The sequence below is a fragment of the Actinomadura sp. B10D3 genome, assembly GCF_039871695.1.
Classification (GTDB): Bacteria; Actinomycetota; Actinomycetes; order Streptosporangiales; family Streptosporangiaceae; genus Spirillospora; species Spirillospora madurae.
Map to the genome: position 1 here is coordinate 54,919 of NZ_JBDPLY010000002.1, position 53,242 is coordinate 108,160.

61 protein-coding genes and 1 tRNA gene (2 of these 62 running past the window's edge) are annotated in these 53,242 nt (G+C 71.4%); 32 read left to right on the top strand and 30 right to left on the bottom strand.

Going from position 1 to position 53,242, the window contains the following annotated elements; translation table 11 throughout:
* The 3 genes in view from ABGB11_RS03395 to ABGB11_RS03405 are tightly spaced (at most 19 nt apart) and all read left to right on the top strand, a layout consistent with a single transcriptional unit that may run on beyond the window.
* Positions 1 to 195 carry the 3' end of an NADP-dependent oxidoreductase gene (locus ABGB11_RS03395; protein ID WP_347628672.1) on the top strand. It extends 810 nt beyond the left edge of the window, so the window shows 195 of its 1,005 coding nt (coding positions 811–1,005); its start codon lies beyond the left edge, outside the window; it ends in the stop codon at positions 193 to 195.
* A gap of 19 nt (positions 196 to 214) precedes the next feature.
* Complete coding sequence (locus ABGB11_RS03400; RefSeq protein WP_250372736.1) at positions 215 to 586, top strand: MerR family transcriptional regulator; 372 nt, start codon at positions 215 to 217, stop codon at positions 584 to 586.
* On the top strand, positions 583 to 1,050 hold the full coding sequence (locus ABGB11_RS03405; protein ID WP_347628674.1) for a GNAT family N-acetyltransferase: 468 nt from the start codon (positions 583 to 585) through the stop codon (positions 1,048 to 1,050). Before ABGB11_RS03400 ends, ABGB11_RS03405 begins: the two co-directional genes overlap by 4 nt.
* Before the next feature lie 11 nt (positions 1,051 to 1,061).
* Here ABGB11_RS03405 and ABGB11_RS03410 read toward each other — a convergent pair whose 3' ends face one another.
* From ABGB11_RS03410 to ABGB11_RS03435, 6 genes are all read right to left on the bottom strand, one after another.
* Entirely contained in the window at positions 1,062 to 1,865 is an 804-nt protein-coding gene (locus tag ABGB11_RS03410) for an ABC transporter permease (protein WP_347628676.1), read from the bottom strand.
* Positions 1,862 to 2,839: an ATP-binding cassette domain-containing protein gene (locus tag ABGB11_RS03415; RefSeq protein ID WP_347628678.1), complete on the bottom strand. Its 978-nt coding sequence runs from the start codon at positions 2,837 to 2,839 to the stop codon at positions 1,862 to 1,864. The genes ABGB11_RS03410 and ABGB11_RS03415 overlap by 4 nt, the downstream gene beginning before the upstream one ends.
* Before the next feature lie 30 nt (positions 2,840 to 2,869).
* Entirely contained in the window at positions 2,870 to 3,715 is an 846-nt protein-coding gene (locus tag ABGB11_RS03420; RefSeq protein ID WP_347628680.1) for a DUF4097 family beta strand repeat-containing protein, read from the bottom strand.
* 75 nt (positions 3,716 to 3,790) lie between these two features.
* Complete coding sequence (locus ABGB11_RS03425) at positions 3,791 to 4,315, bottom strand: CopG family transcriptional regulator (RefSeq protein WP_347628682.1); 525 nt, start codon at positions 4,313 to 4,315, stop codon at positions 3,791 to 3,793.
* A 93-nt stretch (positions 4,316 to 4,408) separates the two neighbouring features.
* Entirely contained in the window at positions 4,409 to 4,963 is a 555-nt protein-coding gene (locus tag ABGB11_RS03430; RefSeq protein ID WP_347628684.1) for a GNAT family N-acetyltransferase, read from the bottom strand.
* 106 nt (positions 4,964 to 5,069) lie between these two features.
* Positions 5,070 to 5,357 carry a hypothetical protein gene (locus ABGB11_RS03435; protein ID WP_347628686.1) on the bottom strand — a complete coding sequence of 96 codons (288 nt, stop codon included), beginning with the start codon at positions 5,355 to 5,357 and terminating at the stop codon, positions 5,070 to 5,072.
* Positions 5,358 to 5,567: 210 nt separating this feature from the next.
* Here ABGB11_RS03435 and ABGB11_RS03440 point away from each other — a divergent pair, with 210 nt between their 5' ends.
* From ABGB11_RS03440 to ABGB11_RS03450, 3 genes are all read left to right on the top strand, one after another.
* Complete coding sequence (locus ABGB11_RS03440; protein WP_347628688.1) at positions 5,568 to 6,005, top strand: nuclear transport factor 2 family protein; 438 nt, start codon at positions 5,568 to 5,570, stop codon at positions 6,003 to 6,005.
* A 104-nt stretch (positions 6,006 to 6,109) separates the two neighbouring features.
* Positions 6,110 to 6,652, top strand: coding sequence for a hypothetical protein (locus ABGB11_RS03445; RefSeq protein WP_347628690.1), 543 nt, complete (start codon positions 6,110 to 6,112; stop codon positions 6,650 to 6,652).
* A 52-nt stretch (positions 6,653 to 6,704) separates the two neighbouring features.
* Positions 6,705 to 7,484 (top strand): hypothetical protein, encoded by a 780-nt coding sequence (locus ABGB11_RS03450; protein ID WP_347628692.1) that lies wholly within the window; start codon positions 6,705 to 6,707, stop codon positions 7,482 to 7,484.
* Positions 7,485 to 7,610: 126 nt separating this feature from the next.
* On the opposite strand, the gene ABGB11_RS03455 is transcribed toward ABGB11_RS03450, so the two are convergent.
* Both ABGB11_RS03455 and ABGB11_RS03460 read right to left on the bottom strand, forming a co-directional pair.
* Positions 7,611 to 7,814 carry a DUF397 domain-containing protein gene (locus ABGB11_RS03455; RefSeq protein WP_347628694.1) on the bottom strand — a complete coding sequence of 68 codons (204 nt, stop codon included), beginning with the start codon at positions 7,812 to 7,814 and terminating at the stop codon, positions 7,611 to 7,613.
* On the bottom strand, positions 7,811 to 8,695 hold the full coding sequence (locus tag ABGB11_RS03460; protein ID WP_347628696.1) for a helix-turn-helix transcriptional regulator: 885 nt from the start codon (positions 8,693 to 8,695) through the stop codon (positions 7,811 to 7,813). Before ABGB11_RS03460 ends, ABGB11_RS03455 begins: the two co-directional genes overlap by 4 nt.
* Positions 8,696 to 8,867: 172 nt before the next feature.
* Between ABGB11_RS03460 and ABGB11_RS03465 the strand changes: the two genes are divergently transcribed.
* The 4 genes from ABGB11_RS03465 to ABGB11_RS03480 all read left to right on the top strand — a co-directional run bounded on the left by ABGB11_RS03465 (position 8,868) and on the right by ABGB11_RS03480 (position 12,236).
* Complete coding sequence (locus ABGB11_RS03465; protein WP_347628698.1) at positions 8,868 to 9,302, top strand: ATP-binding protein; 435 nt, start codon at positions 8,868 to 8,870, stop codon at positions 9,300 to 9,302.
* Positions 9,303 to 9,311: 9 nt separating this feature from the next.
* Positions 9,312 to 10,118 (top strand): ATP-grasp domain-containing protein, encoded by an 807-nt coding sequence (locus ABGB11_RS03470; RefSeq protein ID WP_347628700.1) that lies wholly within the window; start codon positions 9,312 to 9,314, stop codon positions 10,116 to 10,118.
* 86 nt (positions 10,119 to 10,204) lie between these two features.
* Positions 10,205 to 10,777 carry an NAD(P)H-dependent oxidoreductase gene (locus tag ABGB11_RS03475; protein WP_347628702.1) on the top strand — a complete coding sequence of 191 codons (573 nt, stop codon included), beginning with the start codon at positions 10,205 to 10,207 and terminating at the stop codon, positions 10,775 to 10,777.
* Between the two features lies 1 nt (position 10,778).
* Entirely contained in the window at positions 10,779 to 12,236 is a 1,458-nt protein-coding gene (locus tag ABGB11_RS03480; protein WP_347628704.1) for a DHA2 family efflux MFS transporter permease subunit, read from the top strand.
* A 45-nt stretch (positions 12,237 to 12,281) separates the two neighbouring features.
* On the opposite strand, the gene ABGB11_RS03485 is transcribed toward ABGB11_RS03480, so the two are convergent.
* Positions 12,282 to 13,088: an SDR family NAD(P)-dependent oxidoreductase gene (locus ABGB11_RS03485; RefSeq protein ID WP_347628706.1), complete on the bottom strand. Its 807-nt coding sequence runs from the start codon at positions 13,086 to 13,088 to the stop codon at positions 12,282 to 12,284.
* Positions 13,089 to 13,218: 130 nt separating this feature from the next.
* Between ABGB11_RS03485 and ABGB11_RS03490 the strand changes: the two genes are divergently transcribed.
* Positions 13,219 to 13,359 carry a hypothetical protein gene (locus ABGB11_RS03490; RefSeq protein ID WP_347628707.1) on the top strand — a complete coding sequence of 47 codons (141 nt, stop codon included), beginning with the start codon at positions 13,219 to 13,221 and terminating at the stop codon, positions 13,357 to 13,359.
* Here the strand turns inward: ABGB11_RS03490 and ABGB11_RS03495 are convergent.
* The 6 genes from ABGB11_RS03495 to ABGB11_RS03520 all read right to left on the bottom strand — a co-directional run bounded on the left by ABGB11_RS03495 (position 13,356) and on the right by ABGB11_RS03520 (position 18,023).
* Complete coding sequence (locus ABGB11_RS03495) at positions 13,356 to 14,585, bottom strand: styrene monooxygenase/indole monooxygenase family protein (protein WP_347628708.1); 1,230 nt, start codon at positions 14,583 to 14,585, stop codon at positions 13,356 to 13,358. The two genes, ABGB11_RS03490 and ABGB11_RS03495, sit on opposite strands and share 4 nt — an antisense overlap.
* 30 nt (positions 14,586 to 14,615) lie before the next feature.
* Entirely contained in the window at positions 14,616 to 15,230 is a 615-nt protein-coding gene (locus tag ABGB11_RS03500) for an ATP/GTP-binding protein (protein WP_347628709.1), read from the bottom strand.
* Positions 15,208 to 15,546 (bottom strand): DUF742 domain-containing protein, encoded by a 339-nt coding sequence (locus ABGB11_RS03505; RefSeq protein WP_347628710.1) that lies wholly within the window; start codon positions 15,544 to 15,546, stop codon positions 15,208 to 15,210. The genes ABGB11_RS03500 and ABGB11_RS03505 overlap by 23 nt, the downstream gene beginning before the upstream one ends.
* A gap of 31 nt (positions 15,547 to 15,577) precedes the next feature.
* Positions 15,578 to 16,027 carry a roadblock/LC7 domain-containing protein gene (locus tag ABGB11_RS03510; RefSeq protein WP_347628712.1) on the bottom strand — a complete coding sequence of 150 codons (450 nt, stop codon included), beginning with the start codon at positions 16,025 to 16,027 and terminating at the stop codon, positions 15,578 to 15,580.
* Positions 16,024 to 17,229: an ATP-binding protein gene (locus tag ABGB11_RS03515; protein WP_347628714.1), complete on the bottom strand. Its 1,206-nt coding sequence runs from the start codon at positions 17,227 to 17,229 to the stop codon at positions 16,024 to 16,026. Before ABGB11_RS03515 ends, ABGB11_RS03510 begins: the two co-directional genes overlap by 4 nt.
* A 344-nt stretch (positions 17,230 to 17,573) precedes the next feature.
* Complete coding sequence (locus ABGB11_RS03520) at positions 17,574 to 18,023, bottom strand: hypothetical protein (RefSeq protein ID WP_347628716.1); 450 nt, start codon at positions 18,021 to 18,023, stop codon at positions 17,574 to 17,576.
* Between the two features lie 125 nt (positions 18,024 to 18,148).
* Here ABGB11_RS03520 and ABGB11_RS03525 point away from each other — a divergent pair, with 125 nt between their 5' ends.
* Positions 18,149 to 18,604: a hypothetical protein gene (locus ABGB11_RS03525; RefSeq protein WP_347628718.1), complete on the top strand. Its 456-nt coding sequence runs from the start codon at positions 18,149 to 18,151 to the stop codon at positions 18,602 to 18,604.
* Positions 18,605 to 18,650: 46 nt separating this feature from the next.
* On the opposite strand, the gene ABGB11_RS03530 is transcribed toward ABGB11_RS03525, so the two are convergent.
* Genes ABGB11_RS03530 through ABGB11_RS03550 form a run of 5 tightly spaced genes read right to left on the bottom strand, consistent with a single transcriptional unit; the run spans position 18,651 to position 23,518 of the window.
* The gene (locus ABGB11_RS03530; RefSeq protein ID WP_347628720.1) at positions 18,651 to 19,946 is read right to left on the bottom strand and encodes an aspartyl protease family protein; all 1,296 of its coding nucleotides are present in this window, start codon (positions 19,944 to 19,946) and stop codon (positions 18,651 to 18,653) included.
* A gap of 57 nt (positions 19,947 to 20,003) precedes the next feature.
* The gene (locus tag ABGB11_RS03535) at positions 20,004 to 21,206 is read right to left on the bottom strand and encodes an ABC transporter permease (protein ID WP_347628722.1); all 1,203 of its coding nucleotides are present in this window, start codon (positions 21,204 to 21,206) and stop codon (positions 20,004 to 20,006) included.
* Positions 21,203 to 21,907 carry an ABC transporter ATP-binding protein gene (locus ABGB11_RS03540; RefSeq protein WP_347628725.1) on the bottom strand — a complete coding sequence of 235 codons (705 nt, stop codon included), beginning with the start codon at positions 21,905 to 21,907 and terminating at the stop codon, positions 21,203 to 21,205. Before ABGB11_RS03540 ends, ABGB11_RS03535 begins: the two co-directional genes overlap by 4 nt.
* Entirely contained in the window at positions 21,904 to 23,004 is a 1,101-nt protein-coding gene (locus ABGB11_RS03545) for an efflux RND transporter periplasmic adaptor subunit (protein ID WP_347628727.1), read from the bottom strand. Before ABGB11_RS03545 ends, ABGB11_RS03540 begins: the two co-directional genes overlap by 4 nt.
* Before the next feature lie 13 nt (positions 23,005 to 23,017).
* Positions 23,018 to 23,518 carry a hypothetical protein gene (locus ABGB11_RS03550; protein WP_347628730.1) on the bottom strand — a complete coding sequence of 167 codons (501 nt, stop codon included), beginning with the start codon at positions 23,516 to 23,518 and terminating at the stop codon, positions 23,018 to 23,020.
* 116 nt (positions 23,519 to 23,634) lie between these two features.
* On the opposite strand from ABGB11_RS03550, the gene ABGB11_RS03555 reads away from it, so the two are divergent.
* The gene (locus ABGB11_RS03555) at positions 23,635 to 24,291 is read left to right on the top strand and encodes a response regulator transcription factor (protein WP_347628732.1); all 657 of its coding nucleotides are present in this window, start codon (positions 23,635 to 23,637) and stop codon (positions 24,289 to 24,291) included.
* Positions 24,288 to 25,442 carry an ATP-binding protein gene (locus ABGB11_RS03560; RefSeq protein ID WP_347628734.1) on the top strand — a complete coding sequence of 385 codons (1,155 nt, stop codon included), beginning with the start codon at positions 24,288 to 24,290 and terminating at the stop codon, positions 25,440 to 25,442. Before ABGB11_RS03555 ends, ABGB11_RS03560 begins: the two co-directional genes overlap by 4 nt.
* Positions 25,443 to 25,446: 4 nt before the next feature.
* On the opposite strand, the gene ABGB11_RS03565 is transcribed toward ABGB11_RS03560, so the two are convergent.
* The gene (locus tag ABGB11_RS03565) at positions 25,447 to 26,952 is read right to left on the bottom strand and encodes an alpha/beta hydrolase (protein WP_347628736.1); all 1,506 of its coding nucleotides are present in this window, start codon (positions 26,950 to 26,952) and stop codon (positions 25,447 to 25,449) included.
* Between the two features lie 128 nt (positions 26,953 to 27,080).
* Here ABGB11_RS03565 and ABGB11_RS03570 point away from each other — a divergent pair, with 128 nt between their 5' ends.
* Positions 27,081 to 28,202: a histidine kinase gene (locus tag ABGB11_RS03570; protein WP_347628738.1), complete on the top strand. Its 1,122-nt coding sequence runs from the start codon at positions 27,081 to 27,083 to the stop codon at positions 28,200 to 28,202.
* Between the two features lie 17 nt (positions 28,203 to 28,219).
* Positions 28,220 to 28,870, top strand: coding sequence for a response regulator transcription factor (locus ABGB11_RS03575; RefSeq protein ID WP_347629639.1), 651 nt, complete (start codon positions 28,220 to 28,222; stop codon positions 28,868 to 28,870).
* A 379-nt stretch (positions 28,871 to 29,249) separates the two neighbouring features.
* On the opposite strand, the gene ABGB11_RS03580 is transcribed toward ABGB11_RS03575, so the two are convergent.
* Positions 29,250 to 29,332: transfer RNA gene (locus ABGB11_RS03580), tRNA-Leu, on the bottom strand.
* 128 nt (positions 29,333 to 29,460) lie between these two features.
* Between ABGB11_RS03580 and ABGB11_RS03585 the strand changes: the two genes are divergently transcribed.
* Genes ABGB11_RS03585 through pknB form a run of 7 tightly spaced genes read left to right on the top strand, consistent with a single transcriptional unit; the run spans position 29,461 to position 38,684 of the window.
* Positions 29,461 to 30,216 carry a DUF3662 and FHA domain-containing protein gene (locus tag ABGB11_RS03585; RefSeq protein WP_021596783.1) on the top strand — a complete coding sequence of 252 codons (756 nt, stop codon included), beginning with the start codon at positions 29,461 to 29,463 and terminating at the stop codon, positions 30,214 to 30,216.
* A gap of 11 nt (positions 30,217 to 30,227) precedes the next feature.
* Positions 30,228 to 30,725: an FHA domain-containing protein gene (locus ABGB11_RS03590; RefSeq protein ID WP_347628741.1), complete on the top strand. Its 498-nt coding sequence runs from the start codon at positions 30,228 to 30,230 to the stop codon at positions 30,723 to 30,725.
* Entirely contained in the window at positions 30,722 to 32,299 is a 1,578-nt protein-coding gene (locus ABGB11_RS03595; RefSeq protein ID WP_347628743.1) for a Stp1/IreP family PP2C-type Ser/Thr phosphatase, read from the top strand. The genes ABGB11_RS03590 and ABGB11_RS03595 overlap by 4 nt, the downstream gene beginning before the upstream one ends.
* Complete coding sequence (locus tag ABGB11_RS03600; protein ID WP_347628745.1) at positions 32,300 to 33,886, top strand: FtsW/RodA/SpoVE family cell cycle protein; 1,587 nt, start codon at positions 32,300 to 32,302, stop codon at positions 33,884 to 33,886. It begins immediately after the preceding gene.
* A 10-nt stretch (positions 33,887 to 33,896) separates the two neighbouring features.
* A complete protein-coding gene (locus ABGB11_RS03605; protein ID WP_347628747.1) occupies positions 33,897 to 35,381 on the top strand; it encodes a penicillin-binding transpeptidase domain-containing protein in 1,485 nt (494 codons plus the stop codon).
* Positions 35,378 to 36,847 carry a serine/threonine-protein kinase gene (locus tag ABGB11_RS03610; RefSeq protein ID WP_347628748.1) on the top strand — a complete coding sequence of 490 codons (1,470 nt, stop codon included), beginning with the start codon at positions 35,378 to 35,380 and terminating at the stop codon, positions 36,845 to 36,847. The genes ABGB11_RS03605 and ABGB11_RS03610 overlap by 4 nt, the downstream gene beginning before the upstream one ends.
* 22 nt (positions 36,848 to 36,869) lie before the next feature.
* Positions 36,870 to 38,684, top strand: coding sequence for a Stk1 family PASTA domain-containing Ser/Thr kinase (gene pknB / locus ABGB11_RS03615; protein WP_347628750.1), 1,815 nt, complete (start codon positions 36,870 to 36,872; stop codon positions 38,682 to 38,684).
* 162 nt (positions 38,685 to 38,846) lie between these two features.
* On the opposite strand, the gene ABGB11_RS03620 is transcribed toward pknB, so the two are convergent.
* From ABGB11_RS03620 to ABGB11_RS03635, 4 genes are read right to left on the bottom strand one after another with little or no spacing between them, the layout of a single operon-like run.
* Positions 38,847 to 39,488, bottom strand: a complete 642-nt coding sequence (locus ABGB11_RS03620) for a gamma-glutamyl-gamma-aminobutyrate hydrolase family protein (RefSeq protein WP_347628752.1) — start codon at positions 39,486 to 39,488, stop codon at positions 38,847 to 38,849.
* Between the two features lie 6 nt (positions 39,489 to 39,494).
* Positions 39,495 to 39,704 (bottom strand): hypothetical protein, encoded by a 210-nt coding sequence (locus tag ABGB11_RS03625; protein WP_347628754.1) that lies wholly within the window; start codon positions 39,702 to 39,704, stop codon positions 39,495 to 39,497.
* An 11-nt stretch (positions 39,705 to 39,715) separates the two neighbouring features.
* Positions 39,716 to 40,360, bottom strand: coding sequence for a class E sortase (locus tag ABGB11_RS03630; RefSeq protein ID WP_347628756.1), 645 nt, complete (start codon positions 40,358 to 40,360; stop codon positions 39,716 to 39,718).
* 25 nt (positions 40,361 to 40,385) lie between these two features.
* Positions 40,386 to 41,138, bottom strand: a complete 753-nt coding sequence (locus tag ABGB11_RS03635) for a DUF881 domain-containing protein (RefSeq protein WP_347628758.1) — start codon at positions 41,136 to 41,138, stop codon at positions 40,386 to 40,388.
* Positions 41,139 to 41,247: 109 nt separating this feature from the next.
* On the opposite strand from ABGB11_RS03635, the gene ABGB11_RS03640 reads away from it, so the two are divergent.
* Positions 41,248 to 41,505: a cell division protein CrgA gene (locus ABGB11_RS03640; RefSeq protein ID WP_021597057.1), complete on the top strand. Its 258-nt coding sequence runs from the start codon at positions 41,248 to 41,250 to the stop codon at positions 41,503 to 41,505.
* A 207-nt stretch (positions 41,506 to 41,712) separates the two neighbouring features.
* On the opposite strand, the gene ABGB11_RS03645 is transcribed toward ABGB11_RS03640, so the two are convergent.
* On the bottom strand, positions 41,713 to 42,609 hold the full coding sequence (locus ABGB11_RS03645) for a rhomboid family intramembrane serine protease (protein WP_347628760.1): 897 nt from the start codon (positions 42,607 to 42,609) through the stop codon (positions 41,713 to 41,715).
* A gap of 56 nt (positions 42,610 to 42,665) precedes the next feature.
* Positions 42,666 to 43,190, bottom strand: a complete 525-nt coding sequence (locus tag ABGB11_RS03650) for a peptidylprolyl isomerase (RefSeq protein ID WP_347628762.1) — start codon at positions 43,188 to 43,190, stop codon at positions 42,666 to 42,668.
* Between the two features lie 173 nt (positions 43,191 to 43,363).
* On the opposite strand from ABGB11_RS03650, the gene ABGB11_RS03655 reads away from it, so the two are divergent.
* The 3 genes from ABGB11_RS03655 to ABGB11_RS03665 all read left to right on the top strand — a co-directional run bounded on the left by ABGB11_RS03655 (position 43,364) and on the right by ABGB11_RS03665 (position 45,854).
* Positions 43,364 to 43,858, top strand: coding sequence for a hypothetical protein (locus ABGB11_RS03655; protein ID WP_347628764.1), 495 nt, complete (start codon positions 43,364 to 43,366; stop codon positions 43,856 to 43,858).
* A 101-nt stretch (positions 43,859 to 43,959) separates the two neighbouring features.
* Positions 43,960 to 44,766 carry an acyltransferase gene (locus ABGB11_RS03660; RefSeq protein ID WP_347628766.1) on the top strand — a complete coding sequence of 269 codons (807 nt, stop codon included), beginning with the start codon at positions 43,960 to 43,962 and terminating at the stop codon, positions 44,764 to 44,766.
* 191 nt (positions 44,767 to 44,957) lie between these two features.
* Positions 44,958 to 45,854, top strand: a complete 897-nt coding sequence (locus ABGB11_RS03665) for an alpha/beta hydrolase family protein (RefSeq protein WP_347628768.1) — start codon at positions 44,958 to 44,960, stop codon at positions 45,852 to 45,854.
* 115 nt (positions 45,855 to 45,969) lie between these two features.
* Here ABGB11_RS03665 and ABGB11_RS03670 read toward each other — a convergent pair whose 3' ends face one another.
* Positions 45,970 to 47,445 (bottom strand): DEAD/DEAH box helicase, encoded by a 1,476-nt coding sequence (locus ABGB11_RS03670; RefSeq protein ID WP_347628770.1) that lies wholly within the window; start codon positions 47,443 to 47,445, stop codon positions 45,970 to 45,972.
* A gap of 203 nt (positions 47,446 to 47,648) precedes the next feature.
* Positions 47,649 to 47,831: a hypothetical protein gene (locus tag ABGB11_RS03675; protein ID WP_347628772.1), complete on the bottom strand. Its 183-nt coding sequence runs from the start codon at positions 47,829 to 47,831 to the stop codon at positions 47,649 to 47,651.
* Positions 47,832 to 48,341: 510 nt separating this feature from the next.
* Here ABGB11_RS03675 and ABGB11_RS03680 point away from each other — a divergent pair.
* The 5 genes from ABGB11_RS03680 to ABGB11_RS03700 all read left to right on the top strand — a co-directional run.
* Complete coding sequence (locus ABGB11_RS03680) at positions 48,342 to 49,730, top strand: iron-containing redox enzyme family protein (protein ID WP_347628774.1); 1,389 nt, start codon at positions 48,342 to 48,344, stop codon at positions 49,728 to 49,730.
* 125 nt (positions 49,731 to 49,855) lie between these two features.
* Positions 49,856 to 50,218 (top strand): Rieske 2Fe-2S domain-containing protein, encoded by a 363-nt coding sequence (locus ABGB11_RS03685; RefSeq protein WP_347628776.1) that lies wholly within the window; start codon positions 49,856 to 49,858, stop codon positions 50,216 to 50,218.
* Complete coding sequence (locus tag ABGB11_RS03690) at positions 50,215 to 51,306, top strand: 50S ribosomal protein L11 methyltransferase (protein WP_347628777.1); 1,092 nt, start codon at positions 50,215 to 50,217, stop codon at positions 51,304 to 51,306. The genes ABGB11_RS03685 and ABGB11_RS03690 overlap by 4 nt, the downstream gene beginning before the upstream one ends.
* Complete coding sequence (locus ABGB11_RS03695) at positions 51,303 to 52,742, top strand: iron-containing redox enzyme family protein (RefSeq protein WP_347628779.1); 1,440 nt, start codon at positions 51,303 to 51,305, stop codon at positions 52,740 to 52,742. The genes ABGB11_RS03690 and ABGB11_RS03695 overlap by 4 nt, the downstream gene beginning before the upstream one ends.
* On the top strand, positions 52,732 to 53,242 hold the 5' portion of the coding sequence (locus ABGB11_RS03700; RefSeq protein WP_347628781.1) for a hypothetical protein. It continues 632 nt past the right edge of the window; the window shows 511 of its 1,143 coding nt (coding positions 1–511); it begins with the start codon at positions 52,732 to 52,734; its stop codon lies off the right edge, out of view. The genes ABGB11_RS03695 and ABGB11_RS03700 overlap by 11 nt, the downstream gene beginning before the upstream one ends.

Consider the following 53,242-nt stretch of genomic DNA (forward strand, 5'->3'; position numbering starts at 1 on the left):
GCCAAACGCATCGCGATGCGCGGCTTCGGCGGTCTGGACGGCACCGGGGAGTGGGCCGAACGGTTCGGCGGCTGGCTGCGCGCAGGGGGCATCACCTTCCCGCACGTGCGCGTCCGGGGCATCGATCAGGCACCGCGGGCGTTGCACGATTTGATCGGCGGCCGGCACCTCGGGGCGGTCATCATCGAGCTCTAGACGTCCGAGAGGAGACCCGATGCGGATCAGCGACGCCGCGGCGGCGGCCGGGACGACCCCGCGGGCCCTGCGCCTCTACGAGCAGCGCGGCCTGCTGCCACCGCCGTCCCGGACGCCGAGCGGCCAGCGCCGCTACGCCGCCGCGGACGTGGCCCGCGTGCTGACCATCCGCCGGATGCTGTCCCTGGGCCTGACGATCGAGGACCTCCGCGCCTGCGCCGACCGCCTCCACCTCCTCGACGGCGACGCGCTGCCGCCCTACGACAGCCCCGCATGCGCCCAGAGCGGCATCGCCCGCCGCCGCCTCGCCGTCCTCGACGCCGAGATCGCCCGCCTGACCGGCCTGCGCGACCGGCTGGCCGCCCAAACCGGCGTCCCGGCCGACCGATGACCGGCATCGGCCTGCGGCCGGCCACGCCCGCCGACGACGAGTTCTGCTTCGAGCTGCACAAGGCCGCCATGGGCGCCTACGTCACCGCGGTCTGGGGCTGGGACGAGGAGGTCCAGCGCGGTTTTCACTCGCGCTCGTTCGACCCCGGCCACTGGCAGATCGTCACCGCGGACGGCGCCGACGTCGGGATGCTCGCCGTCGACCACCGTCCCACCGAGATCTACCTCGGCCGGATCGAGCTCCTCCCCGCCCACCAGGGCCGCGGGATCGGCACCGAGCTCATCACCGCCCTGCTCGACCAGGCCGGCCGGCAGGGCAAGGCTCTGATCCTGGACGTCCTGACCGTCAACCACCGCGCCCTCGCCCTCTACCGGCGCCTCGGCCTGCGCGAGGTGGCCCGGCACGGCGACGGCGACATCAAGATCAGGATGCGCTCCACCCCGCACAGGCCCAGCGGCAGCTGACGCTCCGCCGGTCAAGCGCTGACCGCTTTCTTGTAGAGGCGGGTGGCCAGAGGGACGAACACGACGAGAATGACGGCGATCCAGAGCAGTGACACCGGGACGGCGTGCTGGACGGGCCAGGCGTCCGAGGTCTTCAGCGCGGGGCTGGTGTTGCCGAAGAGTTCGCGTGCCGCCTGGGTGAAGGCGGAGACGGGGTTCCATTCGGCGAAGACGCGGAGCGGCGTGGGCAGTTCGGAGCTGTCGAGGAAGGCGTTGGAGATGAACACCAGCGGGAACGAGACCATGGTCGCGATGTTGTTGAAGCTCTCGGGGGTGCGCAGGGCCAGCGCGACCGCCGCGGTGACCCAGGAGAAGGCGTAGGCGAACAGCAGCAGCAACCCGAATCCGAGGACCGCCTCGTAGGGCGAGGTGTGCACCCGCCAGCCGACGATCAGCCCCATCGTTCCCATGACGACGAGGCCGGCGAGGTTCATCAGCAGGTCGCTGATGGTCTGGCCGATCAGCACCGCGGACGGCGCCATGGGCAGCGAGCGGAACCGGTCGAAGATGCCCTTCTGGAGGTCCAGGGTGAGGGTGTAGCCGGTGATCTGCGCGCCCGTGATCACCGCCTGGACGAAGATCCCGGGGAGCAGGAACTCCTTGTACGGCATCCCGGGGACGTCGATGACGCTCCCGAAGACGTAGGCGAACAGCAGCACGAGCACGATCGGGAGCATGACGACGCCGCCGAGCATGTCCGGCGACCGCCTGATCTTCAGGGTGTTGCGCCTGGCGATCGTCCAGCCGTCGGCCAGAGGCATGGTGAGCGCGTTCATCGGACGGCCTCCTTGGCCTGCGGGTCTTCGGTGCCGGACGCCCGGTGCCCGGTCAGGGTGAGGTAGACGTCGTCGAGGGTGGGGCGCCGCAGCCCGGCGTCCCGGACGCGGACGCCCTCCTTGGCGAGCCGGCCGAGGACCTCGCGGAGCGCCTCCGGCCCGCCGGTGACCGGCACCGTGATCCGCAGCGACTCCGGGACGGTCCGCATGGCTCCGACGGCGACCCAGGCGAGGGCCTGCCGGGCGGTCTCCAGCTCGCCGGCGTCGGTCACGGCCAGCTCGATGCGGTTGCCGCCGACCTGGTCCTTGAGCTCGTCGGCGGTGCCGCGGGCGATGGCGCGGCCGTGGTCGACCACCAGGATCCGGTCGGCGAGCCGGTCGGCCTCCTCCATGTACTGGGTGGTCAGCAGCAGCGTGCCGCCGCCCGCGACGTAGTCGGAGATGGTGTCCCACAGCGCGGCGCGGGCGCGGGGGTCGAGGCCGGTGCTGGGTTCGTCCAGGAACAGCACCGGCGGGTCGGCGACCAGCGCGCCGGCCAGGTCGATGCGGCGGCGCATGCCACCGGAGTAGCCCTTGACCGGACGGTCCGCGGCGCCGGTGAGGTCGAAGCGCTCCAGCAGCTCGCGGGCGCGGGCCCGGCTGCGCTTGGCGCCCAGGTGGTACAGGCGTCCGATCATCTCCAGGTTCTCGGCGCCGGTGAGGTGCTCGTCGACGGCGGCGTACTGGCCGGACAGGCCGATGTGCGCGCGCAGCCGCGCGGCGTCCCGGACGACGTCGTGCCCGGCGACCGTGGCCCGGCCGCCGTCGGGACGCAGCAACGTGGTCAGGACTCGCACCGTCGTGGTTTTGCCTGCGCCGTTCGGGCCCAGCAGGGCGAGCACCGTGCCCTGCGGGACGGAGAAGGTCAGCTCGTCCAGGGCCGTCACCTCGCCGTATCTCTTGACCAGCCCTTCGGCGGTGATCGCGTCTTTCATGGGGGGCTCCTTGCCGGTGTCGTTGAGAGGTCAGGCCCGGTGGACGTCGATGTCGCCCCAGTTGGTGTGCGCGTACAGCTCCAGGACCTTGCCGCCGTCTTCGGGGCCTTCGGCGGGTGTCAGGCTGCTGCGGACCACGCCGTTCTTGGAGTGCAGGTCCAGCCAGGCGCCCGTGCCCTCGGCGATGCCGACGGCGACCTTGCCGTAGCCGTTCTCCAGGCGGACGGTGCCGCTCACCGCGGCGCCGATCCGGATGCGGCCGTGCGCGGACTTCGCGGTGACGCCGGCCGGCACGCGGTCGATGTCGATGTGGCCGGTGCCCGTCTTCAGGTCCAGGTCACCGGTCGCCTCGCCGATGCCGATGGAGCCGGTGGAGGTCTTCACCGTGCCGGGGCCGTCGATGGTCCCGATCCGGATCGTCCCAATGGAGGCGGTCGCCTCCACCGGGCCGGTCACCCGGTCCACGGTGATGTCGCCGTTGGACGCCCTGACCTCCAGGGGGCCGGTCTCCTCCAGGCGCAGGTCGCCGTTCGCGCTGTGCAGGACGGTCTCGCCGAGCGGACCGGTCGCGATCAGATCCGTCGCGACCTCGGCCTCGACGCGGGACCCGGCCGGCAGCTCGACGGTCACCTCGATGGAGCCGCGCCAGGAGCGCAGGTGCGCGAGTCCCTTGGGCTTCGGGCCCTTGACCAGCAGGCGTCCGCCGGAGAACTCGACGGTCGTCCGCTCGGCGGCCTGCACGCTCGCCTCGGCGTCCGGGTCGCTCGGCAGCACCTCCACCACGGTCTCGGTGCGGTCGCCGGCGTGGATGCGGACCTGGCCGCTGTAGACCTGGATGTCGGCGGTGATCGGTTCGGGAGTGTCGAAAGCAGGCATGGCGGAGCCCTCCTCATGGGTTCGGTGGGGCATCCCGGCCTCGGGCCGGGCGATGAGTGGTAGGGCCGAGGCGCGCTAGCGCACCCAGCCGGTGTAACTGCGTCCGCTGTGGGGCTGCTGCGTCCGGTCGGCGGGACGGCTTCCGGCGCCGGGCTCGAACGCGGCCGAGATCGCGCGGACCAGCCAGGCGTTGACGGAGATCCCGTCCCGGCCGGCCGCCTCCTCCACGCGCACCTTGAGGTTCTCGGGCAGCCGCAGGGTCATTCGCGCGGTGCCGCCCTCGTCCGCGGACGGCGGCACCGGCTCCCGGACGGGTTCCCGCGCCGGTTCCGCCCCGCCGGGCGAAGGCGTCGCGGGCTCTGGCGGCGTCACGACGAACGCCGGGTCGCCGCCGCGCAGCCGCACCTCGACCGAGCCCGGAGCGAGATCGCCGGTGATCTCGTCCGCCGCGGCCGACAGCGCCTCCAGCAGCGCCAGCCTGGCGGCCGACGCGAGAGCACCGCTGAGGCGTTCGGCCAGCTCGCGAGCGTCCGGCCCGCCGGCCTCCGCGGCCACGGCCAGCTCACGGCGGAGGTTCTCCACGTAGGGCATCAGATCCATGCCATCACTATGACGCCATCATGACGTCATGTCAAGCCGATGTGACGTCACTTCGCCTCACGTTGGCGTCACACGGGGGTCGAACGGCCCGGTCTAGCCGGGACTCAGATCGAGCATCATGTCGAGCGACCGGAGTCCGTCCGGGCCGGTGAACGCGCCGATGTACCGGAAGCCGTTCTTCTCGTAGAAGCGGATGGCACGGGCGTTGTCGGCGAGGACGCCGCCCCACAGGATGATCCTCGTCCGGCCCAGTTTCCGGACGGCGTCCGTGATGAGCGGGAAGGCCAGCGTCCCCACCTGGCGGCCCTGGAACGCGTCGGCCAGAGTGGGCCCGAAGCGGCAGGCGGTCGTCATGGTGAGGTGGACGCCTGCCGCCTGGTAACGCGCCACGTCCCCGTCCACGAGCGCGAGGCTGAGCTCGAAGAGGCCGATGATCGCCCCAGAAGCCGCGTCTTCGAGCACCAGGCGAAGCTTGTCGTACCGCGCGATCGCGTCGCACAGCTCCCGGGCCGCCGCAAGGTCGTACCCGTCGAACGTGCTGAACCGCCGCGACTCGTCCGAAAGCCCCCGCAGGAATCCGGCGAGCCCATCCGCGTCGGCGTGCTCAAGCGGCCGGAGCACAACCGCCGAGCCATCGGGCAGTCTCATGCGGTACGTCAGAACACCCGGATTCTCAGCAATCTCCGCAAGCGTGAGCACCACGACACCGTCTCATCCAGCGCCCTCCGTCGGGCTTGTCGCGGTCGGTGAGGTGTCAGCGCGGCGCGCGTGCGCGTTCGAGCAGCTCGGCGGTGGCCTCCCACAGGCGTCCCTCCCGGGCGCGGTCGTGGGCGACCGGCCGCACCACGGTCAGCTTGGTCTTCACCACGAACGCGCCGCCGCGCACGTCCGCCCACCTGTCGTCGAGGGCCATCGCCGCCAGCAGCGGTCCCGAGCGCCGCGGCGTCGACATGCCGGGCAAACGTCCCAGAGCGCGGCCCACCGCCTGGACCCCCTTGGGGGCGCCCCGGCTCAGCGCGGTGCCGAAGCAGCACGAACGCATTGGTCGAGGCTGCCCGGGACGCCTCGGCCAGCGACGAGCAGGGCTTGGCGGCCTGCGGTCAGGCGGCGCCACCGGGTGCCCAGCGCGCGGCGGTCACCGGCCCGGCGCCGCCGACCCTCGGCGATTACGTGTCAGGTAATCGCCGCACTGTAGGTGGGGCTGCCAAGGTTGGCTCGTCCGACCCGGTTCGTTGATCTGAGGAGGCCGACCATGGCTGCCATTTCCACGCCTACGAGCACGCGAGCAGTGGTGGAGGAGTTGCTGCGCCGGATCGGTGAAGGCGACCCGGAACAGATCGCCGCGATGTACGCCGAGCACAGCGACTGGAAGCTGGACTGGCCCGAGAGCGAGCACGGCCGTGCCGCCACGCCCTGGATCCGGCACCGGTCCAGCCGTGCCGATGCCGCTGCTCACTTCCAGCAAATCGCCGAGCATCACGTCCCTGAGAAGGCCGCCACGCAGGTCGAGCGCCTTCTGGTGGACGGTGATGACGCGGTGGTGCTGGGCGAGATCAAGCAGACGGCCCGGTCCACCGGGCGCGCCTATCGTGCCCGGTTCGCGCTGCACCTCACGGTCGAGGACGGTCTCGTCACGCGGCACCACGTCTACGAAGACAGCCTCGCCGTCGCCCAGGCCTTCGCGCACTGATCAGCGCCTCCACCTCGCCGCGTGCGCGAGGCGCGGTGGCCGCGTTGGCCCGAGACTCCAACGGTCGTGATCTTCGCCGTGGCCATCGATCTAGGATCTGGCGGATGAGTCTCATCCAATGCATCAAGGACGATCCTGAGATAACCCGGCTGCTCGTCTTTCCGTTCGACTTCGACCTCGAACGGCCGTACTGGGTCGGCGAGGACGAGACACTGCGATCCGGGCAGCCGAAGGAAGCCATCGCAGGCGCGGCGAGCGGGGCCGGCTACTTCTTCTGCGGTCAGGGCGGCGAAGAACGGCCGGTGCTCTACCTGTCGTGCGACGGAATGACGAGCCTGGTCGCGGAGAACCTGACCGACCTGTTGACCCTTGTCGTCGTCGCGCCCTGGTGGCTGACCTGCCTCTCAGGCTGGCAGGACGGTGTGGGCGGCATGCAGGCGATCTCCGAGAAATGCCGGGCGGAGTTCATCGAGGACATCCCTGACCTCGTGGAAAGTCAGAGACGTGTCGCTTCCGGGCTCGGTCTCGATCTGACGTCCGATGTCATGACCCGGTTGCTGTCTGCGGCTCGACGCACCGACCCCGAGTTCATACTCGTCCATTCAGAAGGACACGAACTAGAGCCACTGGTTCCAGCCGCAGCGTAGGCGACCCTGTCGTCGCGATGGCTGTCGCAGGAATGCCCTACCATCCTCAACCGTGACTGAACATAGCGATGGCGGGTCGCCGAGCATCGATGTCGTCCGGGCGAAGTACGAGCAGCTAATGGAGGCGAACAACGACCGTGCCGCCGCCATGGCAGCCCTGGAAATCGCGCTTGTGTTGCATCGCGACGGACTCTTTGATGAGGCGCGTGTCGCGTATCGCGAAGCGCTCACCTTCCGTGAGCCGGAGGTGATCTCCGAGGCGCGCCGACGTGTCGGCTGGGAGTCCCCCGCCGTGCAAGCCTATGCCCTCGTACTCAACGGGCGGGAAGATGACGCGGCCGCATTGTTGACCAGGGTGTACGAGCCCTCGAACGTCGGCGAATTCGGTGTCGCCGTCTGCGAAGGGTACTTCGACGACGCGGCCGACATGATCTACGGTATGGGCGGCGACCTTGAGATCAGCGATGCGGGCCACATCGCGATCGATATGGCCGACCGCTACCTGCGCGACGAGAACGGCGAGGCGGCCGGTGAGGCACTCGCACTCGTGGCGGCGACCGACTTCACCTCCGAGTTGTGGGAATATGCGATCGACAGCGGCTCTTTCATGGATTCTCGGGCAGCTGTCTCGGCCGGGACCACGCTCCTCGAACTGACACTGGAGAAACGGGATATCGACCGTGCGACAGCTATCGTGGAACGCTCCGAGAAATCCCATCCGAAGGTCGCCGTCATCGGATACCGACTGCTCGTAAGTTTCACGGAAGAGGAGGATGGCCCAGCGGCAGCCGTCCGATGGAAGGAACGACTCGCCCAGTTCACCTCCGGGTGACACCGCTGGCCGGGGCGTGACCGCAGGTCCATGGCCGATGGTGGCGCGGAGGGCGGCTCGGAGACGCCGACCGGTGAACGGGTCGCACCCAGCCAGCCGCGGCCCGCCCCTTCCTCCCTGGCCGCGTCAGGCTGTGCGCTCGGAGGCATCCTGCTTGAGCCGAGTGAGCAGCGACCGCCATGCCTGCGGGTGCAGTATGAGGCGGGGCCCATCTGGATCGACCGAGTCACGAATCCCAACCGCACCGTCCCGCCCAGAAGCCAGGCACGCGCACTCGACGCATGTCTCTGGCTGGCTGCCGCTGTGACTGCTCTTGCGCCAGTCGGTCACCTGCTGTTCCTCTCGACCACGTCGGTTCGGAGGTCCAGGATGGCCTGTTCGATCCGCTCCCGACTCTCGGTTTCAGGGAGCGCGAGCCGGCACAACTCCTCCTGGACGGCCTGGTAAGCGGCGACGTCCTCGTCTTCTTCGATGAAGATCCGTCGCCGGAACCCGTCCATGGTCACGATGGGGAAGTTCCCAGCGTCAACGTGAAGGATCCCGAAGGATCCGTCAACAGCGGGATTTCTGTTGGCGGTGAAGGGAAATACCTGCAATGTGATGTTGGGACGATCCAGCTGTTCGAGCAGGTGCTCAAGCTGCTCGATCATCACCTCTCGTCCGCCCATCTGTTGACGGACGGCCGCCTCACCGATCACGGCGTTGAGCGACAAGGGATCGGGTCTGGTCAACGCCTCTTTGCACGCCATGCGATAGCCCACCGCCCGGTCGATGTCGCTGTCGGCGCTGCCAGGGACGGAGGTCATGACGGCGCGCGCATACTCCGGCGTTTGCAGGAGTCCCGGGATCAGGTCGACGTGGTAGACGAAGAGTTTCGAAGAGTCCTGTTCAAGCAGGATGTACTCGCTGTAGTTCGGTCCCTCGCCGAGAAGCTTCTGGCGTCTGATCCAATCGCGGGAGCGGCCACCGGTGGCCAGGCCGATAAGCGCGGTCCTCAGGTCGTCGCCTTCCTCGATGCCGTACATCATGAGGATGTAGTTGACCTCGTGAGCACGCGCGACGACCTGGGCGTTCTCCATCCGGCTGAGGGCCGACTTGGAGATGCTGAGGAACGCGGCGGCCTGGTCGAGGGTCAGGCCCCGATCTTCGCGGAGCTTGCGTAGCTGGGCACCGAGTCGCCGGCGGCGAACGGTCGGGGGTCGATTCGCCATGACACCGATTGTCATGGACTCAACACAGTGTGTCACCACGGTTCGGGGAATCGGGAAATCCCGCTTTCGCTGATTCCCGGAGTGCTCGTCTCCCTGTCTCCGGCAAGGCGGTTGTGGGCGCTCACCTGGCGTTTCATGCTGGCGGGCGTCGGTTACCGGAGGGAGTGAGGCAATGACGTGGCGTGAGCGAGAGGCGGGAGAGCTGCGGTTGCTCGGGACGATCACGATGCCCGGGGTGGCCAGGTCCGCGCGGGTGGCTCGGGACTTCGTGCGAGGGCTCGTGCCGCAGGTGGAGGACGAGGCCATGGCCGACATCGTGCTCTGCGTGGACGAGCTGGTCGCCAACGCCGTCGAGCACACCGCGTCCGGCGCGGGCGGTCAGGTCACCGTCGTGGTGAGCGCCCGCGACGACGTCCTGCGCGTGACCGTCCTCGACCAGGGTGGCGCCCGGGAGCAGCCGCGCGTGTGCACCGATCTCTGCGCGGAGGACGGGCGCGGCCTGCTGCTCGTCGACGCCCTTTCCAAGAGCTGGGGCTCGCACCCCGCGCTGAACGGCTCCGCCGTGTGGGCGGAATTTCATGCGGTAAACGGCTTGCCCGCCATTTAGTCTTGGCCGATGCCGCTCCTCGTGCTTTCACCGCGTTACACGTCCGACTCGAAGGTGCTGCGTGCCGCGGCCGGGCGGCTCGGGTGGAAGGCCGAGCGGCTGGGCGGGTGGCGGGCGCCGGCGCATATGCGGGGACAGGACATGGCCCTTTATGGGGAGCCCACGTTCGTGGAGGTCATCGCTTCGCAGGTCGGTGTCGCGCTTCTTGATGTGCCGCAAGGATGGTTGCCGGGGCTTCCCGAGCGGCATCGGCGCCGGAGTATTGAGGTGTCGACGCTCGGCGAGCTGCGGCAGGGCTTCTCTGAGCCTGCGTTCGTGAAGCCTGCGGATGGGCGTAAGGCGTTCGAAGGCAAGGTGCACCACTCGCCGGACGAGCTTCCTGGCCAGGACGTCCTGCCCGATGAAACTCCGGTGTTCGTCAGCGAGCCCGTCCGGTGGGACGTGGAATTCCGCTGCCACGTCCTCGAAGGCCAGGTCGTCACCATGTCCCCCTACCTGCTGGACGGCGAACTCGCCCTCACCGAGGACGGCCAGTGGCATGCCGCCGAGCAAGACGTCCATGAGGCCAACGAGTACGCCGCCCTCGTCCTCGAAGAGGTGCCCGTTCCGCCGGGGACCGTCCTCGACATAGGACGCATCCACGATCGCGGCTGGGCGGTCGTGGAAGCCAACGCCGCCTGGGGTGCGGGCCTCTACGGGTGCGACCCCGAACAGGTTCTTCGGGTGCTGGCCCGGTCGTGCCTGCGCCGGGAGCACATCGCCGCGACCGACCGTGACTGGGCCGTCGAGGAGGTCTCCCTCGACATGGACAGGTAGGGCACCCCAGTCATCTGACAGATGAGCGGTCCCCGTCGCCCTTCGTAGCTTCGAGCACGTCATCGAGCTATGTGAGGAGTGACCCCATGACCGAGACCCCGCTTCGCCTCGCGATCATCATCGGCAGCACGCGGGAGGGCCGGTTCGGCCCGACCGTGGCGGAGTGGTTCGCCGGCGAGGCCCGCAAGCGCCAGGACCTGATCGTCGACGTGGTCGACGTGGCGCAGGAGCCGCCGCCGGTCGCGCTCGGCGCGCGGACGTCGGAGAGGTTCGCGGACGTCACCGCGAAGCTGGCGCAGGCCGACGCCTACACCGTTGTGACCTGCGAGTACAACCACAGCTACCCCGGCACGCTGAAGAACCTGATCGACACCCACTTCTACGAGTGGCGGGCCAAGCCGGTCGCGTTCGTGTCGTACGGGGGGCTGTCGGGCGGGTTGCGGTCCGTCGAGCACCTGCGGGGCGTTTTCGCCGAGCTGCACGCGGTCACGATCCGGGACACGGTGAGCTTCCACAGCCCGTGGAACTGGTTCGAGACCGACGGCCGGCCGGTCGACGCCGAGGGCGCCGGCGCCGCCGCCAAGGGGATGCTCGACCAGCTCGCCTGGTGGGGGCACGCGCTGCGCGACGCGCGCGTCGCGCGCCCGTACGGGGCCTGAGATGACCGCACTGGCGGAGGCCGCGCCGCAGACCAGGACCCGGCCGATGGCGATCGTGCTCGTGCTGGTCCTGGGCTCGGTCATGATCACGCTGGACATGACCGTGGTGAACATCGCCATCAACCGGCTGTCGCAGGACTTCCGGGCGCCGCTCGGCACCATCCAGTGGGTGGCGACCGGCTACTCGCTGGCGCTCGGGGCGATGATCCCGTCCAGCGCGTGGGCCGTCGGACGGTTCGGCGCCCGCCGCCTGTACCTCGGCGCCATCGCGGCGTTCGCGGCCGGGTCGGTGCTCGCCGGGCTGGCGTGGAACATCGAGTCGCTGATCGCGTTCCGGGTCGTGCAGGGGTTCAGCGGCGGGCTGGTGATGCCCGTCGGGATGACGATCCTGCTGCGCGTCGCGGAACCGGAGCAGCTCGGACGGCTGATGAGCACGCTCGGCCTGGCGATCCTCGTCGGGCCGCTGGCCGGGCCCGTCCTCGGCGGATGGCTGATCGACGAGGTGTCCTGGCGGTGGATGTTCTTCGTCAACCTGCCCGTCGCGGTGGTGGTGGTCGCGCTGGCCGCCCGGCTGTTCCCGCGCGACGTCCCGGCGGAGCGGAAGCCGCTGGACGTTCCCGGCCTGCTCATGCTCTCGCCCGGGATCGCCGCCGTCCTCTACGGCGTGACGACCGGCGGCGACCGCGGCGGCTTCGGCTCGGCGGGCGTGCTGGTGCCGCTGATCGCGGGTGCGGTGCTGGTCGCCGGGTTCGCCGTCCGGGCGCTGACCGCGCGGAACCCGCTGATCGACCTGCGCCAGTTCCGGGACCGGACGTTCGCCGCCGCCACCGGCACGCTGACGCTGTTCTCGTTCGGGTACTTCGGGACGATGCTGCTCCTCCCGCTGTACTTGCAGGTCGTCCGGGGGGAGAGCGCGACGACGGCGGGGATTCTCGGCATCCCGTTCGCGCTCGGCTCGGGGACGGCGATGCAGGTCGCGGGACGGATCATCGACCGGGTGCCGCCCGGACGGCTCGTCCCGGTGTCGATCGCGACCGCCCTCACCGGTTTCGGGCTGTTCACCGTCCAGCTCGGCGCGGACTCCTCGTACTGGGGCCTGTGCGCGGCGATGCTGCTCATGGGCGCGGGCGGCGGCTCGACGGTCATGCCGGCGATGACGGCGGCGACCCGCGGCCTGCCGCACGACCGGGCCCCGGCGGCGAGCGCGACCGTCAACCTGATCAACACGATGTCGGGGGCGGTCGGGATGGCGGCGACGTCGGTCGTCCTGTCCGCGCTGATGAGCGACCTGGTCCCGGACGGCGAGGGCGGTCCGCTCCGGGCCGTCCACAGGATGGGGACGGAGGAGCTCGCCGGACCGCTCGCGGAGACGTTCCAGCACACCTACCTGTTCGCGATCGGCCTGATGGCGCTGGCGCTCATCCCGGCGCTCCTGCTGCCGCGCCGTCCGGCCGGATGAACCGCGGGCGGCCCCGGCACGATCGCCAGGGGCCGCCCGACCGGCTCAGATCTCCTTGAGAAAACCGGAGTCGACGGCGAAGTCCGCGCCCGTCGTGCTCGCCGACCGGGGCGACGCCAGCAGCGCGACCACGTCCGCGATCTCCTGCGGCTCGGCGAGCCGGCCGGTCGTGAGGCCCATCATCTCGGCCGCGCCACCGTCCAGCACCGCGTCGCGGTCCGAGCCGGTGGCGCCGGCGATGATGTCGGCGGCGCCGCCCTCGTCGGTCCACCACGGCGTCCGGACAGGGCCGGGCGAGACCGTGTTGACGCGGATGCCCTGCGGCGCGTACTCCTCCGACAGGCCCTTCGTCAGGTTGTTCATCGCCGCCTTCGCCGCGTTGTAGTCGAAGTTCATCGGCCCGGGACGCCGCCCGTTGCCCGACGAGACGTTCACGATCGACGCCGCGTCGCTCTCCAGCAGGTGCGGGATCGCCGCCCGCACCGCCCGGACGGCGGCGACCACGTTGAACTCGAACATGTCGCGCCAGTCGTCGTCGGTGAGCGTCAGGAACCCGAACCGCGGCAGGCTCGTGCCGGGCGGCGGTCCGCCCGCGTTGTTGACCAGGACGTCGAGGCCGCCGAACACCTCCACCGCCCTCTCGACGGCCCGCGCCGGGGCGTCCGGGTCCATGAGGTCGGCCGCGACGTGCAGCAGGTTCGGGCCGGCGAGCGCGTCGAGCTCCGGGCCCGGCTTGCGCGACACCGCGACCACGCGCGCGCCCTCGTCCAGCAGGGTGCGGGTGATCGCGAGGCCGATCCCCTTCGACGCTCCGGTGACCATCGCGACCCGTCCGGACAGCCGCAGATCCATGGGTTCCCCTCTCCTAGGACGGACACGCCCACACCGGACGCGCCACGCCCCCATGAACCCCGCCCCGCGGCCCCCGGTTGCGTCAGGACGGCACGGGATCGTCCAGCCTGCCGAGGACGGTGTTGTGCACGTGCTGGAAGATCACCGACGTCCGGAACCCGGCGATCTCCTTGCGCTTGCCGAGCCCGTCCAGCAGGCAGGCGTGCAGGTGGTCGAGGTCCTGGACGCCGACGTGCAGGACGAGGTCCTCGCCGCCCCCTGGCCCGGCTAGGCCGACACGGAGGCCAGGTAGGCGTCGGTCTTCGCGGAATCCATGATCCAGTTCTCGAAGTCGTGGGGGTTGGCGTAGCCGTAGGCGAACCGGTAGGCGACCTGCTCGTTCTGGGCCGCGACGCCGAGGACCTTCTGCACGTGCTCCGGCAGTGGGCCGAGCATCATGTTGGTGTAGGCCGTCGGGTGCCGGACGTAGTCCCAGAACGCGTCGAACGTCAGCTGCATCCATTCCGCGTCGAACGGCCGGTCCCCGTGCTGGACGATCGCGTCGCAGTAGATCGCGGCGCAGCGCGCGGCGTTGTTGGACCCCTGGCCCGTGACCGGGTCGTTCGCCACCAGCACGTCCCCCATGCCGAGCACGTTCACCGAGCTCGACAGCCGCCCCACCGGATGCCGCACGACCGGGGCGTAACCGCCGTACAGGGTGCAGCGCGCGTCGGTGGGTTCCGCGCCGACCGTGCGCTCGTACTCCCAGGGCGCGTACTGGCGCATCATCTCCAGGGTCCGCTCCAGATGCCCGGACGGGGACGGACGATCCGACCACACGTCGAACGGCCCGCCCGGCACCGCCTCCCAGAGCAGGATGTCGCAGGGACCGGTGTTGGTGTAGCCCGGCATGAAGAACAGCTCGCCCACCCCGGGAGTCGCCGTGATCCGGACGTGCGGCTCGGGATAGTCCGGCCGCGGCGACATCCCGTGCAGGTAGATGCAGGACAGGTGGCGCTGCGGACGGTCATACGGCGACCGGGACGCGTCGCGGTCGAACAGCTCGACCAGCTCGCCCTTGCCCGCCGCGATGAGCGTGAGGTCGTACAGCGAGGCGAGGCCCTCCAGGTCGGACGTCATGACGCCGTGGTAGACGACGTTCCCGCCGCGCGACTCGAACAGCTCCAGCCAGCCCGACATCTTCACCCGCTGGTCCACCGACTGGGCGTAGTCGTCCCAGCGTCCGACGAACTGCAGCGCCTCCTGGCCGGGCGGCCCGGCCACCGTGAGCCGCTGCGCGACGATCTTGGGGGCCTGCTCCTCCCACAGGTTCAGCCCCCGGTCCCGTTCGAGCCGGAGCTGCGGCCAGAACATGCACTGGGTCGACATGACCCGGCCGCCGCGGATCTCGTCCGGTGTCCGGGCCGACATCACCGTCACGTCGTAGCCCTCGGACTGCAGGCTCAGCGCGAGCTGCAGCCCGGCCTGCCCGGCACCGATGATCAGGATCCTGCGCAACGCGTCCTCCTAGCCGGAGATCCCGGGGGATCAGGGGGTGGTCACGGCGCCGGACCGCCGCCCGGCCGTGCTGTGCAACGTGTGGGTCAGGGTCTCGGTGAGCACCGTCGCCACCGAGGCGCGGTCGCGGGCGTCGCAGGTCGTCAGCGGCACCTCGGGCGGCAGCCCGAGCGCCTCCCGTACCTCGGGGAGCGGGTGGGAGGCGCGGCCGTCGAACAGGTTGACCGCGACGATGAACGGCACGTCGGAGTCGTTCTCGAAGTAGTTCACCGCCGGGAAGGACACGTCCAGCCGGCGCGTGTCCACCAGGACCAGCGCCCCGCTGGCGCCCCGGCACAGGTCGTCCCACATCGGCCAGAACCGCGGCTGGCCCGGCGTGCCGAACAGGTACAGGACGAGGTCCGCGGCCATGGTGATGCGCCCGAAGTCCATCGCGACGGTCGTCGTGGTCTTGCCGCCGGGGTCGCCGTCGAGCGGGTCGACGGTCTTGGCCGCCTGCGTCATCCAGGCCTCGGTGTTCACCGGGGGGATCTCCGAGACCGCGCCGACCAGGGTCGTCTTGCCGACGCCGAACCCGCCCGCGATCACGATCTTGGCCGAGGCGCGCGACTGCGGCGGGCGGTCAGGCGAGCTCGCGAAGACCATCGATCACTCTCTCCAGGATGCGCGGGTCGTAGGGGGAGATCTCGGAACCGATCACGACCCGGCCCCCGGACGCCAGATCGCTCAGCAGCACCCGGGTCACTCCGAGCGACACCCCGCAGTGCGCGGACAGTTCCGCCACCGACTCGTCGACGCTGTGCACGCGGTCGTACAGTGCGCGGGCCTCGGGGAGCAGCCGGGCGGCGAATGCGGCGTCGTAGCCGTTCCCCGACACCAGGGTGTGCACGAACAGGTGCTGCCGCCCGCGGGTCCGCCCGCCGGTCAGGACGTAGGGCCGCACCCAGGGATGGGCCGTCATGGTCGTCCTCCAGTCACGGGGATCGCACCGGTCATGGCATGGCCTGCCCCACCGACATCCGGCGCAGGTCGTCGCGCATCTGCGGGGTCAGCACGTGCCCGACGCTCTCGACGAGCCGGCTCATCCGGTAGGCGACCGCCCCGAGGTTGGCGCCCTCGGACACCAGCACCGCCAGCCCGGCCAGGCTGCCGATGCTCATGAACAGGAAGTGGCCCGCCGGGAACTTCAGCATCACCTGCTCGCAGCCGTTCTCCCCGACCCGGCGGGCGATGTTGTTGGCCAGGCTGATCATGCCGCTGGTCATCGCCGCCATCGGGTCGGCGAAGTCGGCCGGCATCTGTCCGGAGCCGACGAGCGCCAGGCCGTCGGAGGACACCAGCAGCGCGTGCGCGACGCCCGGCGTCGAGCCCGCGAAGTCGTTGAGCAGCCAGCCGAACCCCTCCGGGCCCGACGGCCGGCCGCTGTCGGCGTTGACGGTCATGATTCGGCTCGTCCCTCCGGAGGATCGTCGGCTTCGTGCCGGTCCGCCGCCGGAACGCCCGAGGTGAAGGCCTCCAGGTCCTCGGCGAACGACCGGGCGGCCGTTTCGCGGCCGGGCGCGCCCTCGGCACGCAGCGACGCGCCCGCGTCCGGCGCCGCCTCCGCACGCCGCAGGCTCATGCTCTCCCGGCGCGGCAGCGGGTCGAGGGCGGACGTGAGCGGCTGCGCGGCGGGCTCGGCGAGATGGTCGGGCACGCGCTCCGGCGCCCGCAGATGAGCCAGCGACCGGTCCACGGCACCGCCGGGATGCGGCGCGGCCGGGGCCGCCGGACGGGGCGGGGCGGGGGGCTCCTCCTCCAGCTCGCACAGCAGGGCGGGCGGGATCACGACCATCGCGACCGTCCCCTGGGCGGAGCCGCTCGTCGCCGGACGGCACGCGAGCCCCACGCCGATCCCGTGCTTGGCGGCCAGGCGGTGGGCGACCGGGAAACCCGTGTGCCGGGCGGTGTCGGCTCCGATGGGCGGGACGGGACCGGAGAGCATCGCGTTGATGCCCTGGAGCCGGTCAGGGGCGATGCCGATGCCCTTGTCCTCGATCCGCATCATGACGGCGCCGTTGTCCAGGAGGTGGGCGCTGACCGTGACGGCGGACGGCGAGTACCTGGTCGCGTTGTCCAGCAGCACGACGAGCAGGGACGCCACGTCATCGGACGCGTAGGGGACCACGGCGAGCTGGACGACCTTGCCGATGACCACCTGGGTGTACCGCTCGATCGACGACTCGGCGAGGCGCACGACGTCCACGAGCGAGGTGGTGTGCCCGCCCATCTCCGCCGAGCCGCCCCCGGCGAGGACGCTCATCTCCCGCGCCGCGCGGCGCATCCGCGTGACGGCGTGGTCGACCTGGTAGAGGAGCTGGAGCCGGTCGGCGTCCTCTTCCTCGCTTTCGAGCTGGTCCATGGCGGGACGGAGCTGCTCGCTCAGTAGCAGCACCTGCTGGGAGAACTGCTCGCAGACGGCCGGCCATGCGTTCGCTTCGGGGCTCGCGGCGGGAGGGGCCGCCGGGGCGTGACCGGCCTGCGGGGCGTGACCCGTCTGGGCGGCGTGGCCCGTCTGGGGGGCGTGGCCCGTCTGGGAGGGGAGGCCGGCCTCCTGTGGGGGTGCGGCCCAGCCGCCCTGCTGGGGTGGGGCCGCGTACCGCATGGGGGGTGTCTGGGGCGTCCGGGCCGAGGAGGCGCTGCGCCTCCACCAGCTCACGTTCGGTCACCGCCGTACCGCGCGTTCGGCGGCCTGCCGCCCCGGCCCCGCATCATGCTCCGCGTCGTCCTTCCGGTGGTTGTGCCCGCGCCCGGACAGCCGGCACAGCATGACCTACAGGCGCCTCCGCGCCGCGCCGGCGCACGGCGGGACCACGCGCCTCCGCCTCCGAGAGCAGGCCCCGCGCGGCGGCCACGCACCAGAGTGGCAGAGCGACTTGGAGCGATCAATGCCGAATGGGCAAGCCGCCATATTTGCGGCAAAAGTCCTATTTTCCTGGCGGGCTTCGGTCACCGCAGGGCGTCGTACACGCCGGCGGCCACGGCACCGTAGGCGAGATGGGGAATGACGTCGGCGGCCCAGTCCGAGGCCGTCCACTCGCGGGGATCGGTCAGCCCCAGCAGGGTCATCGGGGCGCTGGACCCGAGCATCGCCAGCACCGTCAGCGCGACCGCCCCGACCGGCCGCGGAACCCGCCGCGGCCCCGCGGCCAGGCCGAAGAGCAGGCCGGCGCCGAGCCCGGTGCCGAAGCCGAGGATCGGCCCGAGCCCGGCCTTGCGGTTCTCGGCCTCCTCGCCCTCGCCCAGGTCGACGCCGGCCACGTCCGCCAGCCGCTCCACGCTCTGCTCCGGCGTGGTGCTCGCCGGACGGCCGCGGAGCGCCATGTCCAGGTAGGTCACGAAATTGAGTGCGGTGGTCCCGGCCGCTCCGGCGGCCAGTCCGCGCGTCAGTCTGTCCATGGTCCCCCGCTACCCCGGGAGGCGGCCCGTCAACGTACGGGGCGCATCGTGCCTGGTCGTGCGTCCGCGGGTTCTGTTAGCCTCCGTCCGCACACGCTCCCGGCCCCCGGAGTCCCTCCGTGACCATGAACATCCCGATTCGCCTGGTTTTCGGCGGCCTCCTGCTCGTCGGCGCAGCCGCGTGCAACGGGGACGACAAGACCGGGGCGGCGGGCTCGTCCTCCGCACCGTCCACGACGGCGACCGCGGCGACGCCCGCACCGGCGCAGGCCACCCCGACCGCGAGCGCCCCCGGAACTCCCGCGCCGACCACCACCAAGCCCAAGATCAAGCTCCCGACGAGCAAGCAGATCGTGATGATCGACCCGGATGGCAAGAAGTACACGTACCTGAAGATGGCGCAGCTCGCGGCGGGCATGCGCTACACCATGGGCGACCGCCCCCAGGCCAACTTCTGCGAGAAGTCCTACGTCAAGGGCGTCGAGGGCGGCGGCAAGTTCCCCGCGGGCAAGGAGGCCTTCCTGGCCGCCTGCCACGAAGGCTGGCGCAAGGCCGAACAGATGCACCGCGCAGGAGACTGAGGCGCCCGTTCAGGAACGTCGCGGGGCTGCCGAGCAGGCGCGGCCGTCAGGCGGCCTTGCCCTGCCCGACGTAGACCTCCATGCCGGTGAAGTCGAGGGTGATGTTGAAGGGCTTGTAGAACGGGTGGAAGAAGGCGCCCAGCGTGTCGAACCCGTCGGCGGCGGGCCGCATGGTCGGGTTCGCGCCGCAGTAGACATCCCTCGCGGATGCCGCGCCGAGACGCAGCTCCTTCGGGTAGCAGGGGTAGACGACGACGGGGTGGCTGTGGCCGAAGGTCTCCAGCGGGCGGTCGCGGTCGATGCGGACCCGCAGGCGCTCGGCCGTCTCCTCGGAAATGATCGCGGCGCTCTCGCCGGTCCCGCCTATGGACAGGCCCACCATCCCCGGGCCGGAGCCGGAGATGCTGCCCCTGCTGTGCACCCCGTGCTCACGGGCCAGCCACAGCGGCAGGGGTTCGGCGCCCGCCCGCAGGGCGTCGGCGCGTACCTCCGCGGCCGTTCCGGGGGTCGGCCGGCGCAGGATAAGCGACCGGCCCGCGTAGTCGAAGGTGGTCAGCAGGTGGTAGAAGATCCACGTGCCGATGATCCCGTCGTTGCCCCCGCCTGGTGAGGTCTGGTCCGTCTCCGACCACTCCACGGGGATGTTGCGCAGTTCGATGCCGCCCATCCTGAACGACTCCAGCACCCCGAAGTACTGCCATGCGGTGCCGTCCAGGTAGTCGATCTTCTGCTCGGCGACGGCGGTCAGCCCCGCCTCCTCGGCCACTTTCGCGGACATGCCCAGCCACGGGGCGCCGGTGTAGAACATGAAGCGCTTCGGCGGTCCGCCGTTGACCGAGCCCTCCACCAGCGGGGCCGGGTCCACCTGCTGCCACGGCAGCCGCGCCGTGTCCCCGTGGATCTGGTACGCCTCACCGCGGAGAGCCCCGAACCAGGTCGCGAAGACCTCCTTGCCGGCCGCCCGCCAGTGCGGGACGGAGCGGGAGAACTCGTCCTGCCGGATGTAGCAGTCGCCGAGGAGCCGGTTGGTGTCCTTGTCGTCGGGCGCCAGGTCGAAGGCCATCCGGAGGTACTTCTCGGCCTCGGGGAACCTGTTGCTGAGCAGCCCGACGTAGCCGCGCTGCCGGGCCGCCCGCACGTTCCCCGGGTCCGTCTTCAGGATCTTCTCGTAGGCCCGGCCGGCCTCCTCGAACCTGCCGGCCTTGAACAGCGCGTCCGCGGCCTCGATGCCGGTCCGCGCCGCGGCCGTCCCGCCCAGCAGCGGTGCCGCCGCGGCGGCACCGGCCACCGCGGCCGCGCCCCGCAGGACCGAGCGCCGGTCCCAGTTGCCATGATTCGCCATGGTCTTCTCCTTCGACTGATCGTTTTCCGGCACGGCCAGACGGGCCGCCGTCGGGGGTCAGAGTGTGCGGAGTGCCTCGGTCGGGGAGAGGCGGGCGGCCCGCAGGGCCGGCAGCAGGCCGGCGATCGCGCCGATGAGGATCGCGGCGCCGATCCCGCCGGCCCACGCCTCGGCCGGGATCACCACCGCCCAGCCCTCGACGCTCGCGTAGACCGCGGTGGTCAGCGCCCCGGCCGCGACCCCGGCGATCCCGCCGAGCAGCGCGAGCATGACCGCCTCGGAGAGGAACTGGATGCGGATGTGCCCCCGGGTCGCGCCGAGCGCCCGGCGCAGCCCGATCTCCGACCGGCGCTCCAGCACCGAGATGATCATGATGTTGGCGACCCCGACCGCGCCCACGAGCAGCGCCACCACCCCGAGCCCGAGGAACAGGCTGTCGAACGCGCCCTCCGCGGCGGCCCGCGCGGTGAGCGCGTCCGACGGCTGGCTGACGTCGACGTCGGCGGGCGACTCGGGGTTCGCGGTCTGCGCGAGCACACCCTGCACCGCGTTCACCCGGTCCGTCCGGGCCCGCACGTAGACCGTCGTCGGAGGGCCGGGCACCGCTTCGCCCTTGCCGACGGCCGTGTAGCCGAGGTAGCGCGCCGCGGCCGGGTAGCCGATCAGGGCGCTGGTGTCGATGTCGGTCGACAGCGCCGCGGGCTCCAGGATGCCCGCGACGTAGAACCACTGGTTCTTCAGCCAGATCCGCTGCCCCGGGGAGACCCGGTCGATCCCGAGGCGCTGCGCGGCGAGCGCGCCGAGCACCGTGACCGGCCGGCGCTCGGTCGCCGCGTTCAGCCAGCGGCCCTGCGCCACTCCGGTCCCGACCACCTCGGGAAGGTTGAGGCTGGCGGCCTCCACCTTCAGGGCGTTGGTGTTGATCGCCGGGATCAGCGGGCTGCGGTACACGCCGGCGCCGTCGACGGCGCCGGCGTGCGCCGTGTCCTGGACGCCGGGCAGATGGGAGATCCGCCGGGGCGCGGCGGCCGGGAGCCGCGCCGTCCCGCCGGTCACCGATGTCCCGTCGTCAACGGTCAGCAGGTTCGTGCCGAGCCGGTCGATCTGCGCCAGCAGCCCGGCCTGGGAGGACGCCGACAGCCCGAGCACCGCCACGATCGCCGCGGTGCCGATCGCGATCCCGAGCGCGGACAGCGCGGCCCGCAGGCGGCGCGCCCGGATCCCGGCCCCCGCCACGCGCAGCTGGTCCGACGGCCTCATACGCCCTCCATCGCACGCGCCGCGCCGTCGGAGACGATCCGCCCGTCGAGGACGTGCAGCCGGCGGGGCATCCGGGCGGCGAGCCCGCCGTCATGCGTGATCACCAGGAGGGTGGCGCCGCCCGCGTTGAGCTCGTGCAGCAGCTCGATGATCGCCGCGCCCGTCGTGCTGTCGAGATTGCCCGTCGGCTCGTCGGCGAGCACGATGGCCGGGCGGCCGACCAGGGCGCGGGCGATCGCCACGCGCTGCCGCTGCCCGCCCGAGAGCCTGCTCGGCAGGAAGCCCGCGCGGTCCTCCAGCCCGACCCGGGCGAGCGCCTCGGCGGCCCGCTCGCGCCGCTCGGCCCGTCCCACCCCGCCGTACAGCAGGCCGTCGGCGACGTTCTCCAGGACGGTCGTGTGCTCGGAGAGGTGGAACTGCTGGAAGACGAAGCCGATGCTGCGCGCCCGCAGGGCGGCGAGCCGGCGGTCGGTGAGCGCCGCGACGTCCTCCCCGTCGATCCGCACCGTGCCCTCGGTGGGCCGGTCGAGCGTGCCGAGGATGTGCAGCAGGGTGGACTTGCCCGATCCCGACGGGCCGACGATCGCCATCAGTTCCCCGCTCCGGACGGTGAAGCTCACCCCGCGCAGCGCGTGGACGGGCGGCTCCGAACCGTAGGTCTTCGTGACGCGCTCCAGCTCGATGACGTTCGTCCCGCTCATGTCGACGGCACCACCACTCGGTCACCGGCCGCCAGCGCCCCGGACACCTGGACCCGCCCGTCGGCATGGTCGAACAGACCCAGGGTGACCGGGACGAACCGGGTCCCGCCGCCGTCCCCTGTCGCGACCTCGACCTCATAGCCGCCGCCGGCCCGCCCGAGGAGCGCGGTGACCGGCACGCTGAGCGCGTTCTTCACACCGTCCGTGGTGATCACCACCTGGACCGGGGCCTGGTCGAGCGTCCCGGCGTCCTTCGGGTGCTTGAGCGTGATGGCGACCGGGAGCGTGGCCGGCGCCGTGTCGGCGTCCTTGCCGGAGGACTTCGCGACCGTGCCGATCCGGGTCACCATGCCGGGCGTGGTCCGGTTGTCCGGCAGCGTGATCTGCGCGGCGTCGCCCTTCTCGACCTCCGACTGCTGGGACGGGTCCAGCTCCACGACCACCTCGCGGCGGTTCGACGAGGCCTCCATGACCGGACGTCCCGGGACCGCGCCCGTGCCGTTCCCGGCCGTCACCGTGCCGATCCGCAGCGGGCCGGGCAGGAACACCGCCTGGCCGAGGTCCAGCCTGCCGGTCACGTCGGCACCGCGCTCGTCCTGGAGCTTCTCCAGCGCCGCCGCGGTCGCCCGGCCGAAATGGCGGGATTCGGGATCGAGCCCGGAGGCATGCCCCCCGCCCACCAGGGTCTTGTTGAGCGCCCGGACGTCCTTGCCGTCGTCGCCTACGGACAGATCCCGGTACGCGGGGATGCTCCCGCAGACGAGGATCACCGGTTCCTGGTCGACCTTGTACAGCGTCTCGCCGCAGTCGATCAGCGCGCCCGTCACCGGCAGCCGGGTGTAGGTCCCCTTCGCCTGGTTGACCACCTGGTACGGGGTCCCGCCTGCGCCGACCGCGTACGAGAGCGTCCCGCTCTGGCTGACCTGCGAGGAGAGGGGGCCTTGCCGGACCGCCACGAGCGACGTCCCGCCGCCCTTGGCGGTCTCCGCCTCGCCGCCGGACGGGGCCGCCACGGCGACGGCCGCGACGGTCGCGACCGCGAGGAGGACGGCACCGCCGCCGATCATCCTGCGGCGCCTGGTCACCGTGATTCTCATCGAGTCCCCCGCCTCAGCCGCCGGCGCCCTTGGCGCCCCCGGCCTCAAGCGGGCGGCAGGCTTCGACGGCCCTGCGGAACTGCGGGGTCTTGTTGTCGATGGTCCCCTTCTCGATGAGGATGCGCCCGTTCTGCGGGTCGGGGAAGTTCGGGACGCCGTTCTCGCGCATGCACTGCGTCCACTTGAGCATCTTCGCCTGGAGCTCGGCGTTCTCCGGCGTACCGGGCCGGTTCTGGGGCGGCTCCAGCGACTGGCACGCCCGCCGCGCCTTCCGGAACGCCGCGGAGTCGCGGCCCGGGAGGTCCGCGCCCGGGTTCCGGCCGGGGTCGGGGTAGCCCGGAAGGCCGTTCTCGCGCATGCACTGCGCGTGCTTGATCCCCTGATCCGCCGTGGCGACCGCCTTCGCGCCGGAGGACGCCGTGCGGGACGTCGATTCGCCGGAGCCCCCGCATCCGGCGGCGGTCACGGCGAGGGCGGCGGCCGACGCGGCCAGCAACACCGAGGCCCTGTTCATCGTTCCCCTTCCCGAAGGACATCGCTTGCGAGGTCATGTCTAGGAGGGCAGCGGTCACAAGGCGGTGCGCGAGGCTGTGACCCGGCTGTGACCGCGGATCGGGGAGGCTGGCCGGGATGAGAGTGCTGGTGGCCGAGGACCACGCGGAGCTGGCGGACTCCGTCGCCCGGGTCCTGCGGCGCGACGGGATGGCGGTGGACGTCGCCCTCGACGGCCGGGCCGCGCTCGACCGCGCGGCGCTGACCGACTACGACGTCGTCGTGCTGGACCGCGACCTGCCCGGGGTCCACGGCGACGACGTCTGCCGCGCGCTGGTGGCCGACCCGGCCCGCCGGACCCGGGTGCTGATGCTCACCGCGTCCGGCACGATCGCCGACCGGGTCGAGGGGCTCAGCCTGGGCGCCGACGACTACCTGCCGAAACCCTTCGCCTACGCCGAGCTGGTCGCGCGGATCCGCGCCCTCGGGCGGCGGGCGCAGCCGGCCGTGCCGCCGATCCTGGAGCACGGCGACCTGCGGCTCGACCCGGCCCGGCGCGTCGCCACCCGCGCCGGGCTGCGCCTCGCGCTGAGCCCGAAGGAGATGGCGGTGCTGGAGTACCTGCTCGCGGCGAAAGGGCGCGCCGTGTCCGCCGAGGAACTGCTGGAACGCGTCTGGGACGAGGCGGCCGACCCGTTCACCACCACGGTCAAGGCGACGATCAACCGCCTGCGCGCCAAGCTGGGACCCCCGCCGATGATCGAGACCGTCCCGCAGAGCGGCTACCGGATATGAGGACGCTCTCGCGCAAGATGCCGCGGACCGTCCGGATGCGCCTCACGCTGCTGTACGGGTCGCTGTTCGCCGTCTCCGGGACGGCCCTGCTGGCGATCACCTTCCTGCTCGTCCGGCGCAACGCGGTGTTCAAGGTCAGGGTGCCGTGCATGGACCTCAAGGAGGAGGTGTGCGCGCAGCGGCTGGACCTACCCGACGACCCGGGCGCCTCGGTGGCCGCGTGGAGGGAGCAGCAGCAGCACACGCTGACGCACGAGTTCCTCACCCAGGCCGGGATCGCGCTGGCGATCATGCTGGTGGTCTCGCTGGCGCTCGGCTGGTTCGTCGCGGGCCGGGTACTGCGCCCGCTGCGCACGATGACCGCCACCGTCCAGCACATCTCCGCCCGCAACGTGCACGAGCGGCTGGCCCTCACCGGCCCCCGCGACGAGCTGAAGGACCTCGCCGACACCGTCGACGGCCTGCTCGGACGCCTGGAGACCGCGCTCGACGCGCAGAAGCGCTTCGTCGCGAACGCCGCGCACGAGCTCCGCACCCCGATCACGCTCGAACGCGCGCTGCTGGAGGAGACGCTCACCGACCGCCGGCCGACCCTCGCGGCGTTCCGCGCGACCTTCGAGCGGATCCTGTCGATCAGCGACCAGCAGGGACGGCTGCTCGAATCCCTGCTCACCCTCGCCACCAGCGAGCGGGGCCTGGACGCCCGCGTCCCGGTGGACCTCGCCGCGATCACGACGCGCGTGCTGGCGGACCGGCCGGACGGCGACGGCCCCCGCCTGTACCCGCGGATCGCCCCCGCCGCGACCTCGGGCGATCCCGCGCTGGCCGAGCGCCTCGTCGCCAACCTCGTCGACAACGCCGTGCGCTACAACGTGCCCGGGGGGAGCGTCGACGTCTCGACCGCAACGCGGGACGGGCTGGCCGTGATCAGCGTGAGCAACACCGGCCCGGTCGTCCCGCGGGAGCAGGTGGCGCGGCTCCTCGAACCGTTCCAGCGGCTGGACCGCTCCGCCCGCGGCGACGGGCACCACGGCCTCGGCCTGTCCATCGCCCACGCGATCATGGTCGCGCACGGCGGGACCCTCACCGCCGTCCCGCGGCAGGACGGCGGCCTCGTCGTCCAGGCCGCCTTCCCGCCACGTGGGGAATGACGAGTCACGGTTCGCAGACCGGATCGCCGGCGGGCAGAACACCGGTCGCCAGATACGCGTTGACCTTGGCGTCCACACACGCGTTGCCGTACTCGCCATAGATCCCGTGGGCGATGGTTCGGCGCAGGGTGAGCAGGCGGGAGCCGGTCAGCGCCCGGTGCATGGCCTTGCTGCCCGCGTAGGTGGTGGCGGTGTCGCCGGTCGAGGAAACGATCAGCGCGGGCGTGGCATTGCCGATGCGCGTGGGACGTTCGCGCGGCTCCCCCGGCCAGAAGGCGCAGGGCCAGATGTTGTTCTTCAGCGGGCCGAAGAGGGGGTGGCGGGCGCGGCTGCGCTGCACGTCGTTCCAGTAGACGTCGGGGTCCCACGGCGCGGCGCGGTCGCCGCACGCGATCGCGGCCGTCGGGCTGACGAACGGTGACCCCTCGCTGGTCAGGACGAACCTCATTTGCCCGTCGAGTTCGGGACCGGGGTCGGCCGGGCGGCCGTGCGCGGCCTCGTTCAAGGTCCGGACGGTCGAGCTGAACTGCGCACGAGCCGCGGGACGGTCATCACCAGAGCCGGTGGAGAGGATGTAGGGCACGACCTGGTCGTCCACCTCGTACGGCCCGACGCGCAGCGGACGGTCCTCCGCGGCGGCGGCGATCGCGTTCACGGTGGCGAGCACGCGGCCGGGGGTGCCGCCGAGGCCGTAGGTGCCGTGCCGTCCGGCGGCCCAGGCCGCCCAGCCGCGCAGCGCGCGCTCCGTCTCGTCCTCGGTGCCCCGCAACGCCAGGGGCCCCCACGTGCGCGGATCGCCCGCGCTGTCCAGGACGACCCGGTCGGTGCGGCCGGGGAACATCTGGGTGTAGACCGCCCCGAGGTAGGCGCCGTAGGAGTAGCCGAGGAAGGAGATCCGGCGCTCACCGAGAACGCGGCGCACGAGGTCGATGTCACGGGCCGTGTCGCGCGTGTTCGCGTACGGGAGCACGTCACCGTGGCGCCGGGCGCAGCGTTCGGCCAGGTCGCGCTGCACCGCCGCCTGGTGGTCGAACCGGGCGCGGGTCGCGCCGGCCGAGCGGATGAACATGCCGATCGGCCAGCCGCAGTCGAGCGGTGTGCTGCGCCCGACGAAGCGCGGGTCCAGGCCGATGAGGTCGTAACGGGCGGCGACGTCCTTCATGGCCGCCCGCACCTGAAGCGGCATGCCCAGCGTGGGCTCGCCCGGCCCGCCGCTGTTGAGGACCATCGTGCCGATGCGATGGGCGCGATCGGTGGCGGGGAGGCGAGACAGCCCGAGCGTGATGGTGCGCCCGCCAGGCCGGGAGTGGTCGAGCGGCACGGCGAGCTCCGCACACCGCGCACCCGCCTGGTCGAGCTCCCTCCCCACGGCGTCGTCCGGCCCCTGAGAGCAGGGCTTCCATTCCAGCGGGGGAGGCGGCTCACCATCCGCTCTGGCCGGTGACGGCAGGACGGCGGAAAGGGCGACCAGGGCGAGGGCCGGCACCAGGCGGCCAAATGTCGGTTTCATGGTCGAGGACGCTAAGTCGACCGGAACTCCGGCACGATACAGCCCGCCGCAGGCGTCCACCTACAGCCCGCTGTAGTGCCAGACCGGGCCCGCTGGCGAACAATGGTGCGCAAACCGAGGAGGTCGGCATGCGTTACCGGGCGCTCTCCGGCTCGGCCTACCTACTGGGCACGCTGGCCACGTCAGTCGCCACAGTGCCTGTACTACTGGCGCCGCCGGCGGCACGAGGCTGGGCGACCTGGCACCGCCGCCGAGCCGCCAAACTGCTCGGAGTTCCAACGGACGGAGGGCCGTCCAATCGACGAAGCCTTGCCTGGGCCCTCACCCACATCGCCACCGGATTCCCGCTGGGACTGGCCGCCCTGCTGTGCCTGGGCAACATCCTGGTCGCCGCGATAGCACTGCCCCTCTGGCGGGCGTTCCCCCCGGACACACGCCCCACCCTGTTCTCCTTCTTCGACGTCCAGATAAACAACTGGACGACCGCGCTGCTCGGGGGCTCTGCGCAGCTCGCCGTCCTCGGCGCCGCCGCCTGGTGGGGACTCCCCTGGCTGGCGCGCCTCCACGCGCGGCTGTGCCTGGCGATGCTCGCGCCGTCGGCCGCCGAACGGCTCACCGAACGCGTCGACGCGCTGACCAGGAGCCGGGTCGGCGTGGTCGACGCCCACGGCACCGAACTCCAGCGCATCGAGCGCGACCTCCACGATGGGACGCAGGCGCGCCTGGTGACCATCGCCATGCAGCTCGGCATCGCCCGGGAGTCGCTCACCGACGACCCGGACGCGGTGGGGCCGCTGATCCAGCAGGCGCACGAGACGGCGGAGGAGGCGATGGCCGAGCTCCGCGCGGTGCTCCGGACGATCTATCCGCCGATCCTCGCCGACCGCGGCCTCGACGGCGCGCTGGCGTCCCTGGCCGCCCGGTCGGACGTGCCCGTCCGCATCGAGCTCGCCGACCCCGGCCCCCTCCCGGCCAGCGTGGAGGCGGTGGCCTACTACGTGATCGCCGAGGCGCTGACGAACATGACCAAGCACGCCGCCGCCACGCGGGCGACCGTCCGGGTCGAGCGCACCGGCGACGTGCTGAGCATCGAGGTCACCGACGACGGCAGGGGCGGCGCCGACGAGGCGCGCGGCACCGGCATCACCGGGATGCGCCGCCGGGTCGCCGCCCTGGACGGCACCGTCCGCCTCGACAGCCCGCCGGGCGGCCCCACCACGCTCGCCGTCCGGGTGCCGTGCGCACCATGACCGTCCAGGAGGGTCCCGTGCGGGTCGTGATCGCCGAAGACAACGTCCTGCTGTCCAGCGGCCTGGAGTTGCTGCTGCAGTCGAAGGGCTGCCAGGTCGTGGCGGTCACCGGCGACGCCGAGGGGTTCCTCGCCGCCGTCGCCGAGCACCGTCCCGACATCGCCATCGTCGACGTGCGGCTGCCGCCGTCCTTCCGCGACGAGGGGATCCACGCGGCGCTGCGGGCCCGCCGCGAGCACGGCCCGCTGCCGGTCCTGGTCCTGTCGCAGTACGTCGAGCGCGAGTACGCGGGCGAACTCCTCTCCGACGGCCGCGGCGGCATCGGCTACCTCCTGAAGGACCGCATCGGCCGGGTGGCCGAGTTCGTCGACGCCCTGCACCGCGTGGCGGCCGGCGGCACCGCCATGGACCCGGACGTGGTCGCCCAGCTCCTGGCGCACCGCGCCGGCACCCCTCTGGACACCCTCACGGCACGCGAGCGGGAGTCGCTGGCCCTCATGGCGCAGGGCCACGACAACGCCACCATCGCCGAACAGATGCGCATATCCGACAATGCCGTCCACAAGCACATAGGAAACATCTTCGCCAAGCTGGGCCTGGCCCCCGACGACTCCGGCCACCGCCGAGTACGAGCAGTACTCGCCTACCTGGACGGCAACCCCACCTGACCCCCCACGCCCAATCCGGCCACGGCAGTGGGCGAACGTCTGGTCACAGCGAGCGCGAACAGGGAAAGTGGACTACATGGCCCCGCCCAACCCGCGACGCACCCGACCACCGCGACCGAGAGGAGGCAAGGGGCGAAGCCCCGAAACAGACCCAAGCACCAGCAGCCACGAACGCAACAACAGCAACCGGCAGGGGGCGTGGGGGCGAAGCCCCGAAACAAACCCAGGCACCAGCAGCCACGAACGCAACAACAGCAACCGGCAGGGGGCGTGGGGGCGAAGCCCCCACATCGGGGGTCCGGGGGTCGCCCCCCGGGTCAACACGACGAAGGAGTGGCAAGTCTGCGCTTTCCGCAGACACACCACTCCCCACTCCGAGTGGGCGAGGAGGGATTTGAACCCTCACATCCTTTCGGACACACGGACCTGAACCGTGCGCGTCTGCCGTTCCGCCACCCGCCCAAGGGTGCCGTCCCGTTTCCGGGCGCCTGAAAAGGCTAGCACGGGTGATGCGGTGGTTAGGTATCCAGATACGCCGAGCGAACCTTCGCACCGATACGATCGTCTACCAGTGGGGAAGGGAGGTGCCCGTGGGCGTCATTCAGCGCTTCGAGCGAAGGCTTGAGGGCATGGTCGAAGGGGCCTTCGCCCGTGCGTTCAAGTCTGAGCTGCAGCCGGTCGAGGTGGCCAGTGCTGTGCAGCGCGAGATGGACGATCGGGCGGCGATCGTGGCACAGGGCCGCACGCTCGTTCCGAACGACTTCGTCGTCGAGATCTCTCAGCAGGACGGGCAGCGGCTGCAGGTGTACGCCGACAGCCTGAGCCAGGAGCTGGCGAATCTGGCGCGCGAGTACGCGAAGGAGCAGGGGTACTCCTTCGTGGGCCCGGTGCGTGTGCGGTTCGAGAACGCGGGCGATCTCGCCACGGGCATGTTCCGCATCCGGTCCGGTGTGATCCGGGGCTCGACGGTGGAGGGCGGGGAGATCCGCCAGCCGGTGAGCGACGTCCCGCAGGGCGGCCGCGGCGGGGTGTTCGGCGGCCATCCGCGGCTGCTGGTGACGACGGCGGTGGAGGGATCCGACACGACTCAGCGCACCTATGAGATCAACACCCCTGTGACCCTGCTCGGTCGCGGCACGGACTGCGACCTGCGTCTCGTCGATCCTGGCGTGTCACGGCACCATGCCGAGATCCGTGTAGAAGGTCCCGAAATCGCTCTCGTGGATCTAGGGTCGACCAACGGCTCGTTCGTGAACGGGCAGCCGATCCGGCGGGTCACGCTGGTCGACGGCTCCCGCGTCACGATGGGCCGGACCACCCTTGTGTTCCGCCGCGATAGGGAGTAACCCCGACTCCGATGTCCCCATTCACCCTCACGCTGATCAAGCTGGCGTTCCTGGCGGTGCTCTGGCTCTTCGTCATCGCGGCCGTCGGCGTGATCCGGGCCGACCTGTTCGGCTCCAAGGCCGCGACGAAGGCCGCGACGCGGGCGTCCCAGCCACGTCCCCCGAAGGCGGCGCGGCAGCCGAAGCCGCCGCGGCAGCAGCGCAGCGCCCAGCAGGGCGCCCCGACGAAGCTGGTGGTGGTGCAGGGCGAACGGGCCGGCACCGTCATCGACCTGACGGGGGTGCCCATCACCATCGGCCGGGCGAATGACGCCACGCTGGTCGTGACCGACGACTACGCTTCGAGCCGGCATGCCCGACTTTTCGCGCAGGACGGTCAGTGGATCGTGGAAGATCTCGGCTCGACCAATGGGACGTACCTCGGACGCACGAAGGTGAGCCGGCCGATGCCGGTCCCGCCGGGCGTACCGGTCCGTATCGGCAAGACCGTGATCGAGCTGCGCAAATGACTCTGGGAATCCGCTACGCCGCGCGCTCCGACGTGGGCATGCTGCGCGAGGGCAACGAGGACTCGGCGTACGCGGGCGCGCACCTGCTCGCGGTGGCCGACGGGATGGGCGGGCACGTCGGCGGCGAGATCGCGAGCGCCGCGGCGATCGAGGCGCTGCGGGCGCTCGACAAGGACCTGCCGGCGACGGAGCTGCTGGCCGCGCTGGAGCACACCGTCAAGACGGCGAACGACAACCTGCACCGCATCGTGGAGTCGGACCCGGCCCTGCAGGGGATGGGCACGACGCTGACGGCGATGCTGTGGGCGGGCAACCAGGTCGCGCTGGTGCACATCGGGGACTCCCGCGCGTACCTGCTGCGTGACGGCAGCCTGTTCCAGATCACGCACGACCACACGCTGGTGCAGTCGCTGGTGGACGAGGGGCGGATCAGCCCGGACGAGGCGGCGTCGCACCCGCAGCGTTCGCTGCTGCTGCGGGCCCTGGACGGCCGCGGCGAGGTCGACCCCGACCTGTCGCTGCGCGAAGCGAAGGTCGGCGACCGGTACCTGCTGTGCTCGGACGGCCTGTCGGGCGTCGTCACGGCGGAGACGATCTTCCAGGTGCTGACCGACGTGGACGACCCGGAGCAGGCCGTCCGGCAGCTGATCGACCTGGCGAACCGGGGCGGGGGCCCCGACAACATCACCTGCGTCGTCGCCGACGTGGTCGACCTGGAGCGGCAGCCGCCGACGGGCGGGCCGGGCCACGCGGTCGGCGCGGCGGCGAACGCGGCCCCGCCGGAGCCGCCGGGCGGCGGGCCGGGCGCGAACACGACGGCGGCCGACACCCCGGCCGGGCGGGCGGCGCAGCTGCGCGAGACGCGCCCGCAGCCGCCGGTGGCCGTGGACGAGATGCCGCCGCCGCACGCGGCGATGCCGCTGAACGAGCCGATGGGCGCCCCGCCGGCGCCGATGCGGACGGCCCCCCAGGTGCAGGCGCGGCGGGGCGGCGCGCGCCGCTGGACGTGGCTGGTCGTGGTGGCCGGCGTGGTCGTCATCGGGGTCGTGGCGGGCGGGTTCGTGCTCGTCCAGAACGTCCGGAACGGCTACTACGTCGGCGCGGAGGACGGCCGGGTCGTGCTGTTCCGCGGGACGACGCAGAAGGTGCCGCTCATCAGCCTGTCCCGCAAGGCGGACGCGAAGGACCAGCCGAAGCAGCCGATCCTCGTCGCCGACCTCCCGCAGGACCTCCAGCAGCAGGTGAAGGACACCTACACGGTGGACGGCCCGAAGGCGCTCAAGCGGCTCGAGGACGCCGTCTGCAAGTACTCGCTCGCCGAGGAGAGCGGCAAGGTCGCCATCCTCAAGGGCAAGGGCCAGCAGAACTGCAAGCAGGCGAAGGTGACGGTCTCCGACGTCCCGGTCGCGGAGCTGCCCGCGTCCGATGTCGACGCGGTCGCCAAGGGCAGCCTGGTGTTCATCGGGAAGAGCGCGGCCGAGGCCAAGCTGAACGAGCTCAACACCCGCCGCAACGAGTGCAAGCAGCGCAACTCCACCATCAAGGACTGTCCCTCCAGCGGGGGGAGCTCGTAGATGCACTCCATCGGGGAACAGATCAGGGCGCACCTGCCGTACCAGCGCCGCAACGCGGCCTCGCTGGCGCTGCTCATCTTCGCGATGATCCTGACGCTGTCGGCATTCGCGGAGGTGGGGCTGGCCCGTGACGGGAACATCCCGGGCGGCCTGTTCGTGTACGGCGGCGGTCTGGTGGTGCTGGCGTTCGCCGCCTACTTCGCCCAGGCGAAGTTCACCCCGTACGCCGACCCGCTGCTGCTGCCGCTCGCGGTGGCGCTGAACGGCATCGGGCTGGCGATGATCTACCGGCTCGACCTGGACACCAGCCACGACCGCAAGGTCGCGGCGGCGGCCGGCAAGAAGCTGCTGGAGGACGCGGCCGACGCGCCGAGCCAGCTGATGTGGACGTTCGTCGGCATCGGCCTGTTCGTGGCCGCCGTCGTCATCATGCGCGACACCGAGAAGCCGGACGCGCCGGTGTCGTTCACCCCGAAGACCGCGCAGCGCTACACGTACCTGATCGGGCTCACCGCGGTCATCCTCCTGCTGCTGCCGATCGTCCCCGGCATCGGCCAGCAGATCAACGGCGCCCGCGTGTGGATCTCGGTGGGCCCGTTCTCGGTGCAGCCGGGTGAGTTCGCGAAGCTGCTGCTGGTCGTGTTCTTCGCCGGCTATCTGGTGAACAAGCGGCAGGCGATGTCGCTGATCGGCAAGAAGGTCGGCCCGATCAGCCTGCCGCGGGCCCGCGACCTCGGCCCGATCATGGTGATCTGGTTCTTCTGCCTGGGCGTGCTGTTCATGCAGAAGGACCTCGGCACCGCGCTGCTGTTCTTCGGCCTGTTCATCTCGATGCTCTACATCGCGACGCAGCGGGTGTCGTGGGTGTTCATCGGCGTCGGCCTGCTCGCGATGGGCGTGTTCATCGCGACGCTGCTGCCGTTCATGGGCCACGTGAACCAGCGCATCGACATCTGGCAGAACCCGAAGCCGTACTTCGACGGCGGATGCCTGCTGGAGAACGGCAAGGTCGTCCCGGTCAACCCCGACACCGACATCTACAAGAAGTTCAAGGCGCAGGGTGACGGCTCCCCGGGCTTCTCCGCCTGCGCGGAGCTGGGCGGGGAGTACTCCGACAGCGCCCAGCTGATGAAGGGTCTGTTCTCGCTCGGCCAGGGCGGGGTGCTCGGCACTGGCCTGGGCCAGGGCGAGCCGTGGCGGACGCCGCTGTCGTTCAGCGACTTCATCTTCGACTCGCTGGGCGAGGAGCTCGGGCTGACCGGGTTGATGGTGTTGCTGCTGATATACGCGTTGATCGTGCAACGTGGGATGAAGACCGCCGTGGCGGCCAGGGACCCGTTCCTGAAGCTGTTCGCGGGTGGTGTGTCGTTCGTGCTGGCCCTCCAGGTCTTCGTGATCGTCGGGGGCGTCACACGGCTCATCCCGCTGACGGGCCTGACGACGCCCTTCCTGTCCCAGGGCGGTTCGTCGCTAATGGCCAACTGGATCCTGATCGCGATTCTGGTGCGGATGAGCCATGACGCTCGGAAGCCGGCCCCGCAGGCGATCCAGGACGAGGGCATGACCCAGATCGTGAGCACGAGGTGACTTCCGTCCGATGAATATGGACAAGCCGGTACGGCGGGTGGCGATCTTCGCGCTGCTGCTGTTCTTCGGGCTGATGGCCCAGGTCAACTACGTCCAGGGCAGCCAGGCGGAGGACCTGCGCACCGACGCGCGCAACAGCCGCCAGTACGCGGACGTGTTCAACTCGCCGCGCGGTCAGATCTCCGCCGGCGGCGAGGTGCTGGTGCAGTCGAAGGAGACCGGCAAGGACAACCCGAAGTACGGCCGGACCTACAAGGACGGCGCGGTCTTCGCGCCGGTCACCGGGTACTTCAACGGGAACGCGACGCAGGTCGAGCGGGCCTACAACTCGCTGCTCGGCGGCAAGGACAAGCGGATCACCCAGCAGCGCTGGTTCGACACCTTCATCGGCAAGAAGGCCGAGGGCGCCAACGTCGAGCTGACGATCGACCCGCAGGCGCAGCGGACGGCGTACCAGCTGCTCAAGGCGAGGACGACGCAGGGCCGCCGCGGCGGCGCCGTGGTCATCGACGTGAAGACCGGCGCGGTGAAGGTGGCGGCGTCGTGGCCGTCGTTCGACCCGAACGAGGTGGCGCCGCAGACCGGTGAGAAGGGCGGGAAGCGGCTGGAGCAGCTCGACCAGGGCAACGGCGTCGTCAAGCCGCTGGTCGACAACGCGATGAGCCAGACGTTCCCGCCGGGTTCGTCGTTCAAGGCGGTCGTCTCGGCGATCGGGATGCAGAAGCTCGGCCTGAACAGCTCGTCGACGGTGAACACCGGGCAGCTGATCCTGCCGGAGTCGGGCCGCCCGCTGCCGAACTCCCACGACACCGGTAACTGCGCCGGGTCGGCCCCGCTGCGCGGCGCGTTCGCCGAGTCCTGCAACACCTCGTTCGCGAAGATGGCGCTGGATCTCGGCATCGAGCAGCTCCACGAGGGCGCCACGAAGTTCGGGTTCGGCGAGCGCATCCAGCTGGAGCCCGACATGTACGCGGCCGAGAGCGACGTCCCGGTGGCCTACACCGACGCCGAGGGAAAGACCACCCCGACCGGCAAGGACGGGACCGCCCGGTCCGGCATCGGCCAGGAGAACGTGCGGGCCACCCCGCTGCAGATGGCGCTGGTCGCCTGCTCCATCGCCAACGACGGCAAGATCATGAACCCGTACGTGGTGCAGAAGGTCCGTGCCAAGGACCAGAGCGAGCTCTACAACGCCTCGTCGAAGGAGCTCGGCAAGGGCATGAGCGGTGACCAGGCCGAGCAGCTGCAGGACATGATGCGCGCGGTGGTCACCGAGGGCACGGCGAAGAACCTCGGGAACATGCGGATCGCCGGCAAGACCGGTACCGCCGAGCAGGGCCCCGGCAACCCCAACGCCAACTGGTTCGTCGGGTTCAGCCCGGTCGAGAACCCGCGCTACGCGTTCGCCGTCATGACCGAGGTCGCCGGCGGCTCGGGCGCCGGGGACGCGGGCCCGATCGCGGGCGGCATCATGGCTAAGGTCCTGCAGAAGTGAGTGCGGGCCTCGTCCTGAACCACCGGTACCGGCTGCTGGAGCGGCTGGCGATCGGCGGGATGGGCGAGGTCTGGCGCGCGTCCGACGAGGTGGCCGGGCGGCCGGTGGCGGTGAAGCTGCTGCGCCTGGAGCTCGGCTCGGACATGCGGGCGCGGGGCCGGTTCGCGGCGGAGGCCCGGTTCGCGGCGGAGCTGCGGCATCCGGGGATCGCGCGGGCGTTCGACTACGGCGAGCAGGACGGCCGGACGTTCCTGGTGATGGAGCTGGTGGCGGGCGAGCCGCTGGACGAGATCCTGGCGCGCGACGGCGGGCTGCCGGTGGAGGCCGTCCTCGACCTGATCGTGCAGGCGGGGCGGGCGCTGACGGTCGCGCACGAGGCGGGGATCGTGCACCGCGACGTCAAGCCGGCGAACCTGATGGTGTCCCCGGACGGCACGCTGAAGATCACCGACTTCGGGATCGCGCGGCGGCTGGCGGCGGCGTCGCAGACCCAGACCGGGATGGTCATGGGGACGGCGCACTACATCTCGCCGGAGCAGGCGCAGGGGTTGAAGCTGTCGCCGGCGGCGGACCTGTACTCGCTGGGCGTGGTGGCCTACGAGTGCCTGACGGGCGCGCCGCCGTTCGACGGGCCCACGCCGGTGGAGGTGGCGCTCAAGCACGTCCGGGACGCGCCGGCGGAGCTTCCGGTGCGGTTCCCGGAGGAGGCCCGCGAGCTGGTCATGGAGATGCTGGCGAAGGAGCCGCGCGACCGTCCGGCGGACGCCCACGCGGTCGCGGCCCGCGCGCTGGCGATCCGGGCGGGCCTCAGCACGGGCCGGATCAGCGCGGTCCCGGCGGAGGCGCCCCGTGGGGGCCGGACCGGCGCGCCCCGTCCTGGCCCGGGCCGGCACTCAGCGGCCGGCGGCACGCAGATCGTTACCCAATCGTCGGCTTTGTCGGGATTTGACGGCGCGTCAGGGGCGGATAACCTCGCCAACGGGTCAGTGCCGGGGCAACGGCGCACGGTGCTGGCGTACGCGTCCGTCGCGGCCGCCGTGGTGCTGGTCTGCGTCATCGTGATCGGTTCCCTGTGGAAGGGGTTCGCCTTCGCCGGGTCCGGGAAGGACGAGCGGGACCCGCCCGCCGCCCCGGCGACCCTCCCGGTCGGGGACGACGGCGTGAGCGACCCCACGGCGAAGCCCCGCGGCACGCCGCCGGAGCACTCCCCGCCGAGACACAGGAGCCGCAGCGGTACGAGGCCGGCTGTTCCACCACCGCACCGGACGCATAGGATCCGTCCGTCAACGCAAGGGGCGCCTCGGACGTCCCCCACACGCAAGCCATCCACGAATCCGCCCCGGGCGACTCCCACCGCCCCTGAGCCGACACCCACACCGACGGAGAGCCCCACGAATCCGTCAACTCCGAGCCCGGATCCCCCGCCGCCACCGGACGGGAAGCTAGGTTCAGGAGACAAGGTGTAGACGTACGAGGGAAAGTGCACATATGAGTCAACCTCGGCTGCTCGGCGGCCGCTACGAGCTCGAGACAGTGATCGGGCGGGGCGGCATGGCCGAGGTCTACCGTGCCCGAGACCTGCGCCTCGATCGCGTCGTCGCGGTCAAGACGCTACGGTCCGACCTGGCCCGTGACCCCACGTTCCAGGCCCGGTTCCGGCGCGAGGCCCAGTCGGCCGCGTCGCTGAACCACCCCTCGGTCATCGCCGTGTACGACACCGGCGAGGACATGATCGCAGACACGCCGATCCCGTACATCGTGATGGAGTACGTGGACGGGAGCACGCTGCGCGACCTGCTGCGGGAGAACCGCGCGCTGCTCCCGGACAAGGCGCTGGAGATCACCGACGGGATCCTGCGCGCGCTGGACTACAGCCACCGCGGCGGGATCGTGCACCGCGACATCAAGCCGGCCAACGTGATGCTCACCCGGCAGCACGAGGTCAAGGTCATGGACTTCGGCATCGCCCGCGCGATGGCCGACTCGGCGGCGACGATGACGCAGACCGCGCAGGTGATCGGCACCGCGCAGTACCTGTCGCCGGAGCAGGCCCGCGGCGAGCGGGTCGACGCCCGCAGCGACATCTACTCGACGGGCTGCGTGCTGTACGAGCTGCTCACCGGCAAGCCGCCGTTCACCGGCGACTCCCCGGTCGCGATCGCCTACCAGCACGTCCGGGAGGAGCCGGTGCCGCCGTCGCAGGTGGACCCGCAGATCCCGCAGTGGGCGGACGCGATCGTGCTGAAGGCGATGGCGAAGGAAGCCGACCACCGCTACCAGAACGCGACGGAGTTCCGGCAGGAGATCCAGCGCGTCCTGCAGGGGCAGCCGGTGGCGTCGACGGCGGCGTCCACGATGCTGATGGGCGGCGCGCAGCCGCAGGGCACCCAGGTGATGGGCGCGTTCGGCGGCCCGGCCCGCACGCAGGTGCGGCGTCCGCCGGACGACGGGTACGGCCTGCCGCCCGCCCGCTACGACGACGATGACCAGCGACGCGGCGGCGGCGGGAAGAAGGCGGCGCTGTGGCTCGGCCTCGCGGTGCTGTTCATCGGCGGCGCGGCGCTCATCGGCTGGATGATGAGCGACGGCGACAAGGCGCAGCAGATCGCGATCCCGCAGAGCATCGTCAACGTGTCGCAGAGCGACGCGACGGCGCAGCTCACGAAGCTCGGTTTCCAGGTCGGCAAACCCAGGACGGACTACAGCGACGACATCCGGCGCGGGAACGTCATCAGCTCCGACCCGCAGCCCGGCACCAACGCGGCCCGGGGCACGACGGTGACGCTGCTGGTCTCCAAGGGCAAGAAGCCGCCCACGGAGGTCGAGGTGCCGGACGTGACCGGCAAACCGTACGCGGCGGCGAAGAAGCTGCTGGAGGAGCGCGGTTTCAAGGTCGAGCGGAGGGTCGAGTCGAGCGACAGCGTCCCGCGGCTCAACGTGATCAGCACCGACCCGGCCGGCGGGTCGAAGGCGCCGAAGGACTCGACCGTGACGGTGACGGTGTCCAACGGGCCGACGAACTTGAAGGTGCCGGACCTGTTCAACAACAGCCAGCGGGCCGCGTGCGCGAAGCTGAAGGACCTCGGGCTGCGGTGCAATGTGCAGAAGGGCGCGCCGCCGCCGGACCGGCAGGTCGCGCCGGGCTTCGTGTTCAACCAGCAGCCCGGACCGGACGCGACGGTCGCGCCCGGCGACACGGTGACGATCTTCGTGGCGGACAAGCCGCAGACGCCGCCGCCGAGCAGTCCCGGCGGCACCCCGACGCCGGGCTTCCCGGGCTTCCCCGGCGGTAACGACGGCTGACCGGTCCCGCCCTGAACGGTGAAGGGCCCCGCCTCCCGGATCGGGAGGCGGGGCCCTTCGGCGTCGTGTCGTCAGGACGCGAGGAGGGCTTCCGCCACTCGGGGGCAATGGCGGAAGCCCTCGATATGGTCTTCGTCACCACACCTAGGGACGTTACGGATTTCAACGGATATTTTCCGGCGACGGCTGCGATGGACTCGCCGCGGGCCCGCCCCCGCCGCGCATCCGCGGGTCGCCGCAGGAGGAGAGCCAGTTTCGCAGGAGCCGGTGGCCGTGCCGCGAGAGCACCGACTCCGGGTGGAACTGGACGCCCTCGACCGGACGGGTGCGGTGCCGCAGGCCCATGATCACGCCGTCGGGGGTGCGGGCGGTCACGTCCAGGACGTCCGGCGGGACGGTGCCGGGCCGGACGGCGAGCGAGTGGTAGCGCGTCGCGGGGAAGGGATCGGGCAGGCCGCGGAAGACGCCCGCGCCGTCGTGGTGGATCTCGCTCGTCGAGCCGTGGACGATCTCCGGCGCGCGCCCCACCGCGGCCCCGTGCACGTGCGCGATCACCTGGTGGCCGAGGCAGACGCCGAGCAGCGGGGTGCCGCGGCGCTCGGCGTCCCGGACGAGGTCGAGGCAGACGCCGGCGTCGGCGGGGTGGCCGGGGCCGGGGCTCATCAGGACGCCGTCCATGGCGGCGGCGTCCGCGACGGCGACGTCCGAGCGGTCCTTGACGACGCAGTCGGCGCCGAGCTCCCGCAGGTACTGGACGATGTTGTAGACGAAGCTGTCGTGGTTGTCGACGACGAGGACGCGCACGGCCGGTCAGCCTCCCGGGATCCTGGAGCCGGACGGGGTCGCGGAACCGGACGGCGCCGGGGTCTGCACGACCCCGTGGTCGAACTGGACCTTGGGTTCGACCCAGGGGAACACCACGTACCAGAGGAGGACGGCGACCGCGAGGGCCAGCCCGGCCGCCGTGGCGGTCTTGGTCTGCCAGGTGCCGGGAAGGCGGCGCCAGATCCAGGCGTACACGGGACCTCCTCCTACTTTCCGGCGGCCTGCGAGGCGGGCGCGACGCGGGGTCTGGACTCGGCCAGCTCACCGAACACGATCATGCGTTTGGCGGCGGAGTACTTCGGGTGGCAGGTGGTGAGCGTGATGAGCCGCTCGGTCGGCCGCCGCTTCGGATGGAACGGGACGGACGCGGTCACCTCCGTCGCCGACGGCTTCACGATCCTGCGGTCGGTGACCGTGTACACGTACTGCCGGTCGCGGGTGTCGATCAGGATGCGGTCGCCGCGGTCGAGCTCGCCGAGCCGGTTGAAGGGCGCCGAGTAGGTCGTCCGGTGCCCGGAGACCACGAAGTTGCCGACCTGGCCCGGCAGCGCGGTGCCGGGATAGTGGCCCGGGCCCTTGCGCAGGTCCTCCCGGCCGACGCCCTCGATCACGACGAAGTGGTAGCCCTTCCCGAAGCGGGGGATGCGGATCATGGCGAGACCCTCGCCGAGCCTGACCTTCTCGGTGGTGACCCGGCCGTCCCGCCAGGTCTTCAGCATCTCGTCGCCGAGGCGGTCCTGCGCGCCCTGCGTGTACCGGCCGGTGCCCCACAGCTCGTACGTCACGAACAGCATGAGGATCAGCCCGGCGGTGATGCACAGTTCGCCCATGCCACGGATCACCGTCCGCACCGCGCGTCCTCCTCCTGCCGGCGGGCTAGCCGCCCTTGGGCGGCGCCGCCGGCACCGTAGCGTGCTTCATCGTCACGTTGCCGGTGTAGGGCGGCAACGTAGCGCGTTCCAGGGTCCGCACCGAGTAGCCGAGCCCGTAGGCCCGGACGTACTTCCGGTAGATCGCGATCTCCGGGGACGCGCCGAGCGCCGCGCGCAGCCGGTCCGGGTCGCCCGCGGCGATGATCCGGAAAGGCGGGGAGTACACGACGCCCTGGAGGATCAGCGTATTGCCGACGCACCGCACCGCGCTGGTGGAGATCACCCGCTGGTCCATGATCTGCATCGCCCGCGCGCCGCCCGCCCACAGCGCGTTCACGACCGCCTGGACGTCGCTCTGGTGCACCACGAGGTCGTCCGGGCCGGCCCCGTGGGGAAGGCGGCCCTCGTCCTGCGGGGCGTCGTCCAGGGTGACGCGCACGGCGGGGCCGGTGTAGGGGGTGAACCCGGCGCCGGCGGCGAGCCGGTCGGCCTCCTCCTGGGCCTCCCGCACGCGTGCGTCGTGCCGTCCGGCCTCCCGGGAGACGGCGTCGACCTGGGCGCGCAGCCGCCGGTACTCGGCGCGCTCCTCGCGTCCCCGGCGCTGCTCCGCGGCGATCAGCTCGGTGATCCTGGTACGGCCCTGTTCACGCAGGTTCGTGCCGCGGGCCGTGCTCGCGCTCGCCGCGAACAGGACTCCCGCGAGTAGCGTGAGAACTGGGATGATGCTTCCCCACGCTGGACGCCGTACGCTGCTCATCGAGAATCTGCTCATCAGCCAGTGCTCACCAGCGACTACGCTAACCGACAAACCACCCATGCGCGGTCCGGCGCTCCGGCCGCCGGACGCCCGAGGAGATCGAACCGCCGTGGCCAAGTCCAAAGTGCGCAAGAAGGCCGTCTACACCCCGCCGCAGAAGTCGAAGGCGCCCGAGGTCAGCCCGCGCTGGCTCGTGCCCACGATGGTGGGGCTGTGGCTGGTCGGGCTGATCTGGATCGCCGTCTTCTACGTGACGGCGAGCACCGGCACCGACGTGCCGTACATGACCGACCTGCACAACTGGAACCTGGGGATCGGCTTCACCGCCATCATCCTCGGCGTGATCCTGTCGACCCGCTGGCGCTGACCGCGGCCATCCGGCCGACCCTGGTTATCCACAGGTTGGGGATCTCCCACCCCGGCTTTCCCCAGGTTTTCCACAGCGGTTTTCCACAGGCGCGATGCCGCGGACGCCGCCGCTGGTGAGCGGCGCCCGCGGCCTTCGCCTGCCGTCCTGCCCGCCGTCCGTGCCCGCCGTCCGTGCTCGCCGTCCGTGCTCGCCGTCCGTGCGCGGTCAGAGCGCCGGGTTCAGGTCCGCCGTCCTGACCAGGACCAGCGCCGCGAGCAGCGCCAGCGTGACCAGCGGCGCCGCCACGTGCACCAGCGTGCGCCGCGCGGCGGGCGCGTAGGCGTACGCCGCGGCCAGCGCCCCGCCGACCACGAGCCCGCCGACGTGCCCCTGCCAGGAGATGCCCGGCACCGAGAACGTGATCACCAGGTTCAGCACCAGCAGCACCACGATGGGGCCGACCGGCCCGCCGAGCCGGCGGCCGATCACGAAGTAGGCGCCGAACAGCCCGAAGATGGCGCCGGACGCGCCGACCGCCGAGTCGCCGGGCGAGCCCACCAGGTACAGCAGCACCGAGCCGCCCAGCCCCGACAGGACGTACAGGGCCAGGAAGCGCCACCTGCCGAGCACCTGCTCCAGCGCGGGGCCGACGGCCCACAGCGCCCACATGTTGAACAGGATGTGGGTGATGCCGAACGACCCGCCGCGCTGGTGCAGGAACATCGTGGTGAACAGCCGGTACCACTCGCCCTCGGCGACCCCGCCGACGTCTCCGTCCGGCAGGACGCCCCGGCCGAGCATCATGAACTCCCAGACGACCCGCCAGGACGACAGCTCCGCAAGGTACGCCGCCACGCACGCGCCGATCAGCGTGTACGTCACGACCGGCGTGGCCGACGTGGAGCCGCGGGCGCCGAGGACCGTCCGCGGGACCGCCCGCCGGACGCCCCGGTTCCCCTCCGCGACGCACTCCACGCACTGGTGGCCCACCGCCGCGTCCCGCATGCACTCGGGGCAGATGTAGCGGTCGCACCGGGTGCAGCGCACGTACGTCTCGCGCCCCGGATGCCGGTAGCAGGCCGGCACCGAGGTCTCGGGGGCGTGACCGTGGTCTGTGCTCATCAGGGCTCCGTTGGCCGATGCGGTGTCACCCGTAACGGGGTCTCACCGTAGAACGTCTAACGGCGGTCGATCGTCACCGACTGGACGACGACGTCCTCCTGCGGACGGTTCATCCGGCCCGTCGGGACGGAGCCGATCCGGTCGACGACGTCGGTGCCCTCGATGACCTTGCCGAAGATGGTGTGCCGGCCGGTCAGGTGCTGGGTGTTCGCGACACTCAGCGTGATGAAGAACTGGGAGCCGTTGGTGCCGGGCCCGGCGTTCGCCATCGCCAGCAGGTACGGGCGGTTGAACTTCAGGTCCGGGTGGAACTCGTCCTTGAACTCGTAGCCCGGCCCGCCGGTACCGGTGCCGAGCGGGTCACCGCCCTGGATCATGAAGTCCTCGATGACGCGGTGGAAGACCGTGCCGTTGTAGAGCGGCTTGTCCGACTTCTGGCCGGTGCGCGGGTCGGTCCACGTGCGGGTGCCCTCCGCCAGTTCGACGAAGTTCGCCACCGTCTCCGGCGCGTGCTCCGGGTAGAGCTGGATGACGATCCTGCCCTGCGACGTGTTGAGCGTCGCGAAGATCTCGTTGGCCACGCTGGCCGCCTCCTCGTTGAATTGGGCTCTGAAACGTCTCGACGCGCGGTCTCGGCCAGGGCCGAAATCGTCACCCTGGGTGAACGAACGATCACGTTCACGGGGTTTACCTCCCGTTCGCGGGGAAGGCTGCCTGACAGGACCTCGCAAACAGGGAGGTTAGCGTGTCCCTAATGATCAGTATCCGCCGGAAGCCGCAGGACGAAGTCCGTTCGCGGTTCGGCCGCGTCCAGGAAACGGCCCGGCACCGCAGCGTGCTGTGGCGGCAGGGCGCCTCCGACATGGCGGGGCGGGCCTCCGAGATGGCGGGGCGGTTCGGCCCCGTCGCGGGTGAGCGCATCATCATCGCCCGCGGATGGAGCGCACCGAGACTCCGGAGCGCGGCCCGGTATGTGGAGACCGGGCTGGCTCCGCGGGTGAGCACGTTGCTCAACGATGCCGCCGGACGGGTGGAACCCCCGAAACCGGCGAAGTCAGGGCGTGGCGCCCTCATGGCGATGATGGGCGTCGTCGCGGCCGTCGGCGTGGCCGGCGTGGTCGCGACGCGGCGCGGCGCCATCCGCGACATGACGAAGGGCTCCGGTGAGCACCGGGAGGACGCCACCTCGGCCGACTCCATGACGGTGTCCGGCGCCGATGTCGACGGGCAGGTGCAGTCGCCGCATTGACCCGCACAGGGGAAGGGGGCCCGGCCGTGCACGGCCGGGCCCTTTTGCGTCGCCGCGGCCCCGCGGGGCGGGGGCTGCTACCACCCGGTACGGTGAACGCCATGTCGCCGAAGCGCTCCGTCCTGCACGGGCTGACGGCCCGGGTGAGGCAGCGGGCCCGGCAGGGCGTGCACACGGCCCTGCACCGCGGCTGGGAGTGGGTGCAGCGGCACGGGGAGATCACCCCGCACACGCCGGGCCGCCGCAGGTTCGCCTACCTCGGCGAGGGCGCGTGCATCGGCTTCCCCGTCGGCGCGATCTACGGGGAGCCGTGGATCTCGATCGGCGACCACACGCTCGTCGGGACGCACGTGACGATCTCGGCAGGGTTCGTCCCCGGCCTCGACCTCGGCCCGGACGTCATCGTGCGGATCGGCGCGAGCTGCTCGCTCGGCCGCGGCACCCACATCGTCGGGCACCAGTCCATCGACATCGGCGACGACGTCTTCACCGGCCCGAACGTCTACATCACCGACCAGAACCACACCTACGGCGACCTGCACACCCCGATCGGGCGGCAGTGGCCGGAGAACAACCCGGTCGTGATCGGCGACGGCTGCTGGATCGGCACCGGTGCGATCATCCTTCCCGGCACGCGGCTCGGCCGCAACGTCGCGGTCGCGGGCGGCGCCGTCGTCCGCGGCGAGTTCCCCGACCACTCGGTGATCGGCGGCGTCCCCGCGAAGATCCTGCGAAGCCACGACAAGGAGCACGGCTGGCAGCCGCCCCTGCGCACCGGCCCCCTCATGTCCCTGGACGAGCTCGCGGCCCTGTCGGTGAACGGCCTCGAAGGCCTCCAGATCCTCCAGGACAAGCTGCGCGAGGAGTCCTCCGGCCCCGATGACGTCCTCAGGGAGGAAGCCGGCTGAGGAACAGTCGGCAGTTCCGCGTATGCGCCACCCGGCCGATCTTGTCCCCCGTGCGAGCTACCGGCGAATGTCCACCGCACGGTGACGATCCGCACCCCGCCGATTCCATAGCGTTCTCCACGTAGCCGCGGCGCCCGAGCCGCGAAATCCCCCCGGCCCTTACCGGGCACCCGCTCCCGCTGGAGGACACCATGCTTCGCAAGATCAGGACCGCCGCCGTCACCGCCGCCGCCTGCACCGTGCTCGGTGCGGGACTCGTCGGCTGCGACGACAGCACGGGCGAGGACTTCGACCCCTTCGCCTCCACGCCGAAACCCGCCGCCGGCTCCTTCACCGGGACGAAGACGCTCGAGATCGGCGGCAAGTCGTTGAACGTGTCCTGCTCGGGCAAGGCGGCGGACGGCACGCCGGTCATCGTCCTCCTGCACGGCGCGGGTGACGGGGTGGACAAGATGGCCGCCCTGCAGAAGACGCTGAGCGCGAAGAACCGGGTCTGCTCCTACGACCGCCTCGGCGCGGGCAAGAGCGACAAGCCGGACGGCCCGCAGGACTTCGCGAGCACCGGGAAGGTCCTCACCGGGCTGATCGACCAGGTCGCCGGCGACGCGCCGGTCGTCCTGGCCGGGCACTCCCTCGGCGGGCTCATCGCCGCCCGGTACGCCCCCGAGCACAAGGACACGGTGAAGGGCGTGGTCCTCCTGGACGCCACCCCGCCGACCATGGGCGCCGAGATCACGAGGATCATCCCCGCGTCCGCCAAGGGCCCCGCGGGGCAGGTGCGGGCGCAGAACGTCGCGATGTTCAAGGGGCAGAACCCCGAGCAGCTCGTCATCAAGGACGGGAAGGTCGCCTCCGCGGGCGACATCCCGGTGGAGGTCGTCAAGCACGGGCAGCCGTACCTCGCCGCCGTCCCGCAGTACGGGCCGAGCCTGGAGCGGGCGTGGACCGACGGTCAGAGCAAGTGGCTCGAACTGTCCAGCAAGAGCTCGCTGCGCGTCGCCAAGAAGAGCGGGCACTACATCTACAAGGACCAGCCCGAGGCCGCCGTCCAGTCGATCCAGCGCGTCGCCACGCAGGCCGCGCGCTGAGTGCAGGGCGCAGGCCGCGCGCCGAGCGCTGCCCGGCCGCGAGGCGCGGCCCGCATGGACAGAACAAGGCCCCTGGCGCGAAGCCAGGGGCCTGTTCCGTACGCCTAGAGCGGTGTCAGTTCGAGCGGGCCGTGCGGCGGTCGCCGTCGCGGCGGTTGCCGTTGTACGGGCCGCCCCGGCGGGCGCCGTGGGAGCCGCCGCCGGTGCGGGGGCCGCCGCCGTGCCGGTCGCCGGACGAGTAGGAGCGGTGCTCGCCGCGCCCGCCGTCGCCCTCGCGGCGCCGGCCGCCGCCGTCACCGCGGTCGAAGGAGCGCGCGGGCCGGCCGCGCCGCCCGCCCGGACGGCCCCGGCCGCCCTCGCGGCGCGCCGGCCGCTCGGGGATGATCGGGCCCTCGATCGGGATGCCGGACGGCGGCCGGGCGCCGGTCAGCTTGACCAGCTCGGCGTCACCGCTGCTCACCCGGATGCGGGGCGCGTTGATGCCGGCCCGCCGCGTCATCGCGGACGTGGCGCGGACCTGATGCGGCAGGACGAGCGTGACGACCGTGCCGCGCTCGCCGGCGCGGGCGGTCCGGCCCGCGCGGTGCATGTAGTCCTTGTGGTCGGCGGGCGGGTCGACGTGCATCACGAGGGACACGTCGTCGACGTGGATGCCGCGGGCGGCGACGTCGGTGGCGACGAGGACGCTGATGCTGCCCTCGCGGAACTCGGCGAGCGTGCGGGTCCGCAGCCCCTGGCTCTTGCCGCCGTGCAGGCCCGCCGCGCGGACGCCGGCCTGGACGAGCTGCTTGGCGAGCCGGTCGACGCCGTGCTTGGTGCGGGCGAACAGGATCGTCCGGCCCTCGCGGTTGGCGATCTCGGCGGTGACGGCCGCCTTCTCCTTGGGCGCGACCAGGAGGAGGTGGTGCTCCATCGTGTCGACGGACTCGTCCACCGGGCCGATCGCGTGCGTCACCGGGTCGTTCAGGTACCGCTTGACCAGGACGTCCACGTCCTTGTCGAGGGTGGCGGAGAAGAGCAGCCGCTGCCCGCCGGGCCGGGCGGCGTCCAGGATGTCGGTGACGTCGGGCAGGAAGCCCATGTCGGCCATGTGGTCGGCCTCGTCCAGCACGGCGATCTCGATGTCGGACAGGTCGCAGGCGCCCTGCCGCATCAGGTCCTTGAGCCGGCCGGGCGTGGCGACCAGGACCTCGACGCCGCGGCGCAGCGCGTCGATCTGCTTGAACATCGAGGTCTGGCCGATGACGGTCTTGAAGCGCAGGCCGAGCCCGCGGCCGAGCGGCTCCAGGTTCGTCTGGACCTGCTGGGCGAGCTCGCGGGTCGGCACCAGGATCAGCGCCAGCGGGCGCTTCGGGGCGGCCTTGCGGCCGGAGAGGCGGGTGAGCAGCGGAAGACCGAACGCCAGGGTCTTGCCGGAGCCGGTCTTACCGCGTCCGAGGACGTCGCGTCCGGCCATGACATCGGGGATCGCGGCGGCCTGGATCGGGAACGGCGCGTCGATGCCCTGGCGGGCCAGGGCGTTCACCAGCACCGGCGGGAGGCCGAGCTCGGCGAAGGTGGGAACCCGCTCCTCGTCCGCGGTCGCGGGCATGGACGGGTTCTGTGCAGCGGCAGCTGTGGTCACGCATTACCTTCCGAGAGGGGGGCACGTCTCGGGAGGCACCACGGTGTGTGCGCGGCCTGCAAGGACGAGCCTGACGCCAAGGTCGGCGTCGAAGAGTGATTCCTAGAGTCTAACGTCGCCGGGGGCCGTCCTTATGCCCCGTCCCGGATGGAACCTTCGTCACTCCCTGCTCAGAAGGCACACGAGACACCCGTCACAGGGGCCGTGAGCGGGTCCGGGGAACGGAACGTCGCCGGGGCTCTCGAACCCGACGGCCGCGCCGACCTCTCGTGCGCGTCGCGCGACACCCGGAGCAGCTCCGGGTACCCGGCCGACTCGGTGAGGATCATGCGCGTCGCGTCCCTGAGTTCCATGAACGGAGGCTATCGGCAACGTCCAGGGGGCGTCCGGATACGGTCACAAACCGGAGGAAGTCCCCGAAAAAGCTGCCATATGCGTCTACCGGGGAGTGGCGCCGGTTTCCGGTCCTGCGGCCGGGACCGGGCGGCGATCGCGAGCCCGTGCGCGGGGCGAGGTCAGGCCGACCTTCCGGCGGGGCGGGCGGCAGGCCCCCGGCGACGGGGACATGATCGGGATCATTTTTGGCAGGCCCGAAAGCGGCGGGCCCGGCTTCGCATCGCGGTCCCCACGAGGAAAGGTGGCACAACTTGCTCGTTGATCACCTCGAACGCTCTTGTTAATCTGCCCCGCAGCCCGGTCAACTGGGCTATAACCACCGGTGATAATTCCTATCCACTCCGCGACGAATGCCCCTCGACCAACACGCGCCCAACCGTTCTTGTGATCATGGCCGACACAATCGGCCGCACACACCTTCAGCTACACCCGACCCCTCGAAGTAGTCAGGTGAACGGTACAAGTAAATGACTGTGCAATCTCCGGAATCCCCTGCCGGCAAAGAAGTCGGCAGCACCCTGGGGAAGCGGCTCCTGGCTTTCGCCGGCGACCCGCTCTTCCGCGGTGACGCCCAGGTACTCCACGGCCCCAACCCCTACCGCCGGGCCCTGGCCCCCGACTCGCTCGCCGAATCCGACTTCGGCCGCCCGCCGGGGCCGCGGGAGTGGCCGTCCCATCGCTCCCTCGCCGCGCACCGGCTGCTCGGCACCTTCTACGAGTCCGAGACGGTGCTGCTGCCCGAGCAGGGCGTCGACGGCCTGTACGAAGATTTCACGCACTTCTACGGGCGGCGGCTGAAAGAACTCCGGGAAAGCTCGGTCTCGGAACTGGAACGTTTCGCGTTCGGCTGCCTGGACGACGCGGTCGACGTCAGCGGCGCCGCCACCCCCGACGTGCTCGACACCTACTTCCAGCACATGGTGGACGAGGCCGCGGCCGGGCCGTCGCCGGCGCTGACCGCCGTCGCGAACGCCCGCGACCGGGAGAGCGCCGCCGGCCTGTACCTGGTCCAGCTCGCCCTGGACGGGCTCACCGAGGCGTCCGCGATGTCGCGCAACCTCGGCGGCGCGTACGGCCCCGAGCAATCCGCGCTCTTCAAGATCTTCATCGACGAGTTCGGGTACGGGGTCTATGACTCCAAACACACCACGATCTTCGCCAAGATGCTGCGCAGCCGCGCTATGGCGACGCATGTGCACGCGTACTGGAACTTCTATCTCACCGGTCCGCTGGCGACGAACAACTACTATTACTACGTGTCGCGCGACCATGCGAGGTTCTTCCGCTACGCAGGTGCCGTCACCTATGCCGAGGCCATTTTCGCGCCCGCTTTCGTGAAAATGATCAAAGTTTTCCGCAACATTTTCGGAGACGACGTCGATCTGCATTACTGCGACGAGCACGCGCACATCGACGAGCACCACGGCCGGATCACCCGGGAACAGGTCCTGCTGGCGCTGGCCGAGCGGCACGGGCCGCGGGTCGTCCCCGAACTGCTGCGCGGCATCGCGGAGACGCGCCTCATCGGCGGCTGGTTCGAGGACGACACCGCGGCGCAGATCCGCTGGTCCGACGACCTCGCCCGGTATCGCGACCTCGCCGGCCGGACGAGCACCGAGCCCGCGCCGCGGCGGATCACGCTGACGCCGGCGAGCCCGTTCGGCACCCGCACCCACGACGGCGACGTCGTCCTGGAGATCGAACGCGGCGAGGCCGACCTTGTCACCACCCCGACCGGGCCGCCCGAGCGGATGGCACGCGGCGACGCCGTGCTGATCCCCGCCGGACGGCTCTACGGGGTACGGGCGGCGGCGTCCGAAACCGCCTGCCTGCTCCACACCGCCTCCCCCGGCTGACGCGCCCGCTCCCCCCACGCTCCCCGGGCCCGTCACCCCCCGCCCTCCAGCGCCCCGCCTGCACGCGCCATGCCCAGTGCCGACCCCGCCCGTCACCGGCTGCGCCCGAACCCGAAGAGGAGCCGATGGCCCGCGTCATCGTGATGGATCTGAGCCGGCACAACACCGTGATGGTCGGCCATGACCGCTACTTCGTCCTGCACTCGGACGGACGGGCCCTGCTCGTCCGCGACCACTGCCCCCATCGCGGCGGGCCGCTCAGCCTGGCCCGCCGCACCCCCGACGGGCGGCGGCTGAGCTGCCCGTGGCACGGCACCAAGGTGGGCGTCGCGGCCGTGAAGCGGTCCTGCCTGCCGATGGTGCGCAGCGGGGACGAGGCGCTCGTCGTGCTTCCGGACGGCGACGCCCCCGTCTCGCTCGCGCGCAAGGAGATCCTCGCCAACCTGCCGCCCGACCCGACCCGCGACGAGGGGGCCGAGTGCCGATGAACACCACCGACATGCGAAGCGAGCCGGAACTCGACCAGTTCATCCGCTGGGGCCGCGACCTGCATCACCAGGGCCGGTACGAGGACGCCGCGCGGGCGTTCGAGCTCATCCTCGGCCTGGACGGCGACAACGAGGAGGCGCGGATCGGCCGGAACCGCGCCGTACGCCGCGCCGTCCCGCGCTGGCACTGGGAGATGCTGCACGACGAGGAGCGCGCCGAGCTGTACGACAAGGCGATCCGGCGCGCGGTGGCGGCCGACCCGGACGCGCTGGTGCTCGACATCGGCGCCGGCTCGGGCCTGCTGGCGATGATGGCGGCGCGCGCCGGGGCGCGGCAGGTCGTGGCGTGCGAGGGCCAGCCGTCGGTCGCGGAGACGACGTCGCGGGTCGTGCGCGTCGCCGGGTACGACGACGCGGTCACCGTGGTGCCGAAGATGTCCACCCGGATGACGGTGCCGGAGGACCTCCCGCGGCGGGCCGGACTGCTGGTCACCGAGATCGTCGACTGCGGGCTGCTCGGCGAGGGAATCCTGGGCACGATCGCGCACGCCCGCGAGCACCTGCTCGCCCCGGACGCGACGATCATGCCGTCGCGGGGCCGGATCATCGCGACGCTCGTCGAGAGCGAGCCGCTGCACCGCAAGAACCACGTCGGGAAGCTGTACGGGTTCGACCTGGCGCCGTTCAACGGCCTGTCCACGCTGGAGTACTTCGACTCGCGGCTGCTCCGGCACGAGCACCGGACGCTCTCGGACCCGCTGACGGTGTTCGACTTCGACTTCTCCACCGCGGACGCGCGCCCGCAGCGCACCGAGCTGCGCGTCCGGCCGACGGCGGCCGGGAAGCTGCACGCGATCGCGTTCTGGTTCGAGATGGAGCTGCTGCCGGGGATCGTGATCGGCAACGCGCCCGGGGACCGGGCGCACTGGAAGCAGGCGATCCAGTGCCTGCCGGTCCCGGTGCACGTCCAGCCGGACGAGCCCGTCCTGCTGGAGGCGGCCCACGACGGGGAGTACGTCCGTTTCACGGTGCTCAACGGGGAGCGTGCGGGGTCGTTCCCCCACGCGGGACACGAGGCGGTGTCATGACCATCACGACGTCAAGCACGACGACGAGCACGACGAACGGTGCTCTCGCGGAGTACTGCGCGCAGCGCATCTTCCGGCCAGGGCCCGAGGTGTTCATCGAGGGCAACCCGTTCCGGCGGCCGATCGGTCCGCCGGGCGTGGGCGACCGCGACTTCTCCGTCCCGGCGACCGCGGCCGAGTTCCTCGGCAGCGGCCAGCTCATCGCGGGGCGCGTCCTCTGCAACGCCTACGAGAGCGACATGATCCTGCTGCCGGCCGCCGGGCTGGCCTCCGCCAAGGACGACTTCGACCTGTTCTACAGCGACGAGGTGCGGGCGCTGCGCGACACCGTCCGGCCCGGCCTGGAGCGGTACGCGTTCTCCTTCCTGGACGACGCCGTCACCGTCCGCCCGGTGCGGACGCTGGACGAGCTCCAGGCGTACTTCCTCGCCGAGGTGGGCGGGGCCGGCGCCCCCGCGGACGCGTCCGGCAACAATCCGGCCGTCGACGCCGCCGCCCCGCTCACCGGGACGATGCGGGCGATCACCGAGTGCCGGCACCCGGAAGAGGCGGCGGCGCTGCACCTGATCCAGCTCGCGCTGGACGCGCTGACCGAGGCGTCGGCGATGGCGCGCAACCTCGGCGGGTCGTACGGCGTCGAGCAGTCCGAGCTCTTCAAGATCTTCAACGACGAGTTCGGGTACGGGGTCTACGGCGCCAAGCACAGCACGATCTTCAAGGAGATGCTGGCGAGCGTCGGGCTGCGCACCGACCTGCACGCCTACTGGAACTTCTACCTGACCAGCTCCCTGGTCGGGGTGAACTACTTCAACTGGCTCACCGAGGACCACCGCGGCATGTTCCGCTACATGGCCGCGGTGACGTACCTGGAGTGGCTGTTCGCGCAGGGGTTCGCCGACACGGGCGCCATGCTCCGCGCCGTCTACGGCGACCGCGTGAACGCCAAGTACTGCGACGAGCACGCCCACATCGACGTCCACCACGGGCGGATGACCTACGAGAACCTGCTGCTCGGCCTGGCCCGCACGCACGGCGAGCTGGTCATCCCCGAGCTGGTGCGCGGCATCGAGGACACCAAGCTGCTGCTGCACCTCGGCGACGCCGACTTCCGCGCGCAGATCGCCTGGGCCGACACGCTCGACGAGCACACCGAGCAGGGCGCCGCCCTCGCGTCGTCGGCGCGGGACGACGCCGTGACGACCACGCTGCGCGCCGGCGGCCCGTTCAGCACCGGCGTGCACGACGCGGACACGCTCGTCGAGGTCACCGCCGGCGAGGTCGACGTCCACGCCTGGGCGACCGAGACCCCGCACCGGCTCGGGACCGGCGACGTGCTGCTGGTGCCGCGGGGCCGCCTGCACGGGCTGAAGGCCGCCTCCCCCGAGGCTCGCGTGACCGCACGAACCGTCGAAAGGACCTCCCGGAATGCCGCATGAATTCCCGGTCGGCTCGTACAACGAGTGGGACCCGCTCGAAGAGGTGATCGTCGGAGTGATCGACGGCGCCGCCGTCCCGCCGTGGCATCCGGCGATCGAGGCGACCGTGCCGCCCGAGGCGTGGGACTTCTACCGCCGCAACGGCGGCGGCGCCTTCCCGGCGGAGCAGATCGAGGCCGCCCGCGAGGAGCTCGACGGATTCGTCGCGATCCTCGAAGGCGAGGGCGTCACCGTCCGGCGGCCCGACCCGGTCGACCAGTCCCGCTCCTTCGGCACGGCCGACTGGACGTCCACCGGCGGGTCGTCGCACACCTTCCCCCGCGACATCGCGCTGATCGCCGGCGACCAGATCGTCGAGGCGACGATGGGCTGGCGGTCGTACTACTTCGCCACCCACCCGTTCCGGACGATCTTCAAGGACTACTTCCGCCGCGGTGCCCGCTGGGTCGCCGCCCCGAAACCACAGCTCACGGACGAGGCGTACAACCCGGACTACGCCG

Coding starts and splice junctions, on each gene's coding strand:
- ABGB11_RS03440 (WP_347628688.1), top strand. CDS start 5,568: ATGGCTGCCATTTCCACGCCTACGAGCACGCGAGCAGTGGTGGAGGAG.
- ABGB11_RS03600 (WP_347628745.1), top strand. CDS start 32,300: ATGCACTCCATCGGGGAACAGATCAGGGCGCACCTGCCGTACCAGCGC.
- ABGB11_RS03445 (WP_347628690.1), top strand. CDS start 6,110: ATGAGTCTCATCCAATGCATCAAGGACGATCCTGAGATAACCCGGCTG.
- ABGB11_RS03460 (WP_347628696.1), bottom strand. CDS start 8,695: ATGGCGAATCGACCCCCGACCGTTCGCCGCCGGCGACTCGGTGCCCAG.
- ABGB11_RS03520 (WP_347628716.1), bottom strand. CDS start 18,023: ATGGACAGACTGACGCGCGGACTGGCCGCCGGAGCGGCCGGGACCACC.
- pknB (WP_347628750.1), top strand. CDS start 36,870: ATGAGTCAACCTCGGCTGCTCGGCGGCCGCTACGAGCTCGAGACAGTG.
- ABGB11_RS03690 (WP_347628777.1), top strand. CDS start 50,215: ATGAACACCACCGACATGCGAAGCGAGCCGGAACTCGACCAGTTCATC.
- ABGB11_RS03500 (WP_347628709.1), bottom strand. CDS start 15,230: ATGGTCTTCGCGAGCTCGCCTGACCGCCCGCCGCAGTCGCGCGCCTCG.
- ABGB11_RS03515 (WP_347628714.1), bottom strand. CDS start 17,229: ATGCGGTACGCGGCCCCACCCCAGCAGGGCGGCTGGGCCGCACCCCCA.
- ABGB11_RS03435 (WP_347628686.1), bottom strand. CDS start 5,357: ATGCGTTCGTGCTGCTTCGGCACCGCGCTGAGCCGGGGCGCCCCCAAG.
- ABGB11_RS03410 (WP_347628676.1), bottom strand. CDS start 1,865: ATGAACGCGCTCACCATGCCTCTGGCCGACGGCTGGACGATCGCCAGG.
- ABGB11_RS03465 (WP_347628698.1), top strand. CDS start 8,868: ATGACGTGGCGTGAGCGAGAGGCGGGAGAGCTGCGGTTGCTCGGGACG.
- ABGB11_RS03425 (WP_347628682.1), bottom strand. CDS start 4,315: ATGGATCTGATGCCCTACGTGGAGAACCTCCGCCGTGAGCTGGCCGTG.
- ABGB11_RS03695 (WP_347628779.1), top strand. CDS start 51,303: ATGACCATCACGACGTCAAGCACGACGACGAGCACGACGAACGGTGCT.
- ABGB11_RS03660 (WP_347628766.1), top strand. CDS start 43,960: ATGTCGCCGAAGCGCTCCGTCCTGCACGGGCTGACGGCCCGGGTGAGG.
- ABGB11_RS03665 (WP_347628768.1), top strand. CDS start 44,958: ATGCTTCGCAAGATCAGGACCGCCGCCGTCACCGCCGCCGCCTGCACC.
- ABGB11_RS03655 (WP_347628764.1), top strand. CDS start 43,364: ATGATCAGTATCCGCCGGAAGCCGCAGGACGAAGTCCGTTCGCGGTTC.
- ABGB11_RS03595 (WP_347628743.1), top strand. CDS start 30,722: ATGACTCTGGGAATCCGCTACGCCGCGCGCTCCGACGTGGGCATGCTG.
- ABGB11_RS03675 (WP_347628772.1), bottom strand. CDS start 47,831: ATGGAACTCAGGGACGCGACGCGCATGATCCTCACCGAGTCGGCCGGG.
- ABGB11_RS03510 (WP_347628712.1), bottom strand. CDS start 16,027: ATGACCGTCAACGCCGACAGCGGCCGGCCGTCGGGCCCGGAGGGGTTC.
- ABGB11_RS03420 (WP_347628680.1), bottom strand. CDS start 3,715: ATGCCTGCTTTCGACACTCCCGAACCGATCACCGCCGACATCCAGGTC.
- ABGB11_RS03605 (WP_347628747.1), top strand. CDS start 33,897: ATGAATATGGACAAGCCGGTACGGCGGGTGGCGATCTTCGCGCTGCTG.
- ABGB11_RS03400 (WP_250372736.1), top strand. CDS start 215: ATGCGGATCAGCGACGCCGCGGCGGCGGCCGGGACGACCCCGCGGGCC.
- ABGB11_RS03645 (WP_347628760.1), bottom strand. CDS start 42,609: ATGAGCACAGACCACGGTCACGCCCCCGAGACCTCGGTGCCGGCCTGC.
- ABGB11_RS03535 (WP_347628722.1), bottom strand. CDS start 21,206: ATGAGGCCGTCGGACCAGCTGCGCGTGGCGGGGGCCGGGATCCGGGCG.
- ABGB11_RS03415 (WP_347628678.1), bottom strand. CDS start 2,839: ATGAAAGACGCGATCACCGCCGAAGGGCTGGTCAAGAGATACGGCGAG.
- ABGB11_RS03685 (WP_347628776.1), top strand. CDS start 49,856: ATGGCCCGCGTCATCGTGATGGATCTGAGCCGGCACAACACCGTGATG.
- ABGB11_RS03470 (WP_347628700.1), top strand. CDS start 9,312: ATGCCGCTCCTCGTGCTTTCACCGCGTTACACGTCCGACTCGAAGGTG.
- ABGB11_RS03670 (WP_347628770.1), bottom strand. CDS start 47,445: ATGCCCGCGACCGCGGACGAGGAGCGGGTTCCCACCTTCGCCGAGCTC.
- ABGB11_RS03565 (WP_347628736.1), bottom strand. CDS start 26,952: ATGAAACCGACATTTGGCCGCCTGGTGCCGGCCCTCGCCCTGGTCGCC.
- ABGB11_RS03480 (WP_347628704.1), top strand. CDS start 10,779: ATGACCGCACTGGCGGAGGCCGCGCCGCAGACCAGGACCCGGCCGATG.
- ABGB11_RS03555 (WP_347628732.1), top strand. CDS start 23,635: ATGAGAGTGCTGGTGGCCGAGGACCACGCGGAGCTGGCGGACTCCGTC.
- ABGB11_RS03485 (WP_347628706.1), bottom strand. CDS start 13,088: ATGGATCTGCGGCTGTCCGGACGGGTCGCGATGGTCACCGGAGCGTCG.
- ABGB11_RS03590 (WP_347628741.1), top strand. CDS start 30,228: ATGTCCCCATTCACCCTCACGCTGATCAAGCTGGCGTTCCTGGCGGTG.
- ABGB11_RS03525 (WP_347628718.1), top strand. CDS start 18,149: ATGAACATCCCGATTCGCCTGGTTTTCGGCGGCCTCCTGCTCGTCGGC.
- ABGB11_RS03505 (WP_347628710.1), bottom strand. CDS start 15,546: ATGACGGCCCATCCCTGGGTGCGGCCCTACGTCCTGACCGGCGGGCGG.
- ABGB11_RS03405 (WP_347628674.1), top strand. CDS start 583: ATGACCGGCATCGGCCTGCGGCCGGCCACGCCCGCCGACGACGAGTTC.
- ABGB11_RS03545 (WP_347628727.1), bottom strand. CDS start 23,004: ATGAGAATCACGGTGACCAGGCGCCGCAGGATGATCGGCGGCGGTGCC.
- ABGB11_RS03635 (WP_347628758.1), bottom strand. CDS start 41,138: ATGAGCAGCGTACGGCGTCCAGCGTGGGGAAGCATCATCCCAGTTCTC.
- ABGB11_RS03560 (WP_347628734.1), top strand. CDS start 24,288: ATGAGGACGCTCTCGCGCAAGATGCCGCGGACCGTCCGGATGCGCCTC.
- ABGB11_RS03550 (WP_347628730.1), bottom strand. CDS start 23,518: ATGAACAGGGCCTCGGTGTTGCTGGCCGCGTCGGCCGCCGCCCTCGCC.
- ABGB11_RS03680 (WP_347628774.1), top strand. CDS start 48,342: ATGACTGTGCAATCTCCGGAATCCCCTGCCGGCAAAGAAGTCGGCAGC.
- ABGB11_RS03475 (WP_347628702.1), top strand. CDS start 10,205: ATGACCGAGACCCCGCTTCGCCTCGCGATCATCATCGGCAGCACGCGG.
- ABGB11_RS03430 (WP_347628684.1), bottom strand. CDS start 4,963: ATGAGACTGCCCGATGGCTCGGCGGTTGTGCTCCGGCCGCTTGAGCAC.
- ABGB11_RS03530 (WP_347628720.1), bottom strand. CDS start 19,946: ATGGCGAATCATGGCAACTGGGACCGGCGCTCGGTCCTGCGGGGCGCG.
- ABGB11_RS03540 (WP_347628725.1), bottom strand. CDS start 21,907: ATGAGCGGGACGAACGTCATCGAGCTGGAGCGCGTCACGAAGACCTAC.
- ABGB11_RS03570 (WP_347628738.1), top strand. CDS start 27,081: ATGCGTTACCGGGCGCTCTCCGGCTCGGCCTACCTACTGGGCACGCTG.